Annotated in this window: 47 protein-coding genes and 5 tRNA genes; 13 read left to right on the plus strand and 39 right to left on the minus strand. The window is 71.3% G+C overall.

Annotation, left to right across the window (positions count from 1 at the left end; translation table 11 throughout):
• Positions 1 to 68: 68 nt before the first annotated feature.
• From ffh to ACFV9J_RS36810, 5 genes are all read right to left on the minus strand, one after another.
• On the minus strand, positions 69 to 1,619 hold the full coding sequence (ffh, locus tag ACFV9J_RS36790) for a signal recognition particle protein (RefSeq protein ID WP_385362016.1): 1,551 nt from the start codon (positions 1,617 to 1,619) through the stop codon (positions 69 to 71).
• Between the two features lie 98 nt (positions 1,620 to 1,717).
• Complete coding sequence (locus ACFV9J_RS36795; RefSeq protein ID WP_385362018.1) at positions 1,718 to 4,213, minus strand: [protein-PII] uridylyltransferase; 2,496 nt, start codon at positions 4,211 to 4,213, stop codon at positions 1,718 to 1,720.
• A 49-nt stretch (positions 4,214 to 4,262) separates the two neighbouring features.
• Positions 4,263 to 4,601: a P-II family nitrogen regulator gene (locus tag ACFV9J_RS36800; protein WP_003973409.1), complete on the minus strand. Its 339-nt coding sequence runs from the start codon at positions 4,599 to 4,601 to the stop codon at positions 4,263 to 4,265.
• The gene (locus ACFV9J_RS36805; RefSeq protein ID WP_385362020.1) at positions 4,598 to 5,944 is read right to left on the minus strand and encodes an ammonium transporter; all 1,347 of its coding nucleotides are present in this window, start codon (positions 5,942 to 5,944) and stop codon (positions 4,598 to 4,600) included. The genes ACFV9J_RS36800 and ACFV9J_RS36805 overlap by 4 nt, the downstream gene beginning before the upstream one ends.
• 319 nt (positions 5,945 to 6,263) lie before the next feature.
• Entirely contained in the window at positions 6,264 to 7,766 is a 1,503-nt protein-coding gene (locus ACFV9J_RS36810; RefSeq protein WP_385362022.1) for a hypothetical protein, read from the minus strand.
• A 446-nt stretch (positions 7,767 to 8,212) separates the two neighbouring features.
• Between ACFV9J_RS36810 and ACFV9J_RS36815 the strand changes: the two genes are divergently transcribed.
• Complete coding sequence (locus tag ACFV9J_RS36815; RefSeq protein WP_385362024.1) at positions 8,213 to 8,884, plus strand: bifunctional DNA primase/polymerase; 672 nt, start codon at positions 8,213 to 8,215, stop codon at positions 8,882 to 8,884.
• A 447-nt stretch (positions 8,885 to 9,331) separates the two neighbouring features.
• Here the strand turns inward: ACFV9J_RS36815 and ftsY are convergent, their stop codons facing one another.
• Entirely contained in the window at positions 9,332 to 10,540 is a 1,209-nt protein-coding gene (gene ftsY, locus ACFV9J_RS36820; RefSeq protein ID WP_164278219.1) for a signal recognition particle-docking protein FtsY, read from the minus strand.
• 184 nt (positions 10,541 to 10,724) lie between these two features.
• Here ftsY and ACFV9J_RS36825 point away from each other — a divergent pair, with 184 nt between their 5' ends.
• A complete protein-coding gene (locus ACFV9J_RS36825) occupies positions 10,725 to 12,182 on the plus strand; it encodes a cytosine permease (protein WP_385362027.1) in 1,458 nt (485 codons plus the stop codon).
• 123 nt (positions 12,183 to 12,305) lie between these two features.
• Here the strand turns inward: ACFV9J_RS36825 and ACFV9J_RS36830 are convergent, their stop codons facing one another.
• From ACFV9J_RS36830 to ACFV9J_RS36845, 4 genes are all read right to left on the minus strand, one after another.
• Positions 12,306 to 13,724 (minus strand): sugar porter family MFS transporter, encoded by a 1,419-nt coding sequence (locus ACFV9J_RS36830; protein ID WP_385362029.1) that lies wholly within the window; start codon positions 13,722 to 13,724, stop codon positions 12,306 to 12,308.
• 186 nt (positions 13,725 to 13,910) lie between these two features.
• Entirely contained in the window at positions 13,911 to 17,471 is a 3,561-nt protein-coding gene (gene smc, locus ACFV9J_RS36835; protein ID WP_385362031.1) for a chromosome segregation protein SMC, read from the minus strand.
• 249 nt (positions 17,472 to 17,720) lie between these two features.
• Positions 17,721 to 17,933: a hypothetical protein gene (locus tag ACFV9J_RS36840; protein WP_003973418.1), complete on the minus strand. Its 213-nt coding sequence runs from the start codon at positions 17,931 to 17,933 to the stop codon at positions 17,721 to 17,723.
• A 379-nt stretch (positions 17,934 to 18,312) separates the two neighbouring features.
• Positions 18,313 to 18,594: an acylphosphatase gene (locus ACFV9J_RS36845; protein ID WP_003973419.1), complete on the minus strand. Its 282-nt coding sequence runs from the start codon at positions 18,592 to 18,594 to the stop codon at positions 18,313 to 18,315.
• Positions 18,595 to 18,783: 189 nt separating this feature from the next.
• Here ACFV9J_RS36845 and ACFV9J_RS36850 point away from each other — a divergent pair, with 189 nt between their 5' ends.
• On the plus strand, positions 18,784 to 19,968 hold the full coding sequence (locus tag ACFV9J_RS36850; protein ID WP_385362033.1) for a CAP domain-containing protein: 1,185 nt from the start codon (positions 18,784 to 18,786) through the stop codon (positions 19,966 to 19,968).
• Between the two features lie 94 nt (positions 19,969 to 20,062).
• Positions 20,063 to 20,467: a winged helix-turn-helix transcriptional regulator gene (locus tag ACFV9J_RS36855; RefSeq protein ID WP_385362035.1), complete on the plus strand. Its 405-nt coding sequence runs from the start codon at positions 20,063 to 20,065 to the stop codon at positions 20,465 to 20,467.
• Here the strand turns inward: ACFV9J_RS36855 and mutM are convergent.
• From mutM to ACFV9J_RS36900, 9 genes are all read right to left on the minus strand, one after another.
• Complete coding sequence (gene mutM / locus ACFV9J_RS36860) at positions 20,457 to 21,317, minus strand: bifunctional DNA-formamidopyrimidine glycosylase/DNA-(apurinic or apyrimidinic site) lyase (RefSeq protein ID WP_385362037.1); 861 nt, start codon at positions 21,315 to 21,317, stop codon at positions 20,457 to 20,459. The genes ACFV9J_RS36855 and mutM overlap by 11 nt on opposite strands.
• A gap of 94 nt (positions 21,318 to 21,411) precedes the next feature.
• On the minus strand, positions 21,412 to 22,242 hold the full coding sequence (gene rnc / locus ACFV9J_RS36865) for a ribonuclease III (protein ID WP_328562890.1): 831 nt from the start codon (positions 22,240 to 22,242) through the stop codon (positions 21,412 to 21,414).
• A 7-nt stretch (positions 22,243 to 22,249) separates the two neighbouring features.
• Positions 22,250 to 22,423, minus strand: coding sequence for a 50S ribosomal protein L32 (rpmF, locus tag ACFV9J_RS36870; RefSeq protein WP_006139588.1), 174 nt, complete (start codon positions 22,421 to 22,423; stop codon positions 22,250 to 22,252).
• Positions 22,424 to 22,425: 2 nt separating this feature from the next.
• Entirely contained in the window at positions 22,426 to 23,079 is a 654-nt protein-coding gene (locus ACFV9J_RS36875; RefSeq protein ID WP_385362039.1) for a YceD family protein, read from the minus strand.
• Between the two features lie 154 nt (positions 23,080 to 23,233).
• Positions 23,234 to 24,388, minus strand: coding sequence for an ATP synthase F0 subunit B (locus ACFV9J_RS36880; RefSeq protein ID WP_385362041.1), 1,155 nt, complete (start codon positions 24,386 to 24,388; stop codon positions 23,234 to 23,236).
• A 133-nt stretch (positions 24,389 to 24,521) separates the two neighbouring features.
• A complete protein-coding gene (gene coaD / locus ACFV9J_RS36885) occupies positions 24,522 to 25,001 on the minus strand; it encodes a pantetheine-phosphate adenylyltransferase (RefSeq protein WP_385362043.1) in 480 nt (159 codons plus the stop codon).
• A gap of 26 nt (positions 25,002 to 25,027) precedes the next feature.
• Positions 25,028 to 25,615 carry a 16S rRNA (guanine(966)-N(2))-methyltransferase RsmD gene (gene rsmD / locus ACFV9J_RS36890; protein ID WP_385362045.1) on the minus strand — a complete coding sequence of 196 codons (588 nt, stop codon included), beginning with the start codon at positions 25,613 to 25,615 and terminating at the stop codon, positions 25,028 to 25,030.
• A gap of 55 nt (positions 25,616 to 25,670) precedes the next feature.
• Positions 25,671 to 27,968, minus strand: a complete 2,298-nt coding sequence (recG, locus tag ACFV9J_RS36895; protein WP_385362047.1) for an ATP-dependent DNA helicase RecG — start codon at positions 27,966 to 27,968, stop codon at positions 25,671 to 25,673.
• Positions 27,969 to 28,029: 61 nt separating this feature from the next.
• Positions 28,030 to 29,715 (minus strand): DAK2 domain-containing protein, encoded by a 1,686-nt coding sequence (locus ACFV9J_RS36900; RefSeq protein WP_385362049.1) that lies wholly within the window; start codon positions 29,713 to 29,715, stop codon positions 28,030 to 28,032.
• 265 nt (positions 29,716 to 29,980) lie between these two features.
• Here ACFV9J_RS36900 and rpmB point away from each other — a divergent pair, with 265 nt between their 5' ends.
• From rpmB to ACFV9J_RS36915, 3 genes are all read left to right on the plus strand, one after another.
• Positions 29,981 to 30,166, plus strand: coding sequence for a 50S ribosomal protein L28 (gene rpmB, locus ACFV9J_RS36905; RefSeq protein ID WP_003993230.1), 186 nt, complete (start codon positions 29,981 to 29,983; stop codon positions 30,164 to 30,166).
• Positions 30,167 to 30,326: 160 nt separating this feature from the next.
• Complete coding sequence (locus ACFV9J_RS36910) at positions 30,327 to 33,383, plus strand: BTAD domain-containing putative transcriptional regulator (RefSeq protein WP_385362051.1); 3,057 nt, start codon at positions 30,327 to 30,329, stop codon at positions 33,381 to 33,383.
• 224 nt (positions 33,384 to 33,607) lie between these two features.
• Positions 33,608 to 34,810, plus strand: a complete 1,203-nt coding sequence (locus tag ACFV9J_RS36915) for an FAD-dependent monooxygenase (protein WP_385362053.1) — start codon at positions 33,608 to 33,610, stop codon at positions 34,808 to 34,810.
• On the opposite strand, the gene thiD is transcribed toward ACFV9J_RS36915, so the two are convergent.
• Together thiD and ACFV9J_RS36925 are read right to left on the minus strand one after the other, a co-directional pair.
• A complete protein-coding gene (thiD, locus tag ACFV9J_RS36920; RefSeq protein ID WP_385362055.1) occupies positions 34,791 to 35,609 on the minus strand; it encodes a bifunctional hydroxymethylpyrimidine kinase/phosphomethylpyrimidine kinase in 819 nt (272 codons plus the stop codon). The genes ACFV9J_RS36915 and thiD overlap by 20 nt on opposite strands.
• Positions 35,606 to 36,574 (minus strand): thiamine-phosphate kinase, encoded by a 969-nt coding sequence (locus ACFV9J_RS36925; protein ID WP_052838407.1) that lies wholly within the window; start codon positions 36,572 to 36,574, stop codon positions 35,606 to 35,608. The genes thiD and ACFV9J_RS36925 overlap by 4 nt, the downstream gene beginning before the upstream one ends.
• A 245-nt stretch (positions 36,575 to 36,819) precedes the next feature.
• On the opposite strand from ACFV9J_RS36925, the gene ACFV9J_RS36930 reads away from it, so the two are divergent.
• Entirely contained in the window at positions 36,820 to 37,053 is a 234-nt protein-coding gene (locus tag ACFV9J_RS36930) for an Lrp/AsnC family transcriptional regulator (RefSeq protein WP_003973433.1), read from the plus strand.
• A gap of 178 nt (positions 37,054 to 37,231) precedes the next feature.
• On the opposite strand, the gene ACFV9J_RS36935 is transcribed toward ACFV9J_RS36930, so the two are convergent.
• From ACFV9J_RS36935 to ACFV9J_RS36945, 3 genes are all read right to left on the minus strand, one after another.
• A complete protein-coding gene (locus ACFV9J_RS36935; RefSeq protein WP_385362058.1) occupies positions 37,232 to 38,401 on the minus strand; it encodes a D-alanine--D-alanine ligase family protein in 1,170 nt (389 codons plus the stop codon).
• 91 nt (positions 38,402 to 38,492) lie between these two features.
• Positions 38,493 to 39,503, minus strand: a complete 1,011-nt coding sequence (locus tag ACFV9J_RS36940) for an NAD(P)H-dependent glycerol-3-phosphate dehydrogenase (RefSeq protein ID WP_385362059.1) — start codon at positions 39,501 to 39,503, stop codon at positions 38,493 to 38,495.
• Positions 39,500 to 40,294, minus strand: a complete 795-nt coding sequence (locus tag ACFV9J_RS36945; protein ID WP_385362060.1) for a lysophospholipid acyltransferase family protein — start codon at positions 40,292 to 40,294, stop codon at positions 39,500 to 39,502. The genes ACFV9J_RS36940 and ACFV9J_RS36945 overlap by 4 nt, the downstream gene beginning before the upstream one ends.
• Before the next feature lie 143 nt (positions 40,295 to 40,437).
• Here ACFV9J_RS36945 and cofC point away from each other — a divergent pair, with 143 nt between their 5' ends.
• Both cofC and ACFV9J_RS36955 read left to right on the plus strand, forming a co-directional pair.
• Positions 40,438 to 41,076, plus strand: coding sequence for a 2-phospho-L-lactate guanylyltransferase (cofC, locus tag ACFV9J_RS36950; RefSeq protein ID WP_385362062.1), 639 nt, complete (start codon positions 40,438 to 40,440; stop codon positions 41,074 to 41,076).
• A gap of 9 nt (positions 41,077 to 41,085) precedes the next feature.
• The gene (locus tag ACFV9J_RS36955) at positions 41,086 to 41,349 is read left to right on the plus strand and encodes a hypothetical protein (protein ID WP_385362064.1); all 264 of its coding nucleotides are present in this window, start codon (positions 41,086 to 41,088) and stop codon (positions 41,347 to 41,349) included.
• Positions 41,350 to 41,465: 116 nt separating this feature from the next.
• Here ACFV9J_RS36955 and ACFV9J_RS36960 read toward each other — a convergent pair whose 3' ends face one another.
• The 4 genes from ACFV9J_RS36960 to leuC all read right to left on the minus strand — a co-directional run bounded on the left by ACFV9J_RS36960 (position 41,466) and on the right by leuC (position 44,806).
• A complete protein-coding gene (locus ACFV9J_RS36960; RefSeq protein ID WP_385362066.1) occupies positions 41,466 to 42,122 on the minus strand; it encodes an HU family DNA-binding protein in 657 nt (218 codons plus the stop codon).
• A 137-nt stretch (positions 42,123 to 42,259) separates the two neighbouring features.
• Positions 42,260 to 42,490, minus strand: coding sequence for a hypothetical protein (locus ACFV9J_RS36965; RefSeq protein ID WP_109036119.1), 231 nt, complete (start codon positions 42,488 to 42,490; stop codon positions 42,260 to 42,262).
• A gap of 286 nt (positions 42,491 to 42,776) precedes the next feature.
• The gene (leuD, locus tag ACFV9J_RS36970) at positions 42,777 to 43,370 is read right to left on the minus strand and encodes a 3-isopropylmalate dehydratase small subunit (protein ID WP_385362068.1); all 594 of its coding nucleotides are present in this window, start codon (positions 43,368 to 43,370) and stop codon (positions 42,777 to 42,779) included.
• A gap of 5 nt (positions 43,371 to 43,375) precedes the next feature.
• Entirely contained in the window at positions 43,376 to 44,806 is a 1,431-nt protein-coding gene (gene leuC, locus ACFV9J_RS36975) for a 3-isopropylmalate dehydratase large subunit (protein ID WP_385362070.1), read from the minus strand.
• Between the two features lie 197 nt (positions 44,807 to 45,003).
• On the opposite strand from leuC, the gene ndgR reads away from it, so the two are divergent.
• Positions 45,004 to 45,720, plus strand: a complete 717-nt coding sequence (ndgR, locus tag ACFV9J_RS36980) for an IclR family transcriptional regulator NdgR (protein ID WP_011030305.1) — start codon at positions 45,004 to 45,006, stop codon at positions 45,718 to 45,720.
• 66 nt (positions 45,721 to 45,786) lie between these two features.
• Here ndgR and ACFV9J_RS36985 read toward each other — a convergent pair whose 3' ends face one another.
• Positions 45,787 to 46,356, minus strand: a complete 570-nt coding sequence (locus tag ACFV9J_RS36985) for a DUF4188 domain-containing protein (protein ID WP_385362072.1) — start codon at positions 46,354 to 46,356, stop codon at positions 45,787 to 45,789.
• 81 nt (positions 46,357 to 46,437) lie between these two features.
• Here ACFV9J_RS36985 and ACFV9J_RS36990 point away from each other — a divergent pair, with 81 nt between their 5' ends.
• Positions 46,438 to 47,082, plus strand: coding sequence for a MerR family transcriptional regulator (locus tag ACFV9J_RS36990; protein ID WP_385362074.1), 645 nt, complete (start codon positions 46,438 to 46,440; stop codon positions 47,080 to 47,082).
• A 60-nt stretch (positions 47,083 to 47,142) separates the two neighbouring features.
• Here ACFV9J_RS36990 and ACFV9J_RS36995 read toward each other — a convergent pair.
• The 6 genes from ACFV9J_RS36995 to ACFV9J_RS37020 all read right to left on the minus strand — a co-directional run bounded on the left by ACFV9J_RS36995 (position 47,143) and on the right by ACFV9J_RS37020 (position 48,497).
• Positions 47,143 to 47,215: transfer RNA gene (locus tag ACFV9J_RS36995), tRNA-Glu, on the minus strand.
• A gap of 44 nt (positions 47,216 to 47,259) precedes the next feature.
• Positions 47,260 to 47,331: transfer RNA gene (locus ACFV9J_RS37000), tRNA-Gln, on the minus strand.
• A 20-nt stretch (positions 47,332 to 47,351) separates the two neighbouring features.
• Positions 47,352 to 47,424, minus strand: a tRNA-Glu gene (locus tag ACFV9J_RS37005).
• Positions 47,425 to 47,486: 62 nt separating this feature from the next.
• Positions 47,487 to 47,559 (minus strand) — tRNA-Glu (locus ACFV9J_RS37010).
• 39 nt (positions 47,560 to 47,598) lie between these two features.
• A tRNA-Gln gene (locus ACFV9J_RS37015) sits at positions 47,599 to 47,670 on the minus strand.
• A 92-nt stretch (positions 47,671 to 47,762) separates the two neighbouring features.
• On the minus strand, positions 47,763 to 48,497 hold the full coding sequence (locus ACFV9J_RS37020) for an HAD family hydrolase (RefSeq protein WP_385362076.1): 735 nt from the start codon (positions 48,495 to 48,497) through the stop codon (positions 47,763 to 47,765).
• A gap of 107 nt (positions 48,498 to 48,604) precedes the next feature.
• Here ACFV9J_RS37020 and ACFV9J_RS37025 point away from each other — a divergent pair, with 107 nt between their 5' ends.
• Entirely contained in the window at positions 48,605 to 48,889 is a 285-nt protein-coding gene (locus ACFV9J_RS37025) for a hypothetical protein (RefSeq protein WP_385362078.1), read from the plus strand.
• A gap of 86 nt (positions 48,890 to 48,975) precedes the next feature.
• Here the strand turns inward: ACFV9J_RS37025 and ACFV9J_RS37030 are convergent, their stop codons facing one another.
• The 4 genes from ACFV9J_RS37030 to ACFV9J_RS37045 all read right to left on the minus strand — a co-directional run bounded on the left by ACFV9J_RS37030 (position 48,976) and on the right by ACFV9J_RS37045 (position 55,988).
• Complete coding sequence (locus ACFV9J_RS37030; protein ID WP_385362080.1) at positions 48,976 to 52,551, minus strand: DEAD/DEAH box helicase family protein; 3,576 nt, start codon at positions 52,549 to 52,551, stop codon at positions 48,976 to 48,978.
• A gap of 185 nt (positions 52,552 to 52,736) precedes the next feature.
• On the minus strand, positions 52,737 to 53,933 hold the full coding sequence (locus tag ACFV9J_RS37035; protein WP_385362082.1) for a restriction endonuclease subunit S: 1,197 nt from the start codon (positions 53,931 to 53,933) through the stop codon (positions 52,737 to 52,739).
• The gene (locus tag ACFV9J_RS37040; RefSeq protein WP_385362084.1) at positions 53,930 to 55,450 is read right to left on the minus strand and encodes an N-6 DNA methylase; all 1,521 of its coding nucleotides are present in this window, start codon (positions 55,448 to 55,450) and stop codon (positions 53,930 to 53,932) included. The genes ACFV9J_RS37035 and ACFV9J_RS37040 overlap by 4 nt, the downstream gene beginning before the upstream one ends.
• A gap of 73 nt (positions 55,451 to 55,523) precedes the next feature.
• Entirely contained in the window at positions 55,524 to 55,988 is a 465-nt protein-coding gene (locus ACFV9J_RS37045) for an ATP-binding protein (RefSeq protein ID WP_385362086.1), read from the minus strand.
• Positions 55,989 to 56,002 lie beyond the last annotated feature (14 nt).

The following is a 56,002-nucleotide window of genomic DNA, read 5'->3' on the forward strand; positions in this document are numbered from 1 at the left end:
TTGTAGGTCGCCGGGGCGCCCCCTGCGGCAGGAGGCGCCCCGGCGACGTACCGCACCCGAACGGGCGGTCAGCCCATGAACTTCTTGAACTCGTCCGGCAGCTCGAAGTCCTGCCCGCCCTGCTGCGGCAGCCCCAGCGCGCCCCCGTTCTGCGCGGCGGCGGCGCGGCGGGCGGCCTCCTCCTGCTCCTGCTGCTTGCGCTTCATCGGGTTGCCCGAGCGCTGCTTGCCCTTGGCCTTCTTCTGCTGCTTCTTCTGCCGCCCGGGGCCGCCACCCATGCCGGGCATCCCCGGCATCCCGGGCATGCCGCCGCCCTGGGCCATGCGGGACATCATCTTGCGGGCCTCGAAGAACCGCTCCACGAGCGACTTGACCGCACTCACGTCGACACCGGAGCCCTTGGCGATACGGGCCCGGCGCGAGCCGTTGATGATCGTCGGCTCCTGGCGCTCGCCCGGGGTCATCGACTTGATGATGGCGGCCGTGCGGTCGACGTCGCGCTCGTCGAGGTTGTTGATCTGGTCCTTCATCTGGCCCATGCCGGGCAGCATGCCGAGCAGCTTCGAGATGGAGCCCATCTTCCGGACCTGCTCCATCTGGGCCAGGAAGTCGTCCAGGGTGAAGTCCTGGCCCTTCTTGGACGCCAGCTTGGAGGCCATCTTCTCGGCCTCTTCCTGGCTGAACGTCTTCTCCGCCTGCTCGATCAGGGTGAGCAGGTCACCCATGTCGAGGATGCGGGAGGCCATCCGGTCCGGGTGGAAGGCGTCGAAGTCGTCGAGCTTCTCGCCGTTCGAGGCGAACATGATCGGCTTGCCGGTCACCGAGGCGATCGACAGGGCCGCACCACCGCGGGCGTCGCCGTCGAGCTTGGAGAGCACCACGCCGTCGAAGCCGACGCCGTCGCGGAAGGCCTCGGCGGTGTTGACCGCGTCCTGGCCGATCATCGCGTCGACGACGAAGAGGATCTCGTCCGGCGAGACCGCGTCGCGGATGTCCGCGGCCTGCTGCATCAGCTCCTGGTCGATGCCCAGGCGGCCGGCGGTGTCGACGATGACCAGGTCGTGGACCTTGGCCTTGGCGAACTCGATGGAGTCCTTGGCGACCTTGACCGGGTCGCCCACGCCGTTGCCCGGCTCGGGGGCGTAGACCGCGACACCGGCGCGCTCGGCGACGACACTCAGCTGGTTGACGGCGTTGGGGCGCTGGAGGTCACAGGCCACGAGCAGCGGGGAGTGGCCCTGCTCCTTGAGCCAGTGGCCGAGCTTGCCCGCGAGGGTGGTCTTACCGGCGCCCTGGAGACCGGCCAGCATGATCACGGTCGGCGGCTGCTTGGCGAAGCGCAGGCGGCGGGTCTCGCCGCCGAGGATGCCCACCAGTTCCTCATTGACGATCTTGAGGACCTGCTGGGCGGGGTTCAGCGCCTTGGAGACCTCGGCGCCGAGGGAGCGCTCCTTGACCTTCTTGATGAAGGCACGCACGACGGGGAGCGCCACGTCGGCCTCAAGCAGCGCGATGCGGATCTCGCGGGCCGTGGCGTCGATGTCCGCCTCGGACAGCCGCCCCTTGCCACGCAGGCTCTTGAAGGTCGCTGAGAGGCGGTCGGAGAGAGTATCGAACACGGCGGCGTAGGTCCTCGCGTCGGCGTTGGTGTGGGTCGCCCTCCAGGGTATCCGGCCCGGCAAGCAAAGTGTCCCTGCCCGCTGCAGAGAGCGGACGGTCACCCCCGCAGCGACTCCTCCAGCTCCCGGGCCACCGACGCCGCCTCGTCCCCGGGCAACGGCGCACCCTCGCCCCGCGTCACATAGAAGGCGTCCACCGCGTTCGCCCCCAGCGTCGACACGTGCGCGCTCCGTACCCGCACCCCCGCCGCCTCCAGTGCCCGCCCGAGCCGGAACAGCAGTCCCGGCGCGTCCTGGGCGCGGACCTCGATCACCGTGGCCAGCCGGGACGCGGCCGGGGCGACGGTGACGCGGGGCGGGGGCGGCTCCACGCCACGGCGCCGGGGGTGGGCGGCGTCCCGTTCGGCGAGCCGGGCGGCGATGTCCAGGGTGCCGTCCAGGGCCCTGACCAGGTCGGCACGGAGCCGGGCGGCCTGGGGCAGGGAGCCGTACTGGGCGGCGACCCGCCAGTCGAGGAGCAGGACGGAGCCCTCGACGCCGTCCGGCAGCGGCAGGGACCGCAGCTCGGCGGTGCGGACGGTCAGCCGGTGCAGGGCCAGCACCCCGGCCACCGCGGGAAGCACACCCGCCTGGTCGGGTACGGCGATCAGCAGCTCCACGCCGAGGGGCTCGGGACCGTCGGCCGACGAGGGAGAGGAGGGGGCCGGGGCGGAATCGGCGGGCGGCTCCGCCTGGGCCCGCAGCGCCAGTACCGGACCGCCGGTGCGGAAGGCCTCGACCGCGAGCCGCTCCTGTTCGGCGGTGGGGGCTGCGGTCTCGGCCTCGGGCGGCGGCTCCCCGGCCAGCACTCCGGCGACCCGTTTGACCAGGTCGCCGACGAGGGAGCCGCGCCAGGACGACCATGCGGCAGGACCGGTGGCCAGCGCGTCCGCCTCGGTCAGCGCGTGCAGCAGTTCCAGCGTGTGCTCGGTGCCGACCGCCTGCGCGACCGCGCGCACGGTGGCCGGGTCGTCTAGGTCGCGCCGGGTGGCGGTCTCCACGAGCAGGAGGTGGTGGCGTACGAGGGTGGCCAGGACGGCCGTGTCCGCGCCGTCGAAGCCGATGCGGGCGGCGACGTCCCGGGCGATGGTCTCGCCGGCCACGGAGTGGTCGCCGGGCCAGCCCTTGCCGATGTCGTGCAGCAGCGCGGCGACCAGCAGCAGGTCGGGGCGGTGCACCCGGCGGGTGAACCCGGCGGCGCGGACGGCGGTCTCGATCAGGTGCCGGTCCACGGTCCACAGGTGCACGGCGTTGCGCTGCGGGCGGCAGCGGACCCGCTCCCAGTCGGGCAGCAGCCGGGTGACCAGGCCCTCGGCCTCCAGCGCCTCCCAGACCTGCACCGTGGGCCGGCCGGAGCCCAGCAGGGTCACCAACTGCTCGCGTGCCTCGGCGGGCCAGGGCGCGGGCAGGGGGCGCGCGGTGGCCGCCAGGCGCCGTACGGCGTGCCGGGAGAGCGGGAGTCCGGCCTGCGCGGCGGCGGCCGCGGCGCGCAGCGGGAGTACGGGGTCGCGTTCGGGGCGCGCGGTGCGGGCGAGTACCACCTCGCCGTCCTGCTCCACGACGCCCTCGGCGAGCGGGGAGCGCTCGGCGACCGGTTTCCCGCCGTTCCTTCCGTTCCTTCCGTTCCTTGCGTTCATCATGGCGCGCAGCCGCGGCCGTACGGACCGCGAGCGGAGCACGCGGCCCACCTCGCGCCAGGTCACGTCGCCCGCGTAGGAGATGACGCGGGCCGCCTCGTACACCTGTCGCAGCAGCGCGTCGGCGTCCAGCAGGCCCAGTTCGGCCGCCACCTGGTCCTGTTCCTGCAGCGCCAGCCGGTCGGTCGCCCGGCCCGTCGCCAGGTGGAGGGCGTCGCGTACGTCGAGCAGCCGCCGCCGGGCCTCGGCGAGTCCCTCGCGCGGGGCGTCGGCGAGCCAGGAGGCGGCGACGGCACGCAGCGCGGTGGCGTCGCGCAGGCCGCCCCGGGCCTCCTTGAGGTCGGGTTCGAGCAGGAACCGCAGCTCGCCCTGGCGTTCGGCGCGCTCGGCGCACAGGTCGCGGAGTTCAGGGAGGCGCCCCGGGGCCTGGTTGCGCCAGTCGGCGAGGACGGCGGTGCGCAGGGAGGCGGTCAGGCCGAGGTCTCCGGCCAGGTGGCGGGCGTCCAGGAGACCGAGGTGGACCTTGAGGTCCTCGCCCGCCGTCTTCCGGGCCTGTTGCGGGGTGCGTACGGAGTGGTCGAGGTCGATGCCGAGGTCCCAGACCGGGTACCAGAGGCGGTCGGCGAGGGCGGCGACGGCCTTGTCGTCCCGGCCGTCGTGCAGCAGGAGCAGGTCAAGGTCGCTGCGCGGGGACAGCTCGCCGCGCCCGTAGCCGCCGACCGCGACGAGCGAGACCCCCGGGTGCCCCTCGGTGGCCGCGCCGAAGAGGCCCGCCAGCCAGCCGTCCGTCAGTTCGGCCAGCGCCCTGCGGCGCGGCGGCCCGGACCGCGCCCCCTCGGTGAGGAGGCGCAGCCGGGCCGCCGCGTAGCCGCCGGGTCCCGAGCCCTCTGCTTCGTCCGTCACGCCCGTACTCGTCACCCGGCGACTCCCGTTCCGTTGTCGTGCTTCGGAGCTGGCCCAGAGCTGCTCAGAGCGCGTCGGGTCCGCGCTCGCCGGTCCTGACCCGTACGGCCGTGTCGACCGGGACCGCCCAGACCTTGCCGTCGCCGATCTTGCCGGTGCGGGCCGCCTTGACGACGACGTCGATCAGCTGCTCGGCGTCGTCGTCCTCGACCAGGACCTCGATGCGGATCTTGGGCACCAGGTCGACGGTGTACTCGGCACCCCGGTAGACCTCGGTGTGTCCGCGCTGGCGGCCGTAGCCGCTGGCCTCGGTGACGGTCAGGCCGTGGACCCCGAAGGCCTGGAGGGCCTCCTTGATCTCGTCGAGCCGGTGCGGCTTGACGACGGCGGTGATGAGCTTCATGCGTCCACCTTCTTGCTCGGGGCCGACGCGGCCGTGGAGGCGGCCGGCGTGGCGGTCGTCCGGGCGGCACCGCCGCCGGCGCCGCTGAAGTCGTATGCGGTCTCGGCGTGCTCGGCCTGGTCGATGCCGGCCACCTCGACGTCCTCGGACACCCGCATGCCGATCGTCTTGTCCAGCAGGAAGGCGAGGACCGCGGAGACGACCAGGGAGTAGGCGAGGACGCCGAAGACGCCCGCGCACTGCTTCCAGAACTGGTCGAGGCCGCCGCCGTAGAAGAGGCCCTCGACGTCGGACTGGCCCTTGCCGCTGGCGAAGAAGCCGATGAGCAGCGAGCCGAGGATGCCGCCGACGAGGTGGACGCCGACCACGTCGAGGGAGTCGTCGTAGCCGAACCGGTACTTCAGGCCGACGGCCATGGCGCACACCACACCGGCGATGAGGCCGACGGCGATCGCGCCGAGCGGGGAGACGGCGCCGCCGGCCGGGGTGATGGCGACCAGGCCGGAGACGGCGCCGGAGGCCGCGCCCAGGGTGGTGAAGGCGCCGTGCCGGATCTTCTCGTAGGCGAGCCAGCCGAGGATCGCGGCGCCGGTGGCGACCTGGGTGTTGACGAACATCAGCGCGCCGACGCCGTCGTCGTTGCCGAGCCACGACCCGGCGTTGAAGCCGAACCAGCCGAACCAGAGCAGACCGGCGCCGAGCATGACCAGCGGGAGGCTGTGCGGGCGCATCGGGTCCTTCTTGAAGCCGACCCGCTTGCCGATGACGAGGATCACGCCGAGCGCGGCGGCACCGGCGTTGATGTGCACGGCCGTACCGCCGGCGAAGTCGATGACGCCCAGTTCGAAGGCCCAGCCGCCCGCGCCCCACACCCAGTGGGCGACGGGGAAGTAGACGATCGTGGCCCACAGGGCGATGAAGAGTGCCCAGGCCGTGAACTTCACCCGGTCCGCGAGGGCGCCGCTGATCAGGGCGGGGGTGAGGACGGCGAACATCAGCTGGAAGACCAGGAAGACGAAGACGGGGATGGTGTAGCCGTCCCACAGCTCGGTCAGCCCGATGTTGCTCAGGCCCACCCAGTCGGAGTTCCAGCCGACGACGCTGCCGGAGTCGGTGCCGAACGCCATGGAGAAGCCGTACAGCACCCACAGGACGGTGACGATGCCGAGGCTGATGAAGCTCATCATCAGCATGTTCAGGGTGCTCTTGACGCGGACCATGCCTCCGTAGAAGAAGGCCAGGGCCGGGGTCATGAGCATCACCAGGGCGGAGCAGATGAGCATGAAGCCCGTGTTGGCGGCAGAGAGCTCCGTCTCTGCGGCGAGCGTGATGGCTGGAGCCATCGGCGTCTCCTCGTCGTTGGTACGGCCCCGTGGGGGCGAAGCCTGGCGGGCGGGCGGTGAGGGGTGGGCCGGTTATGCGCCACGACATTGACGCAGCGCGGTTTCGGTGGAAGCCCCTCGTTGTTTCGCCGCCGTGACGAAGGCACGGTGCGTGTTACGCGTGGGTGAACGGCCGGGTGCGGGCCGGTGCGGTCGCCGTCGTGGCGGGGCGGTCCGCGCCGGGGCACAAGCCGGCCGCGGCGGCCTCCGAATGACCTGGCATGGGGGAGCCGAGTCGGGCAGTTCGGGAGGGCCGGCCGCGGCCGGGGCTGGTGGGGGTTCAGACCGCTTCGGCGGTCTCCGGCAGCTCGACGGCGAGCCGTTCCGTGAGGTCGACGACCTCACCGAGGTCGCCGAAATCGCGTACGGCCGTGTCGACGGTCTTGCGGATGCGGGTGTTGACGCGTTCGGAGCGGACCTTCTTGGCGATGCCCATGGCCTCCATGGCCAGGACGGTGCTCTCCGCGGGTTCGCGGCGCAGCAGGTGCACGGTGGCCATGCCGATCAGGTTCAGCGCGTAGGAGCGCTGGTGCTCCTCGTCCTTGGCGAACAGGTCCACGGCCTTGCGCATCAGGGGGTCGGCGAGGGAGGCGTAGGCGGGGCTGCGGCCGGCCACGTAGGCGAGGTCGCGGAAGGAGTGGCTGTTCTCCCCGTACAGCTCGGCCTCGGAGAAGAAGCGGATCCAGTCGGGGTCCGGCTCGTCCCACTCGTCGGCCTCGGCGAAGATGTCCTCCGCCATGCGCACCGCGCGCTTGGTGCGGCCGGGCTGGCCCATGTTGGCGTAGGCGCGGGCCTCCATCGCGTACAGCATCGACTGGGTGCGGGGGCTGGCGCAGTCCCGGCTGCCGTACTGGGCGAGGTGGATCAGCTCCAGGGCGTCGTCGGGCCGGCCGAGGTGGATCATCTGGCGGCTCATGCTGGAGAGGACGTACGAGCCGAGCGGCCGGTCCCCGGCCTCCTTGGCGGCGTGCAGGGCGAGCACGAAGTACTTCTGGGCGGTGGGCTGGAGCCCCACGTCGTACGACATCCAGCCGGCCAGCTCGGCCAGCTCGGCGGCGACCTTGAAGAGCTTGGCGCGGGTGGTCCCGGTCTGGGGTTCCTGGAGCAGGTCGGTGACCTCGTGCAGCTGGCCGACCACGGCCTTGCGGCGCAGACCGCCGCCGCACTGGGCGTCCCAGCGGCGGAACATCACGGCCGTGGACTCCAGCAGGTCGAGCTCCGGCCTGGACAGGCGGCCGCGCGCGCGGGCGGCGGGTGCCGCGGGCTCGGGTCCGGCCGCCTGCGGGGTGGCGGAGGGCGTGGGGACCAGCCAGCGCTGCATGGGTTCGATGAGGGACGGGCCCGCGGAGAGGGCCAGCGAGCTCCCGAGGAAGCCGCGCCGCGCCAGCATGAGGTCGCTGCGCGAGAACTCGCTGAGCAGGGCCACGGTCTGCGGGCCCGTCCAGGGGAGGTCGACGCCGGTCGCGGAGGGCGTGGGGCGGGTGGAACGCAGGCCCAGGTCCTCGACGGAGACGACGACGCCGAACCGCTCGGAGAACAGCTCGGACAGGATCCGCGGGATCGGCTCGCGCGGGTTCTCCCCGTCGAGCCAGCGGCGCACGCGTGAGGTGTCGGTGGAGATGTGGTTGGCGCCCAGCTGGCGGGCCCGGCGGTTGACCTGGCGGGCCAGCTCGCCCTTGGACCAGCCGCTGCGGGCGAACCAGGAGGTGAGCAGCTCGTTCGGGCGCTTGTCGGCGTGCGACGCGCTCCCCGCGCTCGCACCGCTTCCGCCGTTGCCACTCACTGGAACGCCCCCATCCCTGAGACCACCTGTCGCCGAGTGCGCCAAGCCCTATCAGAATGCCGGTGGTTACGGCCCTCCGTCCGGCGGTTGGCACCCTTCGAACGGAAAGCCGGGTTGCCTCCGGCATACCCACAAGTGCATGTGCCCCAAGGCTCCATGCACACAAAGTAGTCCTACGATCACTCGTCCAGCCATGGCGATTGCGGAATCGCCACCATTCGCCACCCCTTCGAATGAACTCGCGATGACCGGGACGCGATTCACTTGACATAGGCCAACCGGCAGTCGGTGCAACGGTGCACACCGGGGCGTGCACCGTCGGACGCACCACCCCGGAGTGCTTCCGGACGCTGTCTGAACCGCGTCGGACTGGGGATTTGGAAGCAGAGAGTCACGTTTCACGTCCGCTGCGTAACCGCCGCTGCGTCGGACCCGTTGGAGGGGGCATGGGCTTCACGATCGGCATCGGCAGCAGTCGGGGCATGCGCGAGATCCGGTCCGGCGCGCGTCGCCGCGGCCGCGCCTCGGAGTGCACCGTCGTGGCCGAGTTCACCGGGCTGTGGGGCTGGGACGTGGTGCCGGGCGCCCGGACCGCCCAGGGCGCCTGCTCGTGCGGCCTGCCCGACTGTCCGGCGCCGGGCGCGCACCCCCTGGACTTCGCGCCTCGGGTGCCCGCCGGGGCGACCCTGGACGAGGCGAGCGAGGCCTGGGCCCGGTTCCCCGGGGCCGCGGTGATGCTGGCGGTCGGGCGGACGTTCGACGTGATCGAGGTGGCCGAGCCCGCCGGGCTGCGGGCGCTGGCCCGGCTGGAGCGCATGGGCGTCCCGCTCGGGCCGGTCTCGGCGACCCCGCAGGGCCGCGCCCAGTTCTTCGTCGCTCCGGGCGCCGCGGCCGAGCTGCCCCGGCTGCTGTACCGGATGGGCTGGGACGACCCGTCCGCCCTCGACCTGCGCGGCCTCGGCCCCGGTACGTACCTCACGGCCCCGCCCTCGGACTGCGGCGGCCGGGGCCCGGTGCGCTGGCTGCGGCCCCCGGCCCTCGACTCGGCCACGAAGCCCCCGGCGGCCCGGCTGCTCCTGGGCACGCTGGCGTACGTGGCCCACCGGTCGCGGAGGTAACACCAACCGCCCGGCACGTCGGCGCCAGCACGCCCGCACACACCGCACGCCGCACGCCCGCACGCCGCACGCCCGCACGCCGGTAGGCCCGCACGCCGCTAGGCCCAGCACGTCCAGCACGCCGTTAGGCCCGCACGCCGCTAGGCCCAGCACGCCGGTAGGCCCGCATGCCCGTCCGCCGAAACACACCCGGCCCCGTCCCGTCCGGGAGCGGCCACCGCCACCCCTGCTCACGCCTGCGGGCCGAGCAGCGTCGCGCGCGTCCTGGTGCCCGCCACTCGGCGGACACGGGCGCCGGCACCAGCCACCGCGCCTCGCACCACCCAAGCCGCCGTCACACCCACCCCGCGGCGCCATGCCCCCGCGGCACAGCGAAGCGCCCGGCTCCCGGCAGGGGAGGCGGGCGCTTCTCGCCCGGGTGCGGGCGCGGGGCGCCGGCAGTCGGCGTCACTCGCCGATGAGGGCGTCCACGAAGGCCGCGGGCTCGAACGGCGCCAGGTCGTCCGCGCCCTCTCCGAGTCCGATCAGCTTGACCGGCACGCCCAGCTCGCGCTGGACGGCGACCACGATGCCGCCCTTGGCCGTGCCGTCCAGCTTGGTCAGCACGATGCCGGTGATGTTCACGACCTCGGCGAAGACCCGGGCCTGGATCAGACCGTTCTGGCCGGTGGTGGCGTCGAGCACGAGCAGCACCTCGTCCAGCGGCGCGTGCTTCTCCACGACGCGCTTGACCTTGCCCAGCTCGTCCATGAGGCCGGTCTTGGTGTGCAGGCGGCCGGCGGTGTCGATGAGCACGACGTCCGAGCCCATCTCCTTGCCCTCCTTGACCGCGTCGAAGGCGACGGAGGCGGGGTCGCCGCCCTCGGGCCCGCGCACGGTGTGGGCGCCGACCCGCTCGCCCCAGGTCTGGAGCTGGTCCGCGGCGGCGGCGCGGAAGGTGTCGGCGGCGCCGAGCACGACGCTGCGGCCGTCGGCCACCAGGACGCGGGCGAGCTTGCCCGTGGTGGTGGTCTTGCCGGTGCCGTTCACACCGACGACCATCACGATGCCGGGCTTGCTCGTGGCCGGCTCGGTCTTGACCTCGCGGTCCATGTCGGGGCCGACCAGGGTGATCAGCTCCTCGCGCAGCAGGGTGCGCAGCTCCTCGGGCGTGCGGGTGCCGAGCACCTTCACCCGTTCACGGAGCCGCTCGACCAGTTCCTGGGTGGGCTGCACGCCGACGTCGGCGGTGAGGAGCGTGTCCTCGATCTCCTCCCAGGTGTCGTCGTCGAGGTGCTCCCGGGACAGCAGGGTCAGCAGGCCCTTGCCGAGGGCGTTCTGCGAGCGGGAGAGGCGGGCACGGAGCCGGACCAGTCGGCCGGCGGTGGGCTCGGGAACCTCGATCTGCGGGATCTCGAGCTCTTCGACGACGGGCGGCTCCTCGACGGTGGCGGTGCCGCCGTCCGGGAGGTCGACCTCCTCTATCGTCCGGCGCGTTTCGTCGCGCGGCGTCTCGGCCTCGTCGCCGACGTGCGGCTCGGCCGGAGGGGCGGTGATGTCGGGCGCGGCGGGGGGCGGCTCGGGCAGCTGCTTCTTGCGGCGGCTGCCGACGACCAGCCCGCCGAGCGCGCCGATCACGACCACGGCGATGACTACAGCAAGGATGACGATTTCCATAACGGGACCAGTATGCGTGACCCCCGGCACGGCCCCCCGCTATCGGCCGCTTGTGGTTTCCGCCAAAGGACAAAGGCCCCTGGAAGGAGCGAGTCGGAGCAAAGTACGATGGAGAAGGCCGCGTCAACGCGCGTAGAGTCCCGACCGCCCCCTCTTCCCCACGATCGAGGCACGGACCCCCCACATGAGCAAGACCGCCGAGAACGAAGGCGCCCTGGAGACCCGTGGCATCGAGCAGGTGCCCGACCACGAGCGCACCGCCCGGACCCGCGAGCTGTTCCCGACCTGGGTCGGCGCCAACATCAGCGTGCTGCTGCTCACGATGGGCGCGAGCCTCGTCGTGGCGTACCGGCTCAACTTCTGGCAGGCCCTGGTCGTCGCGGGTGCCGCGCCGGTCGTGTCGTACGGCCTGGTCGGGCTGATCGGCATCGCCGGCAAGCGGGGCGGCGCTCCCGGGATGGCACTGTCCCGTGCGGTGTTCGGGCAGCGGGGCAATCTGCTGCCCGGCTCGCTGATCTGGGTCGCCCGCTGGGGCTGGGAGACGATCAACGCGGTGACCGGTGCCTATGCACTGCTCACGGTCCTGGACATCGTGTTCGGCATCCGCGCCAACAGCGTGCTGGACATGGTGACGCTGCTCGCCTTCGTGGTGGCGACGTTCGCGATCTCGGGGCTCGGCATCAACGCCGTGCAGAAGTGCAACAAGTACGCGGCGTACCTCTTCGGCGCCTTCTCGGTGCTGGTCCTCGGCTATCTGGTGGTCGACACCGACTGGTCCGCGGTGTTCGACCGGTCCGCCGGTTCGGTGGCCGCGATGATCACGGGTGTGGGTCTGATCGCGGCGGGCGGCGTCAGCTGGATCCCGTCCGCGCCGGACTTCACCCGGTACCTGCCGCGCACGGCGTCCTCGAAGGGGATCGTCGGGGTCACGGTCGGCGGTGCGGGCATCGTCGTACTGCCGATGGTGCTGATGGGCGCGGTCATGGCGGTCTCCACGCCGGATCTGGCCTCGGCCGCCGACCCGGTCTCCTTCCTGGGCGAGATCCTGCCGACCTGGATCGCGGTGCCGTACCTGCTGATCGCGCTGATCGGCATGCTGCTGATCAACTCGATGTCGATGTACTCGGCCGGGTTCACCGCGCAGACCCTGGGCTTCAAGGTCCCGCGGCACTGGGCGGTCTCGGTCAACGCCGTGATCTCGCTGGTCTTCGGCGGCGTGCTGATGCTTGTGGCGACCAGCTTCATGGGGTCCTTCATCGCGTTCCTGTCGCTGCTCGCGGTCGCCTTCTCCGCCTGGGTCGGCGTGTTCGGCGCGGACATGCTGCGCGGCCGGGAGTACGACGGCGAGGCCCTGGCCGACACCGGCCGCACCAGCGCCTACTGGTACCGCGGCGGCTTCTCCCCCGCGGCGGTCGTCGCCTGGGCGGTGGGCCTGGCCGCCGGTCTGATGTTCACCACGTCCGACTGGTTCACCGGTCCGCTCGCCACGAACAACTTCGTCGGCGAGTACGGGCTGGGCTGGGTGGCCACGGTCGTGATCTCCGCCCTGCTGTACGCGGTGCTGCCGAAGCCGGCGCTGGTCGTCCCGGGAGCGCGCGCGGAGCGGGCCGGGCAGCCCGGGGCCGAGACCGTGGCCGTCTGACGTTCAACGAGCCGCAGCACACCGCCGCCCCGCCCGGAAGTGACCGGGCGGGGCGGCGGACGGTACGGGGAGAGGGGCAGCGGGGACTTGGCCCTCCTCCCCGGGCTCGGGGTGGGGCGGGGGTCAGCCCATCTCCTCCAGGGCCTTGCCCTTGGTCTCCTTCACGAACTTGAGCACGAAGGGGATGGAGAGGGCGGCGAAGATCGTGTAGATCACGTAGGTGCCGGAGAGGTTCCAGTCGGCCAGTGACGGGAAGCTCGCGGTGATGGCCCAGTTGGCGATCCACTGTGCGGAGGCGGCCACGCCCAGGGCGGCGGCACGGATCCGGTTGGGGAACATCTCGCCGAGGAAGACCCAGACGACCACACCCCACGACAGGGCGAAGAAGAGGACGAAGAGGTGGGCGGCGATCAGGGCGACCCAGCCCTGGGTGGCCGGGAGCTTGCCGTCGACCAGGTCGAAGGAGAAGGCCCAGGCCTCCAGCGCCAGCCCGATCACCATGCCGACGGAGCCGATCAGGGCGAGCGGCTTGCGGCCGATGCGGTCCACGAAGATCATCGCGATCACGGTGCCGACGATGTTGATGATCGACGTCGTGAACGAGTAGAAGAACGAGTCGGCGGGGTTGACGCCGACCGACTGCCACAGCGTCGAGGAGTAGTAGAACGCGACGTTGATGCCGACGAACTGCTGGAAGACCGACAGGCCGATACCGATCCAGACGATCGGCTTGAAGAAGAAGCTGCCGCCGAGGAGGTCCTTGAAGGAGGACTTCTCCTCGCTGTGCATGGCGTGCTCGATCTCGGTGACGCGGGCGTCGAAGTCCACGTCCTTGCCCTCGACCTCTTCGAGGATCTTCTTGGCGCGCTCGCGCTTGCCGACGGAGATCAGGAAGCGGGGGGACTCGGGGATGGCGAAGGACAGCAGGCCGTACAGGACGGCCGGGATCACCATGACGCCGAGCATGACCTGCCAGGCCTCCAGGCCCATCAGCTCGCCGCGCTGGTCACCGCCGGCGGCGTTCAGCAGACCCCAGTTGACCAGCTGCGACACGGCGATGCCGATGACGATCGCGGCCTGCTGGAAGGAGCCGAGCCGGCCGCGGTAGGCGGGCGGGGAGACCTCGGCGATGTAGGCGGGGCCGATCACCGAGGCCATGCCGATGGCGAAGCCGCCGATGACGCGCCACATGGCGAGGTCCCACAGCGCGAAGGGCAGTGCGGAGCCGACGGCGCTGACGGTGAAGAGGACCGCGGCGATCTGCATGCAGCGGATACGGCCGATGCGGTCGGCGATGCGGCCCGCGGTCGCGGCGCCGATGGCGCAGCCGATCAGAGCCACGGCGATGACCTGGGCCAGTACCGCGGAGCCGACGTCGTAGCGGTCCCGGATGGCCTCGACGGCGCCGTTGATCACGGAACTGTCGTAGCCGAACAGGAAGCCGCCCATCGCGGCCGCCGCCGCGATGAAGATGACGTGCCCGAGATGATCGGGGTGAGCCGTCCCGGCTCCTGGACTGGGTGCCTGCGATGTGCTGGCCACGTGTACTCCTCGGGCTACCGGCAACGCTGCCGGGGCGGTTCACTCTTCGAGGCACCGACGAAGGAACCTGAAGGTAAAAGCAACGTTGCAGAGAATATGCCTTCAAGTATCGAAGTCAATAGGGCGAGAGCTGTGAGTTCAAGGGAACCGAAGCGGTTATGTGTTCAAGTCTTGAAGAATGAGTCCTCAGGACTGACGCAGCCGCTGGCTGATGACCTTCGACACACCGTCGCCCTGCATCGACACGCCGTAGAGCGCGTCGGCGACCTCCATCGTGCGCTTCTGGTGCGTGATGACGATCAGCTGCGAGGCCTCCTGCAACTCCTGCATGATCCGGATCAGCCGTTGCAGATTGGTGTCGTCGAGCGCCGCCTCGACCTCGTCCATCACGTAGAACGGGCTCGGCCTGGCCTTGAAGATCGACACCAGCATCGCCACCGCGGTCAGCGAGCGCTCCCCGCCGGAGAGCAGCGACAGCCGCTTGACCTTCTTGCCGGGGGGCCGGGCCTCGACGTCCACGCCGGTGGTAAGCATGTTGTCGGGGTCGGTCAGGATCAGCCGCCCCTCACCGCCCGGGAACAGCCTGCTGAAGACGCCCTCGAACTCCCGGGCGGTGTCCCGGAAGGCCTCGGTGAAGACCTGCTCGACGCGCTCGTCGACCTCCTTGACGACCTGGAGCAGGTCGGCGCGGGTCTTCTTCAGGTCCTCCAGCTGCTCGCTGAGGAACTGGTGCCGTTCCTCCAGCGCCGCGAACTCCTCCAGCGCCAGCGGGTTGACCTTGCCGAGCTGCTGGTAGGCGCGCTCGGCGGCCTTCAGCCGTTTCTCCTGCTCGGCGCGGACGAAGGGGCGCGGGCGGTTGCGCGGGTGCTCCGGGTCTTCCGGGAGCACCTCGCCGTCGGCGGGGGGCGAGGGCGGCACCTCTTGATGGGGGCCGTACTCGGCCGCGAGCCCCGCCGGTTCCACACCGAGTTCCTCCAGCGCCTTGGTCTCCAGCTGCTCGATGCGCAGCCGCTTCTCGGCGCCGAGTACCTCGCCCCGGTGAACTGAATCCGTCAACTTGTCCAGCTCCGCCTTGAGGTCGCGCCCGGCGGTGCGCGCGGCGGTCAGTTCCTGCTCGCGCCGGGCCTTGGCGGCTTCGGCGAGGGTGCGTTCCTCGTCGGCGCGGGTCAGCGAGACCTCCACGTGGGCGAGCAGCTGCCGGGCGCCGGCGGCGACCGCCTCGGCGACGGCCGCCTCGTGCCGCAGCCTGGCCCGCCGCTGTTCGGCACGCGCGCGTGCCTCGCGTTCGGCGCGGGCGGCCCGGTCCAGGGAGTCGGCGCGTCCGGCCAGTCCCTTGACCCGCTCCTCGTGGGTACGGACCTGGAGACGGGCCTCCATCTCGGTCTGCCGGGCGTTGGCACCGTCGGCGGCCAGCCGGTCGCGGGCGGCGGTGTCGGGCTCCTCCTCCCCGGGCATCTCCTCGGCCACGGCCAGCCGCTCCGCCAGTTCCTCGACCTCCATGAGCGCCTTGTCCAGCGCCTCCTGCGCCCGGGCGGCCGCGGCGGCGGACCGTTCCGCCTCCCCGGCGGCGCCCCGCGCCTGACCCGCGAGCCGCCCCAGCCGCTGGGCGACGGACGACTTCTCCCGGTCGGCCGCCCGGCGCCGCTCCCCCAGCTCCTCGACGAGCGCGGCGCACTCCCGCCGTCGCCCCACGGCTGCTTCCTGCTCCCCCGCCAGCTCCTCGCACCGCACGCCCAGCTCCGCCAGCTCGGCGGCGGCCTGGTCCACGGACGCCTGCACCTCCAGGAGGCTGGGCGCCCCGGCGGAACCGCCCTGCGCGAAGTGGGCGCCCAGCAGGTCCCCGTCGGCGGTGACGGCGGTCAGCGCGGGGCGGGCGTAGACGAGGTCCTCGGCGTCCTCCAGGGTGGCGACCACGACGATCCCGCGCAGCAGCCGCCGTACGGCGGGCATCAGGTCGGCGGGCCCGCGGACCAGGTCGGCGGCGTGCGGCGGTCCGTCGCCGCGCGCCTCGTGCGGTACGTCGTCGGGGGCGCCGGCGAGCAGCAGGGCGGCCCGGCCCGCGTCCTGCTTGCGCAGCAGGCGGATCGCGTCGGCGGCGGCCGCCGGGGAGGTCACCGCGAGGGCGTCGGCGGCGGCGCCGAAGGCGATGGCCAGGGCGGCCTCGTGGCCCGGCGTCACGGTGAGGAGTCCGGCGGCGGGACCGAGCAGTCCGGTGAGGCGGTCCTTGGCGGCGAGCAGCGCTCCGGTGCCGTCCTTGCGGCGCAGGCCCAGGGCGAGTGCCTCGTGCCGGGCCTGCGTGGCGGCGCGCCCGCGTTCCGCCGCGGTGGCCGCCTCACGCGCGGCGCCGAGCGCGGCCTCCGCCTCGGTCAGCGCCCGCCTGGCGGCGTCGTGCCGCTCGGCGAGTTCCTGGTCGCCGGCGTCGAGCCCGTCGACCTCGGCCTGGAGCGTCTCGTACTCCTCCTGCGCCGCGGCCGCGCGTTGTCCGGACTCGTCCCGCGCCTGGGCCAGCCGCTCGATCTCGGCCTGGGCGGCGGCGGCACGGGAGCGGGCGGCGCCGACCCGGCCGCCGAGCCGGGCGAGGTTCTCGCGGCGGTCGGCGATGGCGCGGGCGGCGTCCTTGAGGCGGCGTTCCTCCATGGCCAGTTCGCGTTCGAGGTCGGCGCGGTGGGCGGCCGTGTCCTCCAGGGCGTGTTCGGCCGCCTCCAGGGCCGCTTCGAGTTCGGCCTCCTGTTCGCGGACGCGGGCGGCCTCGCGCTCCAGTTCCTCCGGGTCGCGGCCGCGGCGTTCCTCGGGCGGCGCGGAGGTGGCGCTCTTCACGCGCGCGTCGGCCAGCGAGATGGTGCCGCGCACCCGTTCGGCGAGCTGGGACAGCTCGTACCAGGTCTGCTGGGCGCGCTGGAGGCGCGGGGTGAGCCGGCGCACCTCGTCCTCCAGGTCCGCCTCTCGGCGCAGCGCCTTGCCCAGCTCCCGCTCGGCGGCCTCCTTGCGCTCCTTGAGCGCGGCCTCGTCGGCGACCTCGGCCTGGAGTGCCTCGCGCATCCGTACGAGGTCGTCGGCGAGGAGCCGGAGCCGGGCGTCCCGGAGGTCGGCCTGGATGACGGCGGCCCTGCGGGCGACGGCGGCCTGCCGGCCGAGGGGCTTGAGCTGGCGCCGCAGCTCGTCGGTGAGGTCCTGCACGCGCGCGAGGTTGGCCTGCATCGCGTCCAGTTTCCGGAGCGCCTTCTCCTTGCGCTTGCGGTGCTTGAGGACGCCGGCGGCCTCCTCGATGAAGGCCCGGCGGCCCATCGGATCGGCGTGCAGGACGGAGTCGAGCTGGCCCTGGCCGACGATGACGTGCATCTCGCGGCCGATGCCGGAGTCGGAGAGCAGCTCCTGGATGTCGAGGAGGCGGCAGGTGTCGCCGTTGATCTGGTACTCGCTGCCGCCGTTGCGGAACATGATCCGCGTGATGGTGACCTCGGCGTACTCGATGGGCAGGGCCCCGTCGGAGTTGTCGATGGTCAGCGACACCTCGGCCCGGCCGAGCGGCGGGCGGCCGGTGGTGCCGGCGAAGATGACGTCCTCCATCTTGCCGCCGCGCAGCGACTTGGCGCCCTGTTCGCCCATGACCCAGCTGAGCGCGTCGACGACGTTGGACTTTCCCGAGCCGTTCGGGCCGACGACACAGGTGATGCCGGGCTCGAACCGGAGCGTGGTCGCCGAGGCGAACGACTTGAACCCGCGCAGGGTCAGGGCCTTCAGGTGCACGCCGTCGGACTCTACCTTTCGGGTCTGTCTCACTCCACGAACCGGTGAACCGACGCGGTTTCACCGGTGAACGTGCAGGGCACATCAGACGTTGAAGAGGGTGAAAGGTTGCGCGGGGACGGACACACGGCGGGCGAGACGGGGGGAAAGAAAGAAGGGACGCCGAAGCGTCCCTTGCAGACTCTGGCATCTGAGCGGTGGTACGGGCGGGCCCGATCACTGCCGTGCCGTGGTGGAGCGATGCAGTGATCAGGTGAGCGCAGGCTCCGCCTGGTGTGCGTCAACGCTCTCCATGCTCTCCATGATCCTGTCGTGAGAAGCGGCAGCCGCCAGCGCGTCGTTCTCCGCCTGGATTCGTCCGAGCTCGGATTCCAGGTCCTGGACGCGCTGCTGGAGCCGTCGCATCTCGGCGAGGAGTCGAGGGTCGGAGCCGCCGACGTAACCGAGAAGCGCCTTTGCCATGATGGATGGTCCTCCACAATGAGTGACCGACCGAAGCGGTGTGGGTCGTGAGGGAATCGCACCCGCGGTGCTTGGCACTTTGGAGTTCTTGCTGCCGTTCAACCATGCCAAACAGCTAAGGTGCGCGGGGCTTTCAGCGTCTCACCAAAAAGTTTGACGGTCAACACGATCACGCCCCGTATCGGCGGGCGCCCGGGGGCATGCGGCCGGCGAACGGCGACGCCGCGACTCCTGCGGGCCCCTCGGGGCATGGCGGTCATTTCGCGTGCGGAGCCTCCCACGAGCGGCCGCCCTTGGCAACCACCTGCCCGTTTTCGCCCCGGCCACCCCTGCGGGGAGGGCCTCATCCGGTGCCCGCGGGCCCTCGCGCGGAGGGCCGTCAGCGGATGGCGAAGCCTTCGTACCCTCCGCGGGGTGTGTCCCAGATCTCGGTGACTCCGTCCACGCGTCCGGGCGTGTCGTCACCGCGCAGCCACTCGAGCAGTCCCTCGCAGCGCTCGCGCGGGCCCTCCGCGACGACCTGCACGCGGCCGTCGCCCAAATTGAGAGCAAAACCACTCATCCCGCCGAGTTCCAGTGCCCTGGCCCGCGTGAACCAGCGGAATCCCACGCCCTGGACCTGTCCGCGCACCCACGCGACCAGTCGTACATCCTCGCTCATGACTGCAACCTAACCAGTCAATGTCTCGCGGGACACTTCACCCCCTGGCGCCATGCGGTACCGTCCCGACCCAATGAATCTCACTTGAAACTCACTCGATCGTGTGAGTTTCGTGTTGATCGTGAGCACAGTCGACCGCGAGGGCACGCCCAGCGCGAGGACCAGGACGAGGACGAGGAAGGCCAGGACATGGGACGCCACCGACGCTCCGCCGCCGGCCGCGCCGCGGAGGGCCACCAGCCGGACGGTACGGCGGGACGGCGCCGCGATCCGCTCGCTCCGGACGCGGACGAGGCCCCCACGATGGGCATCGCTCCCTATCTGAACCCCGAGGCGTACGCCGAGGTCCGCGCCAGGAGCGACGCCTACCTCTTCGCCGACGCCCCGGACGGCGAGGGCCCGCAGGCCGGCCGCACCGTCGCCTTCCCCCGTGACGGATACACGCCCGCCGACGGCTCGCAGCCCGGCGGAGGACGCCGTCGCCGCCGCAAGAAGGCGGCCACCCCGGTCCGCACCGGCCTGCTCGGTGTCTCCGCCGCGGTCGCCATCGGCACGGTGGCGGTGGCCACGGGCGTGGTGCCCGGCCTCGACAACTACCGGATCGGCGGCGGCAGCGGCGGGGGCGACCGGGTGCAGGCCCAGGACACCCCGACCAACAGCCCGTCCCAGCAGGGCGGCACCTCGGGCAGCGCCGACACCGGCCGGGGCGACGACGCGGCCACGAGCCGCGGCACCGACCGCTCCCCCTCGTCCGCCCAGTCCCCGACGAAGGAGGAGTCCGCCAAGGACTCCCCGTCCTCCTCCCCGTCCACCTCGCCGTCCTCGGCCTCCCCCTCCGCCTCGGCACCGGCCTCGAAGCCCGCCGCCCCGGCCGGGACACCGTCGAAGACCAAGAAGCCGAAGACGCCTCCCAGCGCCAAGCCGAAGCCGGCCACTCCCTCGCGCCCGGCCACCAAGGAGCCCGCCAGGCCCAGCGCGCCCGCCGCGGTCTCCGAGGAGGCCGTCGCCCAGGCGCAGGTGCTCAAGCTGGTCAACGACGAACGGGCCAAGGCCGGCTGCAGCCCCGTGGCCGCGAACAGCGCGCTGCGCGAACTGGCCGAGGACTTCAGCCGGGCCATGGCGACCCAGGGCTTCTTCGACCACACCGACCCCAGCGGCGCCACCCCCTGGGACCGGGCGTCGGCAGCGGGCATATCCGGCCTCGGCGGCGAGAACATAGCCCGCGGCCAGGCCGACGCCCAGGCCGTGATGGACGCCTGGATGAACAGCCCCGACCACCGGGCCAACATCCTGAACTGCGACTTCCAGACCCTGGGAGTCGGCGTCCACTTCGGCTCCGGCGGCCCCTGGTGGACCCAGGACTTCGGCTACTGACCGTCCCCGGCGGCGCTCCCCCGGCACTGCTCCCGCGCTCTCTCCCGCTCAGCGCGGTCCGCGGGGCGGCGCTGTGCTCGCGTACGCTGGGGGTATGTCGACCACGCAGGAGCGCACGGCGGAGCAGGATCTGCCGTTTGACGTGTTCTCCCGGGCCTGTCCCTCGCGCGGCACCCTGGAGCACGTCACGGGACGCTGGGGCGCGCTGACGCTCGGCGCCCTGTACGAGGGGTCCTTCCGGTTCAACGAGCTGCGGCGCCGGGTGGACGGTGTCAGCGAGAAGATGCTGGCCCAGACCCTGCACGCGCTGGAGCGCGACGGACTGGTGCACCGCGAGGCCCAGCCGACCAACCCGCCCCGGGTGGACTACGAACTCACGGCGCTGGGCCACGAGGTGGCCGGGCGGCTGCTCGCGCTCATCGAGTGCGTCGAGGGGCGGATGGACGAGGTGCTGGCCTCTCGCGCGCGGTACGACGAGCAGCGGATGCCTACGGCGTGACCCGTGGCGGGCGCTGGCACTTCGGGCAGAAGTAGCTGGAGCGGTTCATCCACGGCCGGCGGCGCACAGGTGTGGCGCAGCGGCGGCAGGGCAGGCCCTCGCGGCCGTACGCGTCGAGCGAGCGGTCGAAGTAGCCGGACTCGCCGTTGATGTTGACGTAGAGGCTGTCGAAGCTGGTGCCGCCGACGGCGAGGGCGGCGTTCATCACGTCCCTGACGTGGCCGAGCAGGTCGGTGGTGCGGGGGCGGGTGAGGGTCGCCGTGGGGCGTTCGTAGTGCAGGCGGGCGCGCCAGAGGGCCTCGTCCGCGTAGATGTTGCCGACGCCGCTGATCAGGGACTGGTCGAGCAGGGCCCGTTTGATCGTGGTGCGCTTGCGGCGCAGGGCGTGGTGGAACGCCTCGTCGTCGAAGAGGGGGTCCAGCGGGTCGCGGGCGATGTGCGCGATGACGTCGGGCAGTCCGTCGGCGGACGTGTCGTGCAGGGAGAGGCCGCCGAAGGTGCGCTGGTCGACGAAGCGGAGTTCAGTGCCGAGGGCGTCGGCGAAGCGGACCCGGATGCGCAGGTGCTTCTCGGCGGGTGTCTCGTGCGGCTGGACCAGGAGCTGGCCGCTCATGCCGAGGTGGGCGAGGACGGCCTGGTCGGTGTCCTCCAGGGGCAGCCACAGGTACTTGCCGCGGCGGCTGGGCGTGCCGATGCGGTGGTCTTTCAGGCGCTGGGCGAAGTCGTCGGGGCCCGCGACGTGCCGGCGTACCGCACGCGGGTGCAGTACCTCGGCGTCGGCGACGGTCCGGTGGGCGACCCAGCGTTCCAGGCCGCGCCGTACGACCTCTACCTCGGGCAACTCGGGCATGGCTTCCCCTCGGATGGACCGGGCTGGTGGACGGAGCCGAGCCGAACGCCCGCCCCGGAGACGGGGCGGGCGTTCGGACCGTGCGACGGGTGGGTCAGGCGGAGGCGGACGCCTCGTCGGGGTCCGCGTCGACGGCGTCGGCCGTCGCCTTGGCGCGCTCGTCCGCCGCGGCCCGGATGGACCGCCACGCGGATTCCGCGGCCTGCTGCTCCGCCTCCTTCTTGCTGCGGCCGGTGCCGGTGCCGTACGAGACGCCTCCGACGCGGGCGGCAGCAGTGAAGGTCTTCTCGTGGTCCGGGCCGGTCTCCGTGACCAGGTACTCGGGGACGCCGAGCCCTTCGGTCGCGGTGAGTTCCTGGAGGCTGGTCTTCCAGTCCAGGCCGGCACCGAGGTTCGAGGACTTCTCGATCAGCGGGTCGAACAGGCGGTGCACCAGTTCGGAGGCCGCGTCGAGGCCCTGGTCGAGATAGACCGCGCCGATCACCGCTTCGAGGGTGTCGGCGAGGATGGACGCCTTGTCCCGGCCGCCCGTGCCCTCTTCACCGCGGCCGAGCCGGATGAAGGAGCCGAGTTCGAGCCCGCGGCCCACCTGAGCCAGCGCACGCGAGTTGACCACCGCGGCCCGCAACTTGGCCAGCTGGCCTTCGGGCAGGTCGGGGTGGGTGCGGTACAGCGTGTCCGTGACGACGAGGCCGAGCACGGAGTCCCCGAGGAACTCCAGCCGCTCGTTCGTCGGCAGACCGCCGTTCTCGTACGCGTAGGAACGGTGGGTCAGTGCACGCACCAGAAGGGCGGACTCGAGCTGATAGCCGAGCCGCCCTTCCAGAAGCGTGTGGGACGAGGCCTGGGTGTCCGCCTTCTTCTTGGCGGGTGGGTCCGCCTTGGCGTCTTCCGCCTTCTTGGGGACTGACACAGTGCCTCTCACCAGCCGCTCAGACCTCGAGGACCTGGCGCTTGTTGTAAGTGCCGCAAGCCGGGCACGCGATGTGCTGCAGCTTGGGCTCGTGGCAGCGCTCGCACGCAACCAGGGTGGGGACCGCAGCCTTCCACTGCGACCGGCGGTGGCGCGTGTTGCTGCGCGACATCTTCCGCTTCGGAACAGCCACGGCTACTTCTCCTGCTTCTCGGCGGCGTCCGCGGAATCTGGCCCGTCGCCGCTCATCTCGTCCTTCTCGCCGTCTCCGAGTGAACCGGCGAGTCCCTGCAATGCCGCCCAACGAACGTCGACGGCGTCATGGTGGTGGTCCGGGTCGTCCGACAGGCGTACTCCGCACTCGGAGCACAGACCCTGGCAGTCTTCCCGGCACACCGGCTGCATCGGCAGTGCGAGCACCACCGCGTCGCGCAGCACGGCTTCGAGGCCGATCAGTCCGTCCTCGACGAAGAACCTGTCCTCGTCGTCCTCGGCGTCGTCGCCCGGTTCCGCCACGGGGCGGCCACGGTCGTCGGCGTCAGGGTACGAGAACAGCTCCTGGAAGTCCGCTTCGAGCTGCTGCTCCAGCGGCTCCAGACACCTTACGCACTCCCCCTCGGCCCTGGCACGGGCGGTGCCTGTGACGAGCACCCCTTCCATGACCGACTCGAGCCGGAGATCGAGCTCCACCGGGGCGCCTTCCGGCACTCCGATGACTCCCTGGAGACCGAAGTCCTTGGGAGCGTCGACCGTGCGGGTCAGGCGCTGGAGCGCACCGGGCCGCCGTCCCAGCTCGTGCGTGTCGAACACGAGGGGGTCGCGGTGGTCGAGGCGCGCGTTCAGAACCATTCCTGCTTTCGGTCTTCGTGGGTTGAGGGTGCCGCCCTTGGTGTTCCCGGGCAGCGGCGATCGCGGACGTACGCGCGACCGAAGAGCCAGGATACTGGACCATTCGCTCTCGGCCCAATCCGGCCCGGCAGGCCCCTCGCCCCTGGGGGCGGTCCTAGAGCCCGCGGCCCTGTTCGTACGCCCGCAGCTGTTCGGCGCTGATCATGCCGGTGTCGAAGAGGCTGGTCTCGTCGAGCGCCTGCGGATGGGTCTGCGGGGCGTGCGGGGGCTGCGGGGGCTGGGCGTAGCCCTGCTGTGCGTCGTACGCCTGCTGCCCGCCGTCGTACTGGTAGGCGTACGGGTCGGCGCCCTGCTGCTGGTAGCCGTACGGGTCCGGTCCGCCGTCGTAGGTCTGCTGGTAGGCCGCGTACGGATCGGGCTGCTGCTGGGAGGCGTAGCCGTACGCCGGTTCCTGGGACGGCATCTCCGGCACGGCCTGCGCGGGCGTCTGCGCCGGCAGCCGGGCCGCCACGGGCTGCGGCTCGCCGTACTGGGGCTGCCCCTGCTGCTCGGGGGAGGCGGGGGCGGAGGCGGGGGCGGAGGCCGGTGCGTCGGCGAGGCCCGCGAGGTCGGCGAGGTAGTCGGCGTCGCTGGAGTGCTGGACGGTGGTCAGGTCGTCCGCGAGGGCGCCGAGGTCGTCGGTGGCGATCCGGCCGTGCAGCTTCTGGCGGCCGCGGCCGACGGCGTCCAGGGTCTTGGCGAGGACGGCCTCGAAGGCACCGAGCTTGGTGTCGACGTAGGCGTCGGCGTCGCGGCGCAGGGTCTCCGGGTCGTGGCTGCGCTCGGGGGCGTCCTCGTCCTCGTAGCCGTTCTCGTCGAGGCCGGGTCCGGTGCCGAGGAGCTTCTCGCGGCCCCGGCCGACGGAGCCGAGGGTCTTGGTGAGCACGACCTCGAAGTTGGCGAGCTTGGAGTCGACGTAGTCGTCGGCCTCGGCGCGGACCTCCTCGGCCTCCTGGCGGGCCTCGGTGAGGATCCGGTCGGCCTCGGCCTGGGAGCGGCGGGCGACCTCGGTGTCGGCGATCAGGGAGCCGCGCTCGGCGTGCGCGCCCTCGATGATCCGGTCGGCCTCCTGGCGGGCCTGCGCGACCATCTGCTCGCGGTCACCGATCAGTTCCTGCGCCTGGGCGAGGGAACCGGGCAGCTCCGCGCGCAGCTCTTCCAGCAGCGAGAGCAGTTCGGCGCGGTTGACCACGCACGAGGCCGACATGGGCATGGCGCGGGCGCCGGAGACCGTCGCGGTGATCTCGTCGAGCTTGTTCTGCACGTCCACCGTGTGCTCGCCACTCTCTACAGCTGTGTTGGAGACGGACGGGACGACTGTACGACCCCGGGGTGTCCCGGGGACACCGGGTGACGGGTTGTCAGTCTCCGTGGGCTGCGGCGGTGGCCGTACGACCGGGCGGTCAGCGGTTCCTCAGGCGCTCCGTGAGGGCTTCGAGGACCAGCGGCGGCACCAGGTGGGCGACGTCGCCGCCCCAGGTCGCGACCTCCTTGACCAGGGAGGACGACAGGAAGCTGTAGGTGGGGTTGGTGGGGATGAAGAGGGTCTCCACACCGGAGAGGCCGTTGTTCATCTGGGCCATCTGCAACTCGTAGTCGAAGTCGCTGACCGCGCGCAGGCCCTTGACGATGGCCGGGATCTCGCGCTGCTTGCAGAAGTCGACGAGCAGGCCGTGGAAGGACTCCACGCGGACGTTCCCGTACTCGGCGGTGACCCGGCCGATGAGGTCGATCCGCTCCTCGATCTCGAACAGGCCCTTCTTCGCCTGGTTGATCATCACGGCGACGTAGACCTCGTCGTACAGGCTGGAGGCCCGGGCGATGATGTCGAGGTGTCCGTTGGTGATCGGGTCGAACGACCCGGGACAGACGGCACGGCGCACTTGAGTTCCCTCGCTCTCCGGTCCGGTCATCGTGCGTCTTCGCACGTAGAGGCGGCGCGACCGTACCAAAACGTTCCCTCGCCGTAGCGACGGGCCCGGATGGCTTCGAAGCCGTGCGGCCAGCGGAATTCGCCGCCCCTGGTGCTGCGCTCCACGGTGACGAGCGCTTCCGTCCCGAGCCACCCCTCCGTACGGAGTGTGAGCAGGATCTCGCGAAGATCGTCGTCCGAGACGGCGTACGGCGGGTCCAGGAAGACGACGTCGTAGGGCTCGGCGGGGGCCGGGGTGCGGATGATCTGTTCCGCTTTGCCCGCCCGGACCTCGGCGCCGGGCAGACCGAGGGAGTCGGCGTTCGCCCGGACCGTGCGGGCGGCGCGAGGGTCGGCCTCCACGAGCAGGACGTGCCCGGCGCCGCGGGAGAGCGCCTCCAGGCCGACGGCGCCGGAACCCGCGTACAGGTCGAGGACCCGCTCGCCGTCCAGCGGGCCGCCGAGCAGGGACTGCCAGGTGGAGAACAGGCCCTCGCGCGCGCGGTCGGAGGTGGGCCGGGTGCCGGTTCCCGGCGGGACGGCCAGTCGACGTCCGCCGGCCTTGCCGGCGATCACGCGGGTCATTTCTGGGTCCTTGTCGGTGTGCTCGGGTGGACGGACGGTGTCCGTTGCCAGTCTCTCAGCCCTTCTCCAGGTACTGCTCCCGCTCGTCGTCCAGCAGTGCCTCAAGGGCCGTGCGCAGCCCGGGCAGGCCGGTGAGCTCGGGGTCGGCGGCGACGACGGCCGCCGCCTCCTGCCTCGCCTCCGCGATGATCTCCTCGTCCTCGATGACGGCGAGGACGCGCAGCGAGGTGCGGGCGCCGGACTGCGCCTGGCCGAGGACGTCGCCCTCGCGGCGCTGTTCGAGGTCGATGCGGGAGAGCTCGAAGCCGTCGCGGGTGCTCGCGACCGCGGTCAGCCGCTGGCGGGCCGCGCTCGCCTCGGGCATCTCGCTGACCAGCAGGCACAGGCCGGGAGCGGAGCCGCGTCCGACCCGGCCGCGCAGCTGGTGGAGCTGGGAGACGCCGAAGCGGTCGGCGTCCATGATCACCATCGCGGTGGCGTTGGGGACGTTCACGCCGACCTCGATGACGGTGGTGGCGACCAGGACGTCGGTCTCACCGGCGGCGAAGCGGCGCATGACCGCGTCCTTGTCGTCGGGCTGCATCCGGCCGTGCAGGACCTCCACCTTGAGCCCTTGGAGCGGGCCCTTGGCGAGGCCGTCGGCGACGTCGAGGACGGCGAGCGGGGGGCGTTTGTCGGCGTCGCCCTCCGGGGGCTGCTGGGACTGCTGGGACTGCTTTGCCTGCTTGGCGCCCTTCTCGGGGGCGTCGTCCTCGTCGCCGATGCGGGGGCAGACGACGTAGGCCTGGTGGCCGTTCGAGACCTCCTCGCGGACCCGTTCCCAGGCGCGGGCGAGGAAGTGGGGTTTGTCCGCGGCCGGGACGACATGGCTGGCGATCGGGGACCGGCCGGCCGGGAGCTGGTCGAGGACGGAGGTCTCCAGGTCGCCGAAGACGGTCATGGCGACGGTGCGCGGGATGGGCGTGGCGGTCATGACGAGCAGGTGCGGGGGCTGCTTCCCCTTGCCGCGCAGGGCGTCGCGCTGCTCCACGCCGAAGCGGTGCTGCTCGTCCACGACGACCAGGCCGAGGTCGTGGAACTGGACCTTGTCCTCGATCAGCGCGTGCGTGCCGATGACGACGCCCGCCTCGCCGGTGGCCAGGTCGAGCAGGGCGTGGCGGCGGGCGGCGGCGCCCATGGAGCCGGTGAGCAGCACCACCTTGGTGGCGTGCTCGGCGCCGCCCAGCATTCCCGCCCGTCGCCCACCACCACCCTTCTGCGGAGGCGCTTCGCGCCACAGCCCCCAACTGGCCAGCTCGCCCATCATCTCGACGACCGACCGGTGGTGCTGCTGGGCGAGCACCTCGGTGGGCGCCAGCATCACGGCCTGCCCGCCCGAGTCGACGACGGCGAGCATGGCGCGCAGGGCGACCAGGGTCTTGCCGCTGCCCACCTCGCCCTGGAGCAGCCGGTGCATCGGGTGGTCGGTGGCGAGGTCGTCGAAGATCTCCCGGGAGACCTTCTGCTGGCCGTCGGTGAGGGTGAAGGGGAGACGGTCGTCGAAGGCGGTGAGCAGCCCGTCGGCGCCGGGCTTCCTGGGGACGGCGGGGAGCTGGGACTCGGCGTGCCGGCGGCGGGCGAGGGCGACCTGGAGGACGAAGGCCTCGTCCCACTTCAGGCGGGCGCGGGCGTCCTCGATGTCGGCCTTGGTGTGCGGGCGGTGGATCTTGAGCAGGGCCTCGGGCAGGGAGACCAGGCCCCGGCCCTCGCGCAGGGAGCCGGGGAGCGGGTCGACGGCCTCCTGGGCGCTGGGCAGCACCGTCTGGATCGCCTTGGCGAGCTTCCAGGACTCCAGCTTCGCGGTGGCCGGATAGAGGGGGATGAGGGCGCCCGCCCACGACTCGACGCTCTCGGCCGCGTCGCCTTCTTCGTCACCGCCGCGCAGCAACTCGTACGCCGGGTGGGCCAGTTGCAGTCGGCGGTTGAAGACGGAGACCTTGCCCGCGAACATCGCGCGGGTGCCCGGCAGGAGTTCCTTGTGGGGCTTGTGGACGCCGTTGCCGAAGAAGACCAGTTGGAGGCGGCCGCTGCCGTCCGTGATGGTCACCTCGAGGCGCTGCCCCTTGCCGCGCGGGGCCTTCGAGGAGGCGAAGGTGTGCAGGCGGGCGTCGGCGACCTGGGCGACCACCGTGACGTGCTCGTCCATGGGCAGGTCGGCGAGGTGGGTGAGCTGGCCGCGCTCCTCGTATCTCCTCGGGTAGTGGTGGAGGAGGTCGCCGACGGTGTGCAGGCCGAGGTGCTCGGCCATCACCTTCGCGGTGGCGGGGCCGAGCACCTTCTTCAGGGGTTCTCGCAGTGCGGGCACGAGATCCATTGCACACCACGCCACTGACAACGGCCCAGGGGAGCGCCGTAACGGCCCCGTACTCCTCCGGCTACTCCACGCCGACCAGCAGCAGGGCGCCCTGCCGGCCGCCCCGGTAGACCACCGTGTCGACGGCGAGGTAGGCCTCCCGGACGCGGGCCTCCAGCCGGTCGGCGACGGCCCGCGGCGCCTCGTCGCCGAGGACCAGGGTGACCAGCTCGCCGCCGGCCGACAGCATGCGGTCCAGGACGGTGGCGGCGACCTCCGAGACATCGGCGCCGATCACGGCCACGTCGCCGTCGATGAGGCCGAGCACGTCCCCGGCCTGGCAGATGCCGGCCGTGGTCCAGGACTGGCGTTCGGCGACGGTGACCTCGGCGTGGCGGGTGGCGCCGGCCGCCGAGGTCATGGCCACCACGTCCTCGTCGAAGCGCCGCTCGGGCGCGTGCACGGCGAGCGCGGCGATGCCCTGCACCGCGGAACGGGTCGGGATGAGGGCGACGCGGATGCCCTCGGTGCGCGCCTGCTCGGCCGCCGCGGCGGCGGTGTGGCGCAGCTCGGCGTCGTTGGGCAGCAGCACCACCTCGCGCGCGTGCGCCCGCCGGACCGCCTGGACCAGCTCGCCGCTCGCGGGCGGCTCCCCGGGGCGCGCGAGCAGGGTGGTCGCGCCGGCCTCGGCGTACAGCCCCGCCAGGCCCTCCCCCGGTACGACGGCCACCACGGCGCGCTGGGCCCGTTCCCGGGGCGGGCGCTCGGTCCCCGCGGTGTGCGCGTCGCCGTGCCCGAAGTGGGTGATGCGGATCCGGTACGGCCGGCCGGCCTCGACGCCGGCCTCCACGGCGGCGCCCGCGTCGTCGACGTGCACGTGGACGTTCCACAGCCCGTCGCCGCCGACCACGACGAGCGAGTCCCCGAGGGCGTCGAGCCGCTGCCGCAGCCGGGCCACGGCCGTGTCCTCGGCCTCCAGGAGGTAGATCACCTCGAAGGCGGGACCGCTCTCGTCGCCCTCCGTGGCACACTCCCCCGCCGCGGGGCCCCCGCCACCGTGCTCCACGCGCGCGTGCGGCACGGCGACCGGTCCCGGCGCCCGGCCGGTGAACGTCTCCACCAGGGCCGCGAGGACCGTCACCAGGCCGTGGCCGCCCGCGTCGACCACTCCGGCGCGCTCCAGGGCGGGCAGCTGGCCCGGAGTGGCGGCGAGCGCCGCGCGGGCCCCCTCGTAGGCGGCGCGGGCCACCTCGGCGCAGTTGCCCCCGGCCCCGTCGGCCGCGTCGGCGGCGGCCGAGGCGACGGTCAGGACGGTGCCCTCGACCGGGTGGGCCACGGCCTGCCGGGCGCAGGCGGCGGCGTGCCGCAGGGCCAGCCGCAGTCCGGCGTCCTCGGTATGGCCAAAGTCACCCCGCGCGGCGAGCACCTGGGCCATGCCGCGCAGCAGCTGGGCGAGGATCGTGCCGGAGTTGCCCCGCGCGCCGATCAGCGCGCCGTGCGCCATGGCACCGACGGCGTCGGCCAGCGAGGGCCCGCCGTCCGCGTCCCGGACCGCCCCGTCCACCTCGTGGGCCGCGAAGACGGCCTCCACCGCGGCGAAGGCCGACTCGACGGTCAGGTAGAGGTTCGTGCCGGTGTCCCCGTCGGCGACGGGATAGACGTTGATCGCGTCGATCTCCTCGCGCGCCCGGCCCAGCGCGCGCAGCGACAGACCGCACCAGGTACGCACCGCCAGAGCGTCGAAGAACCTCTGCGGCACCTGCGCCACCTGCGCCTCCCTGAGCTGCGGACGTGGCAGGCAGCGTAGACCTTGGAGGGCCGCCCACCGGAAGAGGGCCGGGACGGGCCCCTGAGCTGCCGTGGTAGTTTCGTTGTACGGGAGCAGTCGTTGTATGCTGCTCCGGTTGCCCGATCCCGATCGGGCCATCCCCCTGGCACCGCCACTCAGATCCCGGCCCGTTCGCGAGTCCGAGAGCTTGATCCCGGCATGCCGGGATCAACCGTAAGTGCATCTGAAGTCTTTGGAGTGACCCGTGGCTGCCAACTGCGACGTCTGCGGCAAGGGGCCGGGCTTCGGCAACAACATCTCGCACTCGCACCGCCGTACGTCCCGTCGCTGGAACCCGAACATCCAGCGTGTGCGTACCGTGGTGGGCGGGACGCCGAAGCGCGTGAACGCTTGCACCTCGTGCATCAAGGCCGGCAAGGTCTCGCGCTGACGCATCAGCTGAGCGCGCGGCCACTGCCTGGTCCGCTGTAGGGAGCCGGTCCACCTCGTGTGGGCCGGCTTTTTGCCGTGTCCAGAGCCGTCCGGAGCCGTCCGGATCCGTCCGGCTCCCTGGTCCGCGCCCTTTCCCCCCCCGTGCCAGAATCCCGGGAATGCGCTTCGGGATCCTCGGCCCCCTGGACATCCGCACCGACGACGGCACCCCCGTCGACCCCGGCGGCCCCCGGCCCCGAGCACTGCTGACACTCCTGCTCCTCGACGCCGGCCGCACGGTCTCGGCGGCCCGGCTGATCGACGGCCTGTACGGCGGCGAGCCGCCCGCCGGCGCCGCGAACGCCCTGCAGTCGCAGATCTCACGCCTTCGCACGCGGCTCGCTCCGCACACCCCCGTCGAGGGCGGCGGCGCCGGGTACCGCGTCGTCACGGCGCCGGATTCCGTCGACAGCCACACGTTCGAGCGCCTGTGCGGTGAAGGGCGTGCCGCTCTCGCCGCCGGGGATCACGCGCGCGCGGCGGCCGGGTTGCGTGAGGCGCTCGCGCTCTGGCGCGGCCCCGCGCTGCCCGACCTGCCGGAGGTGCCCGCCGCGGCGGCCCGGCTCACCGAGCTGCGGCTGACCGCCGTACAGGACCGGGTCGAGGCGGACCTGGCGCTCGGGGGCGGCCCGGAGCTGGTGCCCGAGCTGCGGGCGCTGCTGTCGGCGCATCCCTTGAGCGAGCGGCTGTACGGGCAGCTGATGCGAGCCCTGCACTCGGGCGGGCGTCCCGCCGAGGCCCTGACGGTGTACGAGGAGGCGCGGCGCACCCTGGCCGAGCAACTCGGTGCCGACCCGTCGCCCGAGCTGTCCGCCCTCCACCGTGAACTGCTCCGGGGCCACACCCCCACCGCCGCGCGCAGGCCCCGGCTGCCCGCCCAGCTGACCCGCTGCGTCGGCCGGGACGCCGAGCTGGACCGCATCGCCGCCCTGTTCGCCGACGCGCGCCTGGTCACGCTCACCGGCCCCGGCGGCACCGGCAAGACGCGGCTCGCGATCGAGGCGGCGGGCCGGTGGGACGGGCCGGACTCCCCGGCGGACGTCTGCTTCGTCGAGCTGGCGCCGCTCACGGAGGGCGGGCAGATCCCGTACGCCGTGCTCACCGCACTCGGTGTGCGCGAGGGTTTCCGCACCGCGGGCGCGGACGCCACGGAGCGGCTGCTGACCGCCCTGGAGGACCGCGAGGTGCTGCTCGTGCTCGACAACTGCGAGCACCTCGTCGACGCGGCGGCCGCACTGGCCGCGCTGCTGCTGGGCGCCTGCCCGGGCGTACGGGTCCTCGCCACCGGCCGGGAGAGCCTCCGGGTCACCGGCGAGGCGCTGGTGACGGTTCCGCCGCTGCCGCCGCGCCCGTCGGCCGAACTCTTCCTGGAACGCGCCCGCGCGGTGCGCCCCGGGTTCGACGGCCACGCGCGCGTGCCGGAGATCTGCGCGGCCCTGGACGGGCTGCCCCTGGCCATCGAGCTGGCGGCGGCCCGGCTGCGTACCCTCGCACCGGACGAGCTGGCCGACCGGCTGGACGACCGTTTCCGGCTGCTGAACCGGGGCGACCGTGCCAAGGCGCCCCGCCACCGCACGCTGCGCGCCGTCGTCGAGTGGAGCTGGGAGCTGCTGGACGAGGAGGAGCGGGAGCTGGCCCGGCGGCTGACGGTCTTCACCGGGGGCGCCACGCTGGAGGCCGTGGAGGCGGTGTGCGGCGTGCCGCATCCGGAGGACCTGCTCGCCTCGCTGGTGGAGAAGTCGCTCCTGGAGCACCTGTCCGAGGGCCGCTACCGGATGCTGGAGACGCTCCGCGCGTTCGCGGCCGAGGGCCTGACGGGCCGGGACGGTCTGCGTGACGGGCACGCGGCGTACTTCCTGGACCTGGCGGAGCGGGCGGAGCCGCATCTGCGCACGGGCGGCCAGTTGCCCTGGCTGTCCCGGCTCGCCGCCGAGCGGGGCAACCTGGACGCGGCCCAGCGGCACCTCACGGAGACCGGCCCGCGCGAGGCCCTGCGGCTCATGGCCGCCCTCACCTGGTTCCACTGGCTGCGCGGTCTGCACGGCGAACAGGTGCCGCGGGCCCGCGCGCTGATGACGGCGGTCGGCGAGAAGCCGCCCGAGGGACTGGCCGAGGAGTACGCGCTGTGCGCGATGAACGCGGTCTCCGGGGACGGAGACGAGGACGGGGAGGGGGAGGGGGACGGCGACCCGACCGAGGCCGGGCGGCTCGCGCAGGTGTCGGCGCTGATGGCGTCGCTGGACCGGCCGTTGCGGCTGCCGTTCACGGTCGTCCTGCACTCGCTCACCTGCGGTCCCACGCTGGTGGCGGACGCCCTGCCGAGGGTTCAGGTCGGGAAGGGGCCCTGGGGGCTCGCCCTGCTCGACATGGGTATCGGCTACCAGGAGCTGTTCGGGGGCCGGGCGGCCGAGGCAGAGGCCGCGTTCGCCCGGTCCCTGGCCGGCTTCCGCGCCACCGGGGACCGCTGGGGCATGGCCAACTGCCTCGACCCGCTGGGCGGTTTCGCCAACCGGCGCGGCGCGTACGACCGTGCGCTGGAACTCCTCGACGAGGGCTTGGCACACGTCCGGGAGCTGGGGTCGCCCGAGGAGACCGCGGACCTGCTGCGCTCGCGCGCGCTCGTGCTGCTGCACCGGGGCGAGACCGAGGAGGCCGCCCGGCACTTCACGCACTCCGCGGCCCTCGCCCGCTCGGTGGGGGCCGGTGACAAGGTGGCGAGTGCCCGGCGGGGTCTCGGCGACGTGGCCCGGCTCTGTGGCGACACGGCACGCGCGCGCGTGGAGTACGAGGACGCGCTGCGGTTGTGCGCCGACAACTGGTTCAGTACCGGCGAGTCGGTCCGCATCCTGGTGGGCCTGGGCCGCACGGCCTGCGCGGAGGGCGACACGGAGACCGCGGGCGGCTGGCTGGAGCAGGCCCGCGTGCTCGCCCTCGACTCCCCCGACGTGCTCGCCCTGGCGGAGGCCGCCGAGTCCCTGGCGACCGTCGCCCCGTCCGCCGAACGCGCCGCCGAACTCCTGGGTGCCGCCACGGGCCTGCGCGGCGCCCCGGCTCCGGGCGACCCCGACGCCGCCCGCGCCGAGCGGGAGGTCCGCGCACGGCTCGACGCCGAGGCGTACGACCGCGCCTTCGAGCGGGGGCGGAGGCAGCGGGCGGCGGCGGTGAGCGGGCGGTAGGTGCCCGTACACGGACGACCGTCCACCTGCGACAGCCACGGCCGCTCCGACAGCTCCGACAGCTCCGGGGACACTGCCTGGGCGACGACGGCCCTCGCGCACGGCCGCGGCCCGCCCCGCGAGCCATACCCGCGGCTCCCGCGGTCAGCCCCCGTCAGGCCCCGTCAGCCCGCGGTACGCGAACCGTACGCGGACGGTAAGCGGTGCCGCCGAGGCTCTCTGCCATGACGCACACACACCGCCTCGGCCACCTCACCGTCCTCGTCTCCGGCGCCGGCGTCGCCGGACCCGCCCTCGCCCTCTGTCTCGCCCGGTACGGCGCCAGGGTCACCGTCGTCGAGAAGGCGCCCGCACTGCGCGGGGACGGCTTCGCCGTCGACTTCCGGGGGCATGTGCACCGCAGGGTGCTGACCGAGATGGGCGTCTGGGACGAGATCCACGCCCGCCAGACCCACATGGGCCGGCAGACCGTCGTCGACGCCGACGGCGTCCCGCGCGTGGAGCTGCCCGCCGGGCTGATGAGCGGTGACGTCGAGATCTTCCGCGGCGAACTGGCGAAGATCCTCCACGAACGCACCGAGGGCACCGTCGAGTACGTCTTCGGCGACTCGGTCGACACGCTCACCGACACCGGGGACGGAGTGGACGTCGCCTTCGAGCACGGCGCGCCCCGCCGCTTCGACCTCGTCGTCGGCGCCGACGGACTGCACTCGCACACCCGTCGTCTGGTCTTCGGCGACGAGTCCCGCCACCTGCGCTTCCAGGACCACTACGTGGCCGGCTTCGGCATCCCCAACCACCTGGGCCTCGACCGCGTCGGCCGCCTGTACAGCGAGCCGGGCCGCGCGGTCTGCGTCGGCAACTACGACGGCGACCCCGAGCGCGCGGGCGCCCTCCTGGTGTTCCGCTCGGAGCGGCTGGCGTACGACCGCGGGGACGTGGCCGCGCAGAAACGGATCCTGCGGGAGCGGTTCGCGGGGATGGGCTGGGAGGCGCCGACCGTGCTGACGGCGTTGGAGGAGGCCGACGACCTGTACTTCGACGCGATCGCGCAGATCCACGTCGACCGGCTCACCAAGGGGCGAGTCGCCCTGCTCGGCGACGCCGGGTACGGCGCCACCATGGGCGGCATGGGCACGGGCGTGGCGATCGTCGGCGCGTACGTCCTCGCCGGTGAACTCGCCCTGGCGGGCGGCGACCACCACACCGCGTTCGCCGAGTACGAGGCCCGGATCCGGGACTTCGCCAAGGGCTGCCAGAAGATCTCCGGCAACGCGGGCCCGTTCTTCGCCCCGCCCACCGAGCGCCGTATCCGCAGCCGGGACCGCATGTACCGGCTGCTCAGCCACCGCCTGATGGCCGGCTTCTTCAAGCGGCTCACGGAGAAGGCGGCCACCGGCATCGAGCTCAGGGAGTATCCCGCCTGAGCGCCCAGCCGTGGTCCACCGGTCCGATGCCGCCGCCCAGCGGGAACCCGGCCGTGATCGCCCCGGTGACGTACTCCTTGGCCGCTCTCACCGCCTCCGGCACCGACTGCCCCTTCGCCAGCCCGCAGGCCACGGCGGAGGCGAGGGTGCAGCCCGTGCCGTGCGTGTGCCGGTTGTCGAGGCGGGGGGCGCGCAGCCAGTGCTCCTCGGAGCCGTCGGTGAGCAGGTCGACGGCGTCACCTGCCAGATGGCCGCCCTTGATCAGCACCCAGCGCGGTCCGAACGCGAGGACGGCCGCCGCGGCCCGGCGCAGATCCGTTTCGGACTCGACGCGTACGCCGGTGAGTTGGGCGACCTCGTCGAGGTTGGGCGTGGCGACGGTGGCGACCGGCAGGAGTTTGGTGCGGACCGACTCCAGGGCCGAGGCGGCGAGCAGCGCGTCCCCGTGCTTGGAGACGCCGACCGGGTCGACGACGGCGGGCGCGTCGGTGCCGGCCAGCAATGCGGCGACCGCCTCGACGAGTTCGGCGGAGGAGAGCATCCCGGTCTTGACCGCCTGCACGCCGATGTCGTCCACGACGCTGCGGTACTGGGCGCGCACCGCCTCCACGGGCAGTTCCCAGGCGCCCTGCACGCCGCGGGAGTTCTGCGCGGTGACCGCGGTGAGGACGCTCATGCCGTGGGTGCCCAGGGCGAGCATCGTCTTCAGGTCGGCCTGGATCCCGGCGCCGCCGCCGGAGTCGGAGCCCGCCACGGTGAGCACCAGGGGCGGGGGCACGGGCGGGGTCGGCGCGGTCACGACTCCACGTCCCCGCCGAAGTGGTCCCAGCCGCCCTTGCTGGTCCAGGGGGCGCCGTCGACCGTCACCTGGGGCAGTGCGGAGGGGTTGAGGACCTCGCCGATGACCTTCCAGCGGGCGGGGAGCTTCACGTCCGGCGGGAAGGTCGCCACGATCGCGTGGTCCTCGCCCCCGGTGAGCACCCACTGCATGGGGTCGACGCCGACGGCCTGCCCGATGTCGTTCATCTGGGACGGGATGTCGATCTGCCCGGAGCGCACGTCGATCCGGACCTTGCTGGCCTCGGCGATGTGCCCCAGGTCGGCGATCAGCCCGTCGCTCACGTCGCACATGGCGGTGGCGCCCAGGCCCGCGGCGGCCGGACCCGCGTGGTACGGCGGCTCGGGGCGGCGGTGGGCCTCGACGAAGGCGCGCGGTGAGCGGAAGCCCCGGGACAGTACGGCGAACCCGGCCGCGGACCAGCCGAGCCAGCCGGTCACCGCGACGAGGTCGCCGGGCTGGGCGCCGCCGCGGGTGACGGGCTCCTGGTTGCGCAGGTCGCCCAGCGCGGTGATGGAGACGGTGATGGTGTCGCCGCGCACCACGTCGCCGCCGACCACGGAGGCGCCCGCGACCTGGCACTCGTCGCGCAGCCCGTCCATCAGCTCGGTCGGCCAGGTCACCGGCAGTTCGGCGGGCACGACCAGGCCGAGCAGCAGCGCGGTCGGCACGGCGCCCATGGCCGCGATGTCGGCCAGGTTCTGCGCCGCCGCCTTGCGGCCCACGTCGTACGCGGTGGACCAGTCACGGCGGAAGTGCCGCCCCTCGACGAGGATGTCGGTGCTGGCCACCACCCTGCGGTCGGGCGCGGCCACCACCGCGGCGTCGTCGCCGGGTCCGACCCGGACCGCGGGGGTGGTGGTGAGACGGGAGGTGAGCTCCCTGATGAGCCCGAACTCCCCCAGCTCACCAACAGTGCCCTTCATCGCCTTGGCTCCCCTTCCGTCCCTGTCCCTGTCCGTGTCCGTGCCCGTGCCCGGTCGCGCGTCATCTGTGTCCTCGTTACGGTCGAAATGACCGTCGCCACGGTCGGCGTGATCGTCAACTCGTGTCCACCCGGCACCCCGACGCGCGAGGCCCGCGGCCCGCGGGTCTCCCCTCGGAGAGCGGCTACGCGATACCGTGGCGTTCCTTTTCCCCACATGATCCTCGTGGCCGCTCTGGAGGTTCCGTGGTACAGGCGTACATTCTGATCCAGACCGAGGTCGGCAAGGCGTCGACCGTCGCCGAGACGATCAGCAAGCTCCCCGGCGTGATCCAGGCCGAGGACGTGACAGGACCCTACGACGTCATCGTCCGCGCCCAGTCGGACACCGTCGACGAACTGGGCCGCATGGTGGTCGCCAAGGTCCAGCAAGTGGACGGCATCACCCGCACCCTGACCTGTCCGGTCGTTCATCTCTAGCTCCCGCCCCCTCACCGCCGCTCGGTCCCGTCCCGTTGATCGCCGCCGCGTGCTGTTCCTCGGCAGACGACGGCAAGCGGACGACGGTTCCCGGACCGGCCAGGAAACCCGCTGATCATACTGCGAGAAGGCGACCCCCGAGGGAGTCGCCTTCTCTGCGGTCACGGCGCGAAACGCGTCAGCGCAGTCCCGTGGACCGCCGCAGCGCCGCCTGGACCAGCCGGTCCACCAGCTCCGGGTAGCTCACCCCGCTCGCCTGCCACATCTGCGGGTACATGGAGATCGGCGTGAAGCCGGGCATGGTGTTGATCTCGTTGATGACGAACTCGTCGTCCTCGGTGAGGAAGAAGTCCGCGCGCACCAGCCCCTCGCAGGAGGCCGCGTCGAACGCCGCGACGGCCAGGCGCTGGACCTCGGCGGTCTCCTCGGCCGTGAGCGGGGCCGGCACGATGCCGGGGGTGGAGTCGATGTACTTGGCCTCGAAGTCGTAGTACGCGTGCTCCGAGGGCGGCGGGATCTCGGCCGGGACGGAGGCCCGGGGGCCGTCCTCGAACTCCAGCACCCCGCACTCGATCTCCCGGCCCAGCAGCGCCGCCTCGACCAGGATCTTCGGGTCGTGGCGGCGGGCCTCCTCGATCGCCTCGTCGAGGCCGGAGAGGTCGTCGACCTTGGTGATGCCGATGGAGGAGCCCGCGCGGGCGGGCTTCACGAACAGCGGCCAGCCGTGCTCGCCGGCGAAGTCGACGATCTTCTTGCGGGCGCCGGAACGGTCCTGCTCCCACTCGCGGGGGCGGATCACCGCGTACGGGCCGACCTTCAGCCCGTAGGAGGTGAAGACCGCCTTCATGTACTCCTTGTCCTGGCCGACGGCGGAGGCGAGGACGCCCGCGCCGACGTAGGGCACCCCGGACAGCTCCAGCAGGCCCTGGAGGGTGCCGTCCTCGCCGTAGGGGCCGTGCAGCACGGGGAAGACGACGTCGACCTCGCCCAGCGCCTTGGGCACCGAGCCCGGTTCGCTGTAGACGACCTCGCGGTTGGCGGGGTCGACGGGCAGCAGCACTCCGCCCTCGGTCGACTCGGCCAGTTCCTCGACGTCGGGCGTACGGCGTTCGGTGATCGCCATGCGTTCCGGTTCGTCGGCGGTGAGGGCCCAGCGGCCGTCCCTGGTGATGCCGATCGGCAGGACCTCGTAGCGCGTCCGGTCGATGGCCGCGAGGACGGCGCCGGCGGTGACCACGGAGATCCCGTGTTCGGAGCTGCGCCCGCCGAACACGACGGCCACCCGCGGCTTGCGGGGCGGCCGCTGGGGGCTCTGCTCAGGGTTCTGGGGGAGGTTCTCGGTGCTCATATCGCGTTGAGAGTACCCGCCCGCGGTGCCTCGAGACAGCGTCGGCGGGGCCGCGTGGCGCCCGAGTTCCACCGGGTTCCGGGGGTGTCGCTCAGCGTCGTTCGGGCTTCGCGCTGCGCGACATCAGTTCCTTCACGGCGACCACCGGGGGCTTGCCCTCGTGCACGATGGCGACGACCGTCTCGGTGATCGGCATGTCGACGCCGTGCCTGCGGGCCAGGTCCAGCACCGACTCGCAGGACTTGACGCCCTCGGCGGTCTGCCTGGTGACCGCGATGGTCTCCTGAAGGGTCATGCCCTTGCCGAGGTTGGTGCCGAAGGTGTGGTTGCGGGACAGCGGCGAGGAGCAGGTCGCCACCAGGTCGCCGAGTCCGGCCAGGCCGGAGAAGGTCAGCGGGTCGGCCCCGAGGGCGACTCCGAGGCGGGTGGTCTCGGCGAGGCCGCGGGTGATGAGGGAGCCCTTGGCGTTGTCGCCGAGGCCCATGCCGTCCGCGATGCCGACGGCGAGCCCGATCACGTTCTTCACGGCGCCGCCCAGTTCGCAGCCGACGACGTCGGTGTTGGTGTAGGGGCGGAAGTACGGCGTGTGGCAGGCGGCCTGGAGACGCTGGGCGACGGACTCGTCGGGGCACGCGACCACGGCGGCGGCCGGCATGCGCGCGGCGATCTCGCGGGCCAGGTTGGGTCCGGTGACCACGGCGATGCGCTCGGGGCCGACCTTGGCGACGTCCCCGATCACCTCGCTCATCCGCATCGCGGAGCCGAGTTCGACGCCCTTCATGAGCGACACCAGGACGGTGCCGGGCGCCAGCAGGGGCGTCCAGTCGGCGAGGCCCGCGCGCAGCGTCTGGGAGGGGACGGCGAGGACGGTGAAGTCGGCGTCCCGCGCGGCCTCGGCGGCGTCGGTGGTGGCCCGCAGGTTCTCGGGGAGTTCCACGCCGGGCAGGTAGTCCGGGTTGGTGCGGGTGGAGTTGACGGCGTCGGCGAGTGCGGCGCGGCGCCCCCAGAGGGTGACCTCGCAGCCCGCGTCGGCGAGGACCGTGCCGAAGGCGGTGCCCCAGGATCCGGTGCCGAAGACGGCCGCCTTGACCGGCTTGCTCACGTGCTCTGCCCTTCTGCCTGCGGTCCATGGGTGCGCGGGGGCGCCGCCTGCGACTTCGCCTGCTGGGTGCGGCGCCGCTGCTCGATCCGCTCGCGGCGCGGGTCGTAGGGGGTCTCGGGTGCCTTCTCGCCGCGGATCTCCTCCAGCTGGCGGGTGACGGCGGCCATGATGACCTCGGTGGCCTCCTTCAGCACCTCCGTGGTCATCTCCTTGCCGTAGAACCGCGACAGGTCGACCGGCGGGCCGGCCAGCACCTGGTGGGTCTTGCGCGGCAGGAGGCTGGGCTTCTTGGCGTACGGCGGCAGCAGTTCGTTGCAGCCCCACTGGGCGACCGGGATCACCGGGCACTTGGTCTGCAGGGCGACGCGCGCGGCACCGGTCTTGGCGGTCATCGGCCAGCCGTCCGGGTCGCGGGTGAGGGTGCCCTCGGGGTAGAACGCGACGCACTCGCCGCGTTCCACGGCGTCGATCGCGGCCCTGAACGCGCTCAGCGCGTCCGTGCTCTCGCGGTAGACGGGGATCTGTCCGGTCCCCCGCATCGCGGCGCCGACGAAGCCCTTCCTGAAAAGACCGCTCTTCGCCAGGAATCGCGGGACGCGCCCGGTGTTGTACTGGTAGTGCGCGTACGCGAAGGGGTCCACGTGCGAATTGTGGTTCACGGCGGTGATAAATCCACCCTCGGCCGGAATGTTCTCCATTCCCCGCCAGTCCCGCTTGATCAGAACCACCAGCGGCGGTTTGCAGATCACCGCGGCCAAGCGGTACCAGAAGCCGATTCTGCGGCGGGGCACGCTGACACCTTTCCTCCAGGGCCTGGGGCCGGACAAGTGTCGCCCCGGGCCGCCCGTCTGTCGAGAACACCGTACGCCCCGAAGAGTGAACCGCCAGGTCTCGCAGGTGACAATGACGGCGACGAGAGAAGGACGGAACGCTCGTGCAGTGGACCTTGGTCGTACCCGTGAAGGCCCTCGCCCGGGCCAAGAGCAGGCTGTCGGACACCGCGCACGACGGGGTGCGGCCGGGGCTCGCGCTGGCGTTCGCACAGGACACCGTGGCAGCCGCGCTGGCCTGCCCGGCGGTCGCGGATGTGGCAGTCGTCACGGACGACGCGCGGGCCGGACGGGAGCTGGCGGCGCTCGGCGCGGGCGTCGTCGCGGACGAGCCCGGCGGTGGCCTGAACGCCGCGCTGGCGCACGGGGCGGCCATGGTACGGGCGGCCCGGCCGGAAAGCCCGGTGGCCGCGCTCAACGCCGATCTTCCCGCGCTGCGGCCGGCCGAATTGGCGCGGGTACTGGCCGCGGCCGCGGAATTCCCCCGTGCCTTTCTCCCGGACGCGGCCGGAATCGGCACCACCTTGCTGGCCGTGGCGCCCGGCCGGGAATTGGCGCCCGCATTCGGTACGGATTCACGGGCCCGCCACCGGGCGTCCGGCGCGGTGGAACTGCGTCTCGACGCGGTGGATTCCGTACGGCAGGACGTCGACACCGGCGGTGATCTCCGCTCCGCGCTGGCGCTCGGGCTGGGTCCCCGTACGGCCGCGGTGGCGGCGCGGTTGCTGATCGCCGGGCAGTAGGCTGCCGGCATGCAGGCGACCGCGTACACGTACGACCCCGAAAGCCGCAGCGGGCAGGTGCTGCTCGACGACGGGACGCCCGTGCCCTTCGACGCGGCGGCGTTCGACGCGGGGGGCCTCAGGCTGCTGCGGCCCGGGCAGCGGGTGCGGATCGAGACCGAGGAGACGGGCGCGGGTGCGGGTGCGGGGGCGGGCTCGGGTGCGGGGTCGGGCGCGGGCGGGGACTCGGGCGCGGGGCGCCGGATCACGCTGGTGACCCTGTACACGTTCTGACCGGCGGGGCCCGTCCGACGGGTCCCGGACACGCCGCGGGCCGGACTCCGAGAGGGAGTCCGGCCCGGCGCGTGAGTGCCCTGTGCCCGTTCGCCCGCTGCCGCGGGTGCCGCCTGCTACTTCTTGCGGGCGGTGGCCTTCTTGGCGGTGGTCTTGCGGGCCGTCGACTTCTTGGCCGGGGCCTTCTTGGCGGTCGCCTTCTTCGCGGGGGCCTTCTTCGCCGCGGTCTTCTTCGCCGCCGCCGTGGTGGTCTTGGCCGCGGACTTCTTGGCGGTGGTCTTCTTCGCCGTCGTCTTCGCCGCTCCGGTGGTCTTCTTCGCGGTGGTCTTCTTCGCCGCCGCCGACGTCTTCTTGGCCGCGCCCGCGGCCTTCTTCGCGGCGCCCGTGGCCTTCTTGGCGGCGGCCTTCTTGCCCGCGGCCTTGGAGATGGTGGGCGGCGGTCCTGACAGGCTGCCCTTGGGGGCCTTCTTGACCGCGATGTCGTTCTTCGGAAGCTTCTTCGAGCCGCTCACCAGGTCCTTGAAGCCCTGGCCCGCGCGGAAGCGCGGCACCGAGGTCTTCTTGACCCGAACCCGCTCGCCCGTCTGCGGGTTGCGGGCGTAACGGGCCGGGCGGTCGACCTTCTCGAAGGAACCGAAGCCGGTGACCGAGACCCGGTCGCCCGCCACGACCGCACGGACGAGGGCGTCCAGGACCGCGTCGACAGCGTCGGCGGCCTGCTGCCGGCCGCCGACCTTGTCGGCAATCGCTTCTACGAGCTGCGCCTTGTTCACGTCTTCCCCTTCGGAGACATCGCCAGAACGAATGTGTTCAAGCTTTTTCGCACGTTAGGCAGATATATACCGCAAATCAAACACGAAACGGGCTAATCACCCTTGTGCCGCAACGGACTCGGGCTGTCCCGGCCGGTTCAGCCTTCCTCTTCGGGGAATCGACCCGCGTCGAGGTCGGCGGTGAACCGATCCAGGCGCCTTGCCGCACCGGCGAGATCGTGTTTGGCCGCGGCCGTAATGACCAGCAGCTTCCGGGTCAGCGCCATCCGTACGCCCTCCGGGACTTGCAGTGCGCGCACTCTTGTGTGCGCTTCCTTGAGCCGGGACGCGACCGCCGTATAGAGCTCGAGTTGGCCGTCGTGTTCCATGCACAGATTGTGCCATCTGGGGCGAGTTGTCGCCTGCGCAGGGGGCAACTGCCGCCTCGAACGGCCTTCCTGGCACCTTCGGGAACCGGTCCTCAGGACCTTGCGTACCCCGGCAACCACGCCTCTAACGTGGGAAGTTGTGCGCCACGTCCGTCACGGGCGGCCGCGGACGGATCCGGAAACGGCCGTACCCCCGATCGGGCTGATCGGGGGTACGGCGGGTGTGTTGGGTGGCCGAAACTCGACCTTGTGGAGCCCCCGGGAGGCTCGTGGGGGCTCCGGGCGCTCAGACCTGGACGGTCTGCGGCTTGAACGACGGGCGCTTCGCCTCGTACGCGGCGATGTCCGCCTCGTTCCGGAGGGTGATCGAGATGTCGTCCAGCCCGTTCAGCAGGCGCCAGCGGGAGTTCTCGTCCAGCTCGAAGGAGGCGGTGACGCCCTCGGCACGGACCTCGCGGGCCTCCAGGTCGACGGTGATCTCGGCCTGCGGGTCCTTCTCCACCAGCTCCCACAGCGCGTCCACGGTCTTCTGGTCGAGGACCACCGTGAGCAGGCCGTTCTTCAGCGAGTTGCCACGGAAGATGTCGGCGAAGCGGGAGGAGATCACGGTCTTGAAGCCGTAGTTCTGCAGGGCCCAGACGGCGTGCTCGCGGGAGGAGCCGGTGCCGAAGTCGGGACCCGCGACCAGGACGGTGGCACCCTCGCGCTCGGGCCGGTTGAGCACGAACTCCGGGTCCTTGCGCCAGGCCTCGAAGAGCCCGTCCTCGAACCCGTCCCGGGTCACCTTCTTGAGCCAGTGGGCGGGGATGATCTGGTCGGTGTCGACGTTGCTGCGGCGCAGCGGGACGGCCCGGCCGGTGTGCTTGGTGAACGCTTCCATGACTCTCAGACTCCAGCGGGCGTGGGGACGTCGGCGGCGGACAGGTCGGCCGGGGAGGCCAGGTGGCCCAGGACCGCCGTCGCGGCCGCGACCTGCGGCGACACCAGGTGGGTGCGGCCGCCCTTGCCCTGGCGCCCCTCGAAGTTGCGGTTGGAGGTGGACGCGGAGCGCTCGCCCGGGGCCAGCTGGTCCGGGTTCATGCCCAGGCACATCGAGCAGCCCGCGTGCCGCCATTCGGCGCCGGCCTCCTTGAAGACCACGTCCAGGCCCTCGGAGACGGCCTGCAGACCGACCCGCGCGGAGCCCGGGACGACCAGCATGCGTACGCCGTCGGCGACTTTGCGGTCCTTGACGATCTCGGCGGCGGCGCGCAGGTCCTCGATGCGGCCGTTGGTGCAGGAACCCACGAAGACGGTGTCCACGTTGATGGAGCGCAGCGGCTGACCGGCCTCCAAGCCCATGTACTCCAGGGCCTTTTCGGCGGCGAACCGCTCCGAGGCGTCCTCGTACGAAGCCGGGTCGGGGACGGCCGCGGAAAGCGGAGCGCCCTGCCCCGGGTTGGTGCCCCAGGTGACGAACGGCGCCAGCTCGGCGGCCTCGATGACCACCTCGGCGTCGAACTGGGCGTCGTCGTCCGTGCGCAGCGTCTTCCAGTACGCGACGGCCGCGTCCCAGTCGGCGCCCTCGGGGGCGTGCGGGCGGCCCTGGAGGTAGGCGAAGGTGGTCTCGTCGGGGGCGATCATGCCCGCACGGGCGCCGGCCTCGATCGACATGTTGCAGATGGTCATGCGGGCCTCCATCGAGAGCTTCTCGATGGCCTCGCCCCGGTACTCCAGGACGTAGCCCTGGCCGCCGCCGGTGCCGATCCTCGCGATGATCGCCAGGATCAGGTCCTTGGCGGTGACGCCGTCGGGCAGTTCGCCGTCGACGGTGATCGCCATGGTCTTCGGGCGGGCCATGGGCAGCGTCTGGGTGGCCAGCACGTGCTCGACCTGGGAGGTGCCGATGCCGAAGGCCAGCGCGCCGAAGGCGCCGTGCGTGGAGGTGTGCGAGTCGCCGCAGACCACGGTGGTGCCGGGCTGGGTCAGGCCGAGCTGCGGGCCGACGACGTGCACGACGCCCTGCTCGACGTCGCCCAGCGGGTGCAGCCGGACGCCGAACTCCGCGCAGTTCTTGCGGAGCGTCTCCAGCTGGGCCCGGGAGACCGGGTCCGCGATGGGCTTGTCGATGTCGAGCGTGGGGGTGTTGTGGTCCTCGGTGGCGATGGTCAGGTCGAGCCGCCGCACCGGGCGGCCGCTCTTGCGGAGGCCGTCGAAGGCCTGCGGGCTGGTCACCTCGTGCAGCAGGTGCAGATCGATGAAGAGGAGGTCGGGCTCGCCCTCGGCGCGCCGGACGACGTGGTCGTCCCAGACCTTCTCCGCGAGTGTCCTACCCATCGCTTTCCCTTCGGTCGGCGACGAAGCGCCGACCCAACTAGAGATCTTGGGGAAGCGGTGCCCGCACCCCTGTGCTTCCGGGCAGCCGCCACCAGGCCCTTTCGTCACGGGCCGTTGTGACTTCCTGCCGTCCAGGGTCGCGCGTTCCATGGAAAATTGAACTTGCGTTTCACAGAGTGAGACGGGAGTATCGTGTCATGGACAACAGTAGCGGCGTCGGCGTTCTGGACAAGGCGGCCCTCGTCCTGAGCGCTCTGGAGTCCGGCCCGGCCACCCTCGCGGGGTTGGTCGGTGCGACCGGACTGGCACGACCCACGGCCCACCGCCTGGCCGTGGCGCTGGAACACCACCGTATGGTGGCGCGCGACATGCAGGGCCGTTTCATTCTCGGCCCGCGCCTGGCCGAACTGGCCGCGGCGGCCGGCGAGGACCGCCTGCTCGCCACGGCGGGCCCGGTCCTCACCCACCTGCGCGACGTCACGGGCGAGAGCGCCCAGCTCTACCGCCGCCAGGGCGACATGCGTATCTGCGTGGCCGCGGCGGAGCGTCTGTCGGGCCTCAGGGACACGGTCCCGGTCGGCTCCACGCTCACCATGAAGGCCGGCTCCTCGGCCCAGATCCTGATGGCCTGGGAGGAGCCGGAGCGCCTCCACCGCGGTCTCCAGGGCGCCCGCTTCACGGCGACGGCGCTGTCCGGTGTGCGCCGCCGCGGCTGGGCCCAGTCCATCGGCGAGCGCGAGCCCGGCGTCGCGTCCGTCTCCGCGCCGGTGCGCGGCCCCTCCAACCGCGTGGTGGCCGCCGTGTCCGTCTCCGGCCCCATCGAGCGCCTCACCCGTCACCCCGGCCGCATGCACGCGCAGGCGATCATCGACGCCGCGGGCCGCCTCTCCGAGGCGCTGCGCCGCAACGGCTGACCGTCCCCCGACCCTTCTGACCGGTCACGGGCCCGCCTCAACGCCGCGGCGGGCCCGGCGCCGTTCTCAGACCCCGTCGGGGGCCTTGCCCGGGGCGACGACCCGCTTCCGCGCCCTCTGCGCCGTGCCCTCCTCCGACCGGTACGCGAAGCGGTCCCGTGCGCGCTTGCCCCGCCGCTCCAGAGGCACCTGTCCGTGCGCCGCCGCGAGCCCGAACGCGGGCATGTCGGCGTAGATCGACTCGTACGACCCCTCGGGCACGACGTACGCCTCGTGCCACAGCCCCACGTGCCCGCGCACCCGCCCCTTGCGCTCCTTGCGGTTGATGACCGCCCAGGCCCGGTGGTGGAACATGTCGGGCGAGTGCGCGTACTTGTAGAGCTTCTCCTTGGACTCCCAGTACTGGACGACGTAGTACGTCCGCGGCGAGGCCGTCAGCAGGACGTGGCTCAGGAGCCCGCGCTCCGGGTCCTTCGCCAGTTCGCGGAGCATGCGCGGCATGGCGAGGAGGACCGGCAGCCAGTGGTGCACGGCCCAGAAGTGGTTGATCCGCATGCCGATGAGCAGGACGGTCACGTCCCCCTCGGCGGCGGCAGTGGTGCGGGTCGCGGTCGCGGTCGCGTTCTTGCCCGGCATGACGCCTCCCCCTGTTGGCGAGCTGCACTGACCAAGTGATGCTGCTTAGATAGTGGCGCTATCCGATGAAGGGCGCAAGGGATGCGACTGGCCGACCTGAGCAAGCGCAGCGGGGTGTCCACCGCGACGATCAAGTACTACCTGCGGGAAGGGCTGTTGCCGCCGGGCCGGCAGGTGAACGCGACCACCGCCGAGTACGACGAGGACCATCTGCGCCGACTGCGGCTGGTACGGGCGCTGATCCAGGTCGGCAAGGTGCCGGTGGCGACGGCCCGGGAGGTGCTCGGGCACGTCGACGACGAGTCGCTGGGCCGCACCATCCGGCTGGGGGCGGCCCTGTGGGCGCTGCCGCAGGACGCCGAGCCGGACGAGGCGGACCCGGCGGTGGCCGCCGCGCGGACCGAGGTGGACCGGCTCCTCGAACTGCTGGGCTGGCAGACCTCCCGCGAGATGGCCCCGCTCTCCCCCGTGCACCGCTCCCTGGTGGTGGCGGTGGCCGCACTGCGCCGCCTCGACTATCCCTGGGACGCGGAACTGATGGCGCCCTACGGCGAGTTGATGATGGAGGTGGCCCGGCGGGACCTGGACTTCATGGAGACCCACGCCTCGGAGGCGGAGCAGGTCGAGATGGCGGTCGCGGCGGCGGTGCTCTTCCAGCCGGTGCTGCGGGCCCTGCACCGGCTGGCGCAGGAGGAGGAGTCGGTGCGGCGATACGGCATCGAGTGAGCGCCTGATGAACGCCGAAGGGGGCTTCCGCCTCGGCGGAAGCCCCCTTCGGACTTCGAGTACCCCCGACCGGATTCGAACCGGCGCTACCGCCTTGAGAGGGCGGCGTGCTAGGCCGCTACACAACGGGGGCGTGGATCTTGCAGGCGTTCAATACCGCATCGCCGCAGATCCGAGCTGGTCTACCAGGACTCGAACCTAGACTAACTGAACCAGAATCAGTCGTGCTGCCAATTACACCATAGACCAATGTGGTTTAGACCAGTTCGTACCCCCGACCGGATTCGAACCGGCGCTACCGCCTTGAGAGGGCGGCGTGCTAGGCCGCTACACAACGGGGGCCCTAGCGATCCTGCATCGGGAACAGCGGGAGCGACCCGAGCTGTCCTCGCGGGAAGGATCTGTACCCCCGACCGGATTCGAACCGGCGCTACCGCCTTGAGAGGGCGGCGTGCTAGGCCGCTACACAACGGGGGCCTTGCGGAAGTGCTCCGCGGCGCAGATAAGCTCTGCGAGCTGGCCTACCAGGACTCGAACCTAGACTAACTGAACCAGAATCAGTCGTGCTGCCAATTACACCATAGGCCACTGGAACGCAAGCCCCAGAGGGGTTCTCGTTCTAGCGTTGCGCTTCCGGTTCCCGGCCCTTCGGCCCGCTCTCCGGCGGCGCAGGAAGAACATTACCCGAAGGTCGACGGGGCTCCAAAACGGGTATCGGCGCCGAGGAGCGCGGGAAGTTCGGAGAGCGAGGCGATGCGGCGCGGTCCGGCCGGCGGGTCGACGGTCGCGTAGACGCCGCCGCGGTCGATCCACACGGAGAGCAGCCCCGCGTCGGCGGCGCCGCGTCCGTCGATCTCCGGGTGGTCCCCGACATAGGCGACCTCGGCCGGACCGAGGCCGAGGGCGTCGCAGGCCGCGAGGAAGGCCCCGGCCTCCGGCTTGGAGACGCCCAGCTCGGCGGCGCACAGGATGGCCTCGAAGCGGTCGTGCACACCGAGGACGCGCAGCTTGCGGTCCTGGACGGTGAGGCTGGAGTTGGAGAGCACGGCGTGCCGGTGGCTGTCGGCAAGGGCGTCGAGGACGGGCATCACGTCCGGGAAGAGGGACCAGGCGGCCTCGTAGTGCGTGACGTACCGCTGGAACCAGTCGTCGGCCTCGGCCTCCGTCAGCTCCGGCCGGCTCAGGAAGACCCGGGTCCTGTCCCGGCGCTGTGTGACGAAGTCCACCTCACCCGCGGAGAAGCGCGCCCACTGCTGGTCGGTGATCTCCCGCCAGCGCACGAGGGCCTCCTCGGCCGACCCGTACCCGGCGAGGAGCCCCTCGGCGGCCAGGTGGGCGTGCATGCCCTCACGGTCGGCGGTGGTGTAGTCGAAGAGGGTGTCGTCGACGTCCCAGACCACGGCGCGGATGCTCATGATCCGACGGTAACGCCGGGACGGGTGGTGTGGGGGCTCTTCGGCGGTCCGGACGTGGACGGATCCCGTAGCGTGGGGAGACCGACGAGCGAAAGACCGAGCCCGCCATGACCGAATATCGCGTTCAGTTCACCGTTGAGGCCCGCGCGGCGTACGAAGCGCTGCCCGGCGAGCGCCGGGACCAGCTGGACCGGGCCGTGCGGATACTGGCCCGCGACCCGTTCCGCAAGAACGCCACCGCTCAGCTCGGCCCCGACGAGCACCTGCGCAAGGCCTACGTCGCCCCTGGCGTGGTGCTGGAGTACATGGTGGCCGGTGCGGTCATGGTCGTCGTCGTCCTGGAGATCTTCGACGAGAGCGCCTACCTCATCGACGAGGCCGACGCGCAGTGACCGAGTGGCAAGGGGCGGCACCCGGAGTTCCGGGTGCCGCCCCTTGCCACAGACAACGGCTTCGATCGACGTAGGATCCAGCCCGGTTAGGCAGCCAGGGCCGTGGGCTGGGCCGTCCGCTCCAGTTCCTTGAAAATGACCTTGAGGCGTTCGAGTTCGTCGCCGGTGAACAGGTCGTCCGGACCGCCGGGGGCGAGGTCGGCGAACGAGTCCTCGTACAGATCCCCCAGGCTCAGGATGCCGCGTTTGACGACCGTGTCGATGATCAGGGACAGGAAGTCGAGCTGGCGGGAGCTGAGCTGCTTGCCCGCGCAGAAGGCCTCGAACGCCTTTTGTGCGGCCTGCCGGTCCAGCCCGCACAGTCCGCGTACGAAAAGACCGAGGCCGCCGGTGGACCGCACCTCGTCGAGGTCCTCGGGCGAGGCGATGGCCTCCGTGAGGAAGATCTCCTCCAGGCTCGCGAGATCGAGCTCGGTGATCTGCTCGTTGAGCCGCAGTTTGCGCACCACCGGCTGGTCCTCGTGGCGGAGGAGGTAGGCCCGCGCCTTCTGCCTGAAGCGCTGCTCGTCCGTGCCCTGAGGCATCCCCTGGATCTCAGCCTCGCTGATGTCACCGAACTCGTCGACGAAGTCGGTGTATACGACGTTCCGCTTGACCTTGGGGTCGGTGAGCCGCGCCAGTTTGCGCATACGGCGGCGCATGTCCTCCAGCATCGGGAGGGTCACGTCGTTCCACCACTCCTCACCGGCCACCGCTTCCAGCAGTTCGGCCTGCTCGCCGACCGCCGGGATGTTGGTCTTGGTGAGCAAGTTGGAGGCGATGTCCTGGATCTTCGCGCGCAGCTTGGCGAAGTCCTTGCCACCTTCGAGGGCGGCGAGCTGCAGACCGTACGCCATCAAGTCGAACCGCTTGGCCTCCTCGCCCGTCTCCTCGTCGTCGGGGCGGAACTCGCTCGGCAGTCCGAGCAGGTGGTCACGGATGGCGGTGTCCGCGTCGTCGTCCACCCGGTGCCAGCTGCCGAAGTCGCTGAAGACCTCGATCTCCCGGCGGTGCGGGCGGACCAGGAAGTTGTCGAAGTTCATGCCGGTGACGGTGTGGTGCAGTCGGTGTGCCAGCGACCAGCGGATCTCCGCCTCGGTGCCGATCGCGTCGGGGCCGGCGTCCCGGGCCGGGTCGGGCTGCTGCCGCTTGTCCAGGACCCGGACGAGGTCGAGCTGGCGCTGGAGGAGCTTTTCGGTGAGGGTGACGGCCCTGCGTCCCTCCGACCGGTCGAGCTGGCTGTTGAAGAAGTCGATGTTGCCGCAGAAGTCGAAGACGTAGAAGTTCTGCTTGGCGTGGTCGGGGTTCTCGGGGTCGGGACCGTAGAGGGCCGGGCGCAGGCGGGTGCCGCGGCCGATCATCTGCCAGAACTTGGTCTTGGAGAAGACCGGCTTGGCGAAGACCAGGTTCACCACCTCGGGCACGTCGATCCCGGTGTCGAGCATGTCGACCGAGATGGCGATGTCGGGGGCGTTCGGCGGATTCTTCGGGTTGGAGAAGTCGTCGATGAGGGACTGGGCGTACGTCTCCTTGTACGTGATCACGCGCGCAGTGTGGCCGGCACCCTGCGGGTAGTTCGCGTCGTAGCGCTTCTCTATGAACCGGGCGTGCTCTTCGTTCTTCGCGAAGATGATCGTCTTGCCGAGCCGGTCACCGCCCTCGACGCGGTGCCCGCGCGTCATCAGCGTCTCCAGCATCTTGTCCACGGTGTCCTCGTTGAAGAGGAACTTGTTCATGTCGTGGCGGCCCACCGCGTCCGGGACGTCACCGTCTTCGGTCCACTCCTTGGCGTCCCACTCGGCCTTCTCCTCCTCGGAGAGGTCGGCGTAGCGGATGCCCTGCTCCATGAACTTCAGCGGCACCTTGACCGCCTTGGGGAGCACGAGGTAGCCCTCGGCGGCGGCTTCGTGGAGGTCGTAGGAGTCGGTCGGGACGCCGTCCTCCATGGCGAAGAGCTTGTACGTGTTGTGGTCGATCTCGTCCTTGGGCGTCGCGGTCAGGCCCAGCAGCAGCGAATCGAAGTAGCGGAACAGCTCGCCGTACTTCGCGTACACGGAGCGGTGCGCCTCGTCGATGACGATCAGGTCGAAGTGGCCCGGCCCGAATCGGCGGCGGCCCACACCGTCGATGACGTCGATCCGCTTCGTCATCGTCTGATACGTGGAGAGGTAGACACGAGCCGAGGCGGCCTTGTCGTCGAGGAGGCTGGCCACGGGGGTGTTCGGCAGGTTCTCCTTGAACGCCTTCATCGCCTGGTTCACCAGCGCCTGCCGGTCTGCGAGGAACAGCACCCGCTGCGCCCAGCCGGCCTTCATCAGCTGGTCCACGAGGGCCACGGTGGTGCGGGTCTTGCCGGTGCCGGTCGCCATGACGAGCAGCGCCTGACGAATCCGGTCCCGCTCGAAGGTCTCGCCCACCCGCTTGATCGCGCGGAGCTGGTAGGGGCGGCCGGCGATCTTCTCGTTCACCGGTGTGGCCGTGAGGGAGAGGCGTCCGGCGCGCTGGCGGATGTGCCAGAACAGCTCGTCCTTGGTGAAGAAGCCCTGTACCTGGCGGGGCGGGTAGCCGAGGCCGTCATCCCAGAGGTAGGTCTGGTAGCCGTTGGTGTAGAAGATCACCGGGCGGCGGTTGAACTGCGCTTCGAGCGCATCGGCGTACAGCTTCGCCTGCTGCTGCCCGTCACGGGCGTCCCGCTGGGTCTTCTTGGCCTCGACGACGGCGAGGGGCTTGCCGTCGTCGCCCCAGAGCACGTAGTCGACATACCCCTTGCCCGTCTTGGTGGGCATCCCGGTCGCTATCGGGTACTCGGTGTCCTTGCCCGGGGTGAGGAGGTCCCACCCCGCCTCCTTGAGAAGCACGTCGATGAAGGCGTCCCGGGTCGCCTTCTCGTCGTAGTCGTGGGTGTCCTGTACTGCCTGGTTGGCAGCCTTCGCGGCGGCGATCTGCTTCTTGAGTTCTTCGAGCTGCCGGGCGAGGTCCGCGTTCTGGGCACGCTCGGCGGCGAGCTGTTCGGCCTGCTCCTTGAAGCGTGCCTCGTCCTCCGCCTCCTTGGCCTTGAGCTCGGCCTGCTTCAGCGCGCGGGCCTGTGGGGAGAGGGGACGCGGTACTGCGCTGGTGTCGAACTCCAGCCCGGCGGGCGGCAGAGCCGAAGCCTGGCGGGTGTAGGTACGGGCGAACCAGTAGAGGGAGTGGAACAGCTCCTTGACGCTGGACTCGGCGACGGTCTTCGGGACGGGTGCGGCCTTGTGCACGGCGTTGTTGCCGTGTCGGCGGATGAGGTCCATCTTGGCGTTGACCGTCGGCCCGACGAGCTGCCGGAAGCTCGGCTCGTGGAGCATCGCCGCGAGGTCCTTTTTGTAGGGCTCGCTGAGGCTGGTGTCCTTGTCGTACATCCAGCGGGCGGTGATCTCGATGGCGCGGCGGGCGTAGAAGCATGCGGCTCGGGGGTCGTGGTGGATCAGCCGCTCGGCGCGGATCGCCTCGTCGTGGAGGGCGGGCCACTCGGCGCGGAGGAAGGCGAAGTTGCCGCCTGCGGTGCGGCCGACGTTGTAGGCGGCGGCTCGGTCTTGGGCCTGCTTGTCCTGCTGGGCCTTACGCTGGTCGTCGCTCTGCTGGTTCCCCATGCCGTGTCCCTCCCCTGTTGCACGGCCCCTGTCGTGCAGGCCCGGGATGCCCCGAACCCCGAATGAAGCCGACGTTCCTTTTCCATCTCCTGTGACAGAACGTCTCTGGGCCGGGCTCCCCTGCCCTGCCACATGACGGCCTGTGACGCGGTAGGTGCCGCGCACTGTGTCCGGCGAGAGCGAACTTACGCTGCTTCGCCGGTCGCTTCATGATCCCCAAGAGTGCCGGAGAAGGCACGGTTTTGGAAGGAGGTAAAGAGTTCGTCGAGGGTGGCGAGTTGCCGGACGCTCCTGGCCCGCTCACTGTCCACGCGCTCCACTCGGTGCACAAATTCTTGTTGCCTGCCCATAGGCGGCACCAGAAGGGTAACGGACGAGAACTGCGACTTGTTGACCAACCCCGTCATAGCTCCCGTCGATTTTCGTTGAATAAGACCTTTCCCGACGCGGATCTGCTCAAGCATAAATCGCGACAAGTGACCTTCGGGAATGAAGGCATTGATCTGCTGATTAATGGCAACTCGACGCCCTGCCAACGCGGCATTCCCAATACTTGCCGGACTACCCGCGATGCACGTTACCAAAATCGCTTCCGCTGGGACAACTCGACCGACGCTCTCTCCGGCTGCACTCAGACGCTCAGCCGCCGCACTTGGATTCAATTCCGTCGGCCTAATGTTGTCAGTTTTAATCCACTCAATGCCGTCACCATAATATTCAGACCTAGCCCGAGATGGCGTGTTTCCCGTAACTACTACACCGAGCTCACCGATCATCTTTCGATCCCATGGAGAATTGGATGAAGCGGGATCACCGAACATTTCAAAGAAGAGGGACCGAGTGAGAGCGTCGAGGAGAGCTATGGCATCACGGCGCTTGGCGCGGAGGGTGTCCACCTGGTCGAGAACAGCGGCGATTCGCCTCTGCTTGGTGATTGACGGTAGCGGAATCATCAGGTCGCGCAAATATGCTTCAGGAACCCGCCTTTGGCCGCCGCTACCGGTCATGCGAAGCTCACCCTCAACACGGACCCAGTCCTGCCGGAGGAATCTCAGCAAGTACCGTCCGTCCACCTCTTTGCCTGCCCGGACGACGTGAAACTCTGTGGATCCTGCACCAATCTCGCGCTCAAGCTGAGCCTGTGCAATCTTCCCATTCTGGAAGCATGGCGTGATTTTCGCAACAAGCACGTCACCAGTCCGGAAAGATGTGTAACCGGTACGCACTTCACCGTAAGGGCGGACTTCACCAAAAGTAGTAGTACCGAGCTCCGAGACATCCGCCATACCTAGAAAGGAGACCTCGGTTCTAGCATCGACGGGCTCTCTATGGAGTGGATTGATCTCGACGATCTCACCCAGCGGCACGGATGCGAAACTCATGCCAGCATCCCCTTCAGCTCATCGGTACCCTTGGCGATCTCCGCGTTCAGTTGCTCCAAATCTGCCAGGATCTCCGTCGGCGTTCGTGTCACGACTTCCTCGTGGACGATCTCCTTGTAGCGATTCAAGGAAAGGTCGTACTCCTGGGCCGCGATGTCCGCCTTGGGTACGCAGAAGCTCTGCTCGGTCCTCCGCCGGTCCCGCTCCGTGCCATCACGCTCCTGCCAGCGGGCCAGGACGTCCGGGAGGTTGTTCTTCAGGAGTTCGTCCGGCGTCAGAGGGTCGCCCTGCGGGCGGACGCCCAGGCGGTCCTCCGGGAGCAGTGCGTTGCGCTTGTCGTCCAGGCTCAGGCCGTCCGCATGCACGTCGTAGAACCAGACGTGATCCGTGCCGCCTGAGTCCGTTTTCTGGAAGAACAGGATCGCCGTCGAGACACCGGCGTACGGCTTGAAGACTCCGCTCGGGAGTTTGACCACCGCCTGGAGCTGCTGCTCCTCCACCAGGATGCGGCGCAATTCCTTGTGTGCCTTGGTCGAGCCGAACAGCACGCCGTCGGGGACGATGACGGCGGCCCGGCCGCCGGGCTTCAGGAGCCGCAAGAACAGGGCCAGGAACAGGAGTTCCGTCTTCTTCGTCTTGACGATGCGCTGGAGGTCCACCGCCGTGGACTCGTAGTCCAGACTCCCAGCGAACGGCGGGTTCGCAAGAATCAAGGAGTAGCGATCGGCCTCGCCGGCCGCGTTCTCCGCAAGCGAGTCGCGGTAGCGGATGTCCGGGTTCTCGATGCCGTGCAGCAGCATGTTCATCGAGCCGATACGGAGCATCGTGGAGTCGAAGTCGAAGCCGTGAAACATCGACTCGTTGAAGTGCTTGCGCTGCTCCACCCCGAGCAGGGCGTCGCGGTGCACCCGCTGTACGTACGACGCCGCCTGCACCAGGAAGCCGGCCGTGCCGCACGCCGGGTCGCAGATCTCGTCACGCGGTCCCGGCTGGGTCATCTCAACCATCAGGTCGATGATGTGGCGCGGCGTGCGGAACTGGCCGTTCTGACCGGACGTCGCGATCTTCGCGAGCAGGTACTCGTAGATATCGCCCTTGGTGTCGCTGCTGTCCATGGAGATCTCGTCGAGCAGGTCGACAACCTTCGCCAGCAGGTTGGGCCCCGGGATCGTGAACCGGGCGTCCTTCATGTGGTGGGAGTACGTCGATTCGTCCCCGCCCATACGGCGCAGGTACGGGAAGACTCCGTCGGCCACGAGCCCGTACATGATCTCGGGGTCCTTGACCTTGAAGTTCTGCCAGCGCAGATCCTGCTGGTCGTTCGAGAAGAAGGGGTCCGGGTCGGGCTTGCCCGTTGCGGTCGCCTTACGGTCCTTGCGGGTCTGGATCTCGTCCAGTCGCTTGATGAAGAGCAGGTAGGTGATCTGCTCCATCACTTCCAGCGGATTGGAGATGCCGCCCGACCAGAACGCGTCCCAGACGCGCCCCACCTTGCTCTTCAGTTCGCCCGTAATCACACAGAGGATCCTACGACCCCTGGGCCCCATGGCGGGACGCCTTGAGGGCTCTGCGGCTCCGCCGTCCGATGTCTCAGATGGAAACCTCCGCGCACACTGTCTTGCCCGGCCCTCCGTCCATACGCGGCAGCACCACCCAGCGGCTCGCGAGGGCGGCGACCAGGCACAGGCCTCTGCCGGACTCGGCATCTGGCACGGGCAGTGTCGAAGGCGGTCCCGGCGGCATGCGGTCGTCCCTGGTGTCGGTCACCTCCACGCGTACCAGCCGCTGCACCGGGTCCAGTGACAAGCAGAGCCTGAAGTCACGGCCGGGCACGCGGCCATGCGTCACCGCGTTCGCCGTGAGTTCGCCCACGATCAGGGTCACCGTGGTGTTGAGGTCAGAGGCATACGGGTGGCCCCAGGCATCGAGGCGGTGGGAGGCGAGCCTGCGGGCCAGGCGGGCGCCTCGCGGTGTCGACGTGAAGGACATGCGGAACTCCCGCAAGGGAAGCGGAAGTCGGCCGGCCTCCCCGGACGAGTGCGTTTCTGTCGTCATGGGCACGAGCGTGA

The sequence above is a fragment of the Streptomyces sp. NPDC059906 genome (assembly GCF_042730645.1).
Taxonomy (GTDB): domain Bacteria; phylum Actinomycetota; class Actinomycetes; order Streptomycetales; family Streptomycetaceae; genus Streptomyces; species Streptomyces rubrogriseus.

What these genes read in the sequence shown, in the direction of transcription:
- ACFV9J_RS36800 (WP_003973409.1), bottom strand. Translation starts at nt 4,601, where the DNA reads ATGAAGCTCATCACCGCCGTCGTCAAGCCGCACCGGCTCGACGAGATC.
- ACFV9J_RS36805 (WP_385362020.1), bottom strand. Translation starts at nt 5,944, where the DNA reads ATGGCTCCAGCCATCACGCTCGCCGCAGAGACGGAGCTCTCTGCCGCC.
- ACFV9J_RS36815 (WP_385362024.1), top strand. Translation starts at nt 8,213, where the DNA reads ATGGGCTTCACGATCGGCATCGGCAGCAGTCGGGGCATGCGCGAGATC.
- ftsY (WP_164278219.1), bottom strand. Translation starts at nt 10,540, where the DNA reads ATGGAAATCGTCATCCTTGCTGTAGTCATCGCCGTGGTCGTGATCGGC.
- ACFV9J_RS36825 (WP_385362027.1), top strand. Translation starts at nt 10,725, where the DNA reads ATGAGCAAGACCGCCGAGAACGAAGGCGCCCTGGAGACCCGTGGCATC.
- ACFV9J_RS36840 (WP_003973418.1), bottom strand. Translation starts at nt 17,933, where the DNA reads ATGGCAAAGGCGCTTCTCGGTTACGTCGGCGGCTCCGACCCTCGACTC.
- ACFV9J_RS36845 (WP_003973419.1), bottom strand. Translation starts at nt 18,594, where the DNA reads ATGAGCGAGGATGTACGACTGGTCGCGTGGGTGCGCGGACAGGTCCAG.
- ACFV9J_RS36850 (WP_385362033.1), top strand. Translation starts at nt 18,784, where the DNA reads ATGGGACGCCACCGACGCTCCGCCGCCGGCCGCGCCGCGGAGGGCCAC.
- ACFV9J_RS36855 (WP_385362035.1), top strand. Translation starts at nt 20,063, where the DNA reads ATGTCGACCACGCAGGAGCGCACGGCGGAGCAGGATCTGCCGTTTGAC.
- mutM (WP_385362037.1), bottom strand. Translation starts at nt 21,317, where the DNA reads ATGCCCGAGTTGCCCGAGGTAGAGGTCGTACGGCGCGGCCTGGAACGC.
- ACFV9J_RS36875 (WP_385362039.1), bottom strand. Translation starts at nt 23,079, where the DNA reads ATGGTTCTGAACGCGCGCCTCGACCACCGCGACCCCCTCGTGTTCGAC.
- rsmD (WP_385362045.1), bottom strand. Translation starts at nt 25,615, where the DNA reads ATGACCCGCGTGATCGCCGGCAAGGCCGGCGGACGTCGACTGGCCGTC.
- recG (WP_385362047.1), bottom strand. Translation starts at nt 27,968, where the DNA reads ATGGATCTCGTGCCCGCACTGCGAGAACCCCTGAAGAAGGTGCTCGGC.
- ACFV9J_RS36910 (WP_385362051.1), top strand. Translation starts at nt 30,327, where the DNA reads ATGCGCTTCGGGATCCTCGGCCCCCTGGACATCCGCACCGACGACGGC.
- ACFV9J_RS36915 (WP_385362053.1), top strand. Translation starts at nt 33,608, where the DNA reads ATGACGCACACACACCGCCTCGGCCACCTCACCGTCCTCGTCTCCGGC.
- ACFV9J_RS36925 (WP_052838407.1), bottom strand. Translation starts at nt 36,574, where the DNA reads ATGAAGGGCACTGTTGGTGAGCTGGGGGAGTTCGGGCTCATCAGGGAG.
- ACFV9J_RS36935 (WP_385362058.1), bottom strand. Translation starts at nt 38,401, where the DNA reads ATGAGCACCGAGAACCTCCCCCAGAACCCTGAGCAGAGCCCCCAGCGG.
- ACFV9J_RS36955 (WP_385362064.1), top strand. Translation starts at nt 41,086, where the DNA reads ATGCAGGCGACCGCGTACACGTACGACCCCGAAAGCCGCAGCGGGCAG.
- ACFV9J_RS36965 (WP_109036119.1), bottom strand. Translation starts at nt 42,490, where the DNA reads ATGGAACACGACGGCCAACTCGAGCTCTATACGGCGGTCGCGTCCCGG.
- leuD (WP_385362068.1), bottom strand. Translation starts at nt 43,370, where the DNA reads ATGGAAGCGTTCACCAAGCACACCGGCCGGGCCGTCCCGCTGCGCCGC.
- leuC (WP_385362070.1), bottom strand. Translation starts at nt 44,806, where the DNA reads ATGGGTAGGACACTCGCGGAGAAGGTCTGGGACGACCACGTCGTCCGG.
- ndgR (WP_011030305.1), top strand. Translation starts at nt 45,004, where the DNA reads ATGGACAACAGTAGCGGCGTCGGCGTTCTGGACAAGGCGGCCCTCGTC.
- ACFV9J_RS36985 (WP_385362072.1), bottom strand. Translation starts at nt 46,356, where the DNA reads ATGCCGGGCAAGAACGCGACCGCGACCGCGACCCGCACCACTGCCGCC.
- ACFV9J_RS36990 (WP_385362074.1), top strand. Translation starts at nt 46,438, where the DNA reads ATGCGACTGGCCGACCTGAGCAAGCGCAGCGGGGTGTCCACCGCGACG.
- ACFV9J_RS37020 (WP_385362076.1), bottom strand. Translation starts at nt 48,497, where the DNA reads ATGAGCATCCGCGCCGTGGTCTGGGACGTCGACGACACCCTCTTCGAC.
- ACFV9J_RS37025 (WP_385362078.1), top strand. Translation starts at nt 48,605, where the DNA reads ATGACCGAATATCGCGTTCAGTTCACCGTTGAGGCCCGCGCGGCGTAC.
- ACFV9J_RS37030 (WP_385362080.1), bottom strand. Translation starts at nt 52,551, where the DNA reads ATGGGGAACCAGCAGAGCGACGACCAGCGTAAGGCCCAGCAGGACAAG.
- ACFV9J_RS37035 (WP_385362082.1), bottom strand. Translation starts at nt 53,933, where the DNA reads ATGAGTTTCGCATCCGTGCCGCTGGGTGAGATCGTCGAGATCAATCCA.
- ACFV9J_RS37045 (WP_385362086.1), bottom strand. Translation starts at nt 55,988, where the DNA reads ATGACGACAGAAACGCACTCGTCCGGGGAGGCCGGCCGACTTCCGCTT.